A 56404-nucleotide genomic window follows, 5' to 3' on the forward strand; every position below is an offset into this window, starting at 1 on the left:
CGCCTCGAGGTACGAGATCGACCCGGGGGAGTTGGTGTCGTAACTGATGACCGTCTGGCCGTAACCCGGCGCCTCACTGATGCGAACCGAGCGGGGAATCAACGTCGTGAGGGCTTCATCAGGGAAATGCTCGCGCACGTCGGCGACGACTTGCTGAGCCAGGTTCGTCCGACCGTCGTACATCGTCAACAGAATGCTCGATACCTTGAGCTTCGGGTTGAGATGTTTCTCGATCAACTGGATGTTGCGCAACAGCTGACTCAAGCCTTCCAGTGCGTAGTACTCACACTGGATGGGGATGAGAACCTCACTGGCCGCTACGAACGCGTTGATCGTGAGCAACCCGAGCGATGGTGGGCAGTCGATGAACACGTAGTCGTACCGGTCGCCGGCCTGCTCGGTGGTCGCGAGGTACTCCGACAGTGCTCTGCTCAGACGCTGCTCACGAGCGACCAACGACACGAGCTCGATCTCGGCGCCGGCGAGGTGGATGGTCGCGGGGATGCAGAACAGGGTGTCGAACTCGGGGCTCTTCTGCACCACGTCCGCGACCTCGCCGTCGTTGACGACGACGTCGTAGACGCTCGGTGTCTCGGCACGGTGCTCCACGCCGAGAGCCGTCGATGCGTTGCCCTGAGGATCGAGATCGATGACCAAGACCTTGGCTCCGCTCCTCGCGAGAGCAGCCGAGAGGTTGACGGTGGTGGTCGTCTTGCCGACTCCACCCTTCTGGTTGGACACAGTGATCACCCGTGTCGCTGCCGGTGCCGGCAGCGGTTCGCGCGACAGAGCCTGCTTCCGGCGATTCAGGTCGGCAAGCTCTCGAGCCAGGGGAGTGCTTCTGTCGTCGTCAGCCGAGGAACTCACTGAAGGGGTCTCCGTATCGCCATGTTTCACGTGAAACGACCTACCCAGAGGTGTGACCACACCACTCAGAGGCGGCTCGATGGTCTTCGGGGATCGAAGGCCGAGTCTATCGTGAGGCCCCGACAAAGATATGGACCTCAGATCCGCGTCGCCGCCGCCCCACCGACGCATCCCGGACCGATGAGCCGCCCTGAGTTACGAAGTCCTGACTAGAGGCCCTTTTTGAAACCTAGGGTCGCGCCTTCAGTCGAGTGTGGCGATGAACACCCTGGTCGTCTCGTCCACGAGCCCGACGCCCAACTCCCGGGCCTCGACGTCGATCAGATGGTGGCGAGCGATGACCTTGCGAGCCGCGGCGATCTCGTCGTCGACCCTCGCTCCCTTCATCAGCAACAACTGACCCCCCGTCTTCACCAGGGGAGCCGTCAGCGGGATCAACTTCGAGAGCGCGGACACGGCGCGAGCCGTCGCTTGATCGAGCCAGCCGTCCAGTTGGATGTCCTCGGCACGAGCTCGGACGACCTCGACGTTGTCGAGCCCCATGCGCTCGGCCTCGGCGGTCAGCCAGTCGACACGTCGCTCCATGGGCTCGATCAAGATGAGCGTGGAGTCCGGCCGTGCCGCGGCGAGCACGAGACCCGGCAACCCGGCACCCGATCCGATGTCGCCGACACGTCCGCCGGCGATGAGCAACGGCGCCAACAGGCCACAGTTGACCACGTGCCGCGTCCAGAGACGGGGCAACTCGAGCGGACCGATCAGGCCGAGTTCCTCCCCGTGCTGGGCGAGGTCGGCCACGTAGCGGCGGACGACGTCGATCCGATCGCCGAAGATGGTCGCCGCGACGTCGGGCTCGGCCTCGAGAGTCGAGATGTCGGTCATGGCCGCGAGCTCAGGGACGCGTGATGACGGTGTGGCGGTCACGGCCTTCACCCTCGGACTCCGAGGTGAAGCCTCGCGCCGCCACGATGTCGTGGACGAGCTTGCGCTCGTAGGACGACATGGGGGGGAGCGCGGCCGACGTGGCGCCGTCCTCGAGCTTGGAGACCGCGTGGTCGACCAGGCGTCCGAGCTCGGTCTCGCGCGTGGCCCGTGAACCACCGATGTCGAGGATGAGGCGCGAGAACTCGCCCGTCTTGGTCTGGACCGCGATCCGCGTCAACTCCTGGAGGGCGTTGACCGTGTCGGGCTTCGAGAGCAGACTCAGCTTCTGTTCTCCACTCGAGTCGACGGAGATGTACGAGCGGCCGCCCCGGACCTCGATGTCGATGTCGCCGTCGAAATCGCAGATGTCGAGGAGTTCCTCGATGTAGTCCGCCGCGATGTCGCCCTCGTCGAGGACGTCGGTGGCGTCGTCCGACGCGACCCGCGCCTCCTCGGTATCGACCGAGACGACGGCAGCGTCGTCTTCGGCTGCGGGCTCGACGATGTCGGTCGTGGAGTCGTCAGAGGTCATTTCTTGGCGCCGTTCTGCTTCTTGGAGCGGTTCTTGCCGACGGGCTGCGTCCGCTGGGTCGTCTTGGGCACGGCGGGAGCCGACTCGATCTCGGTCACCGTGATGCTCGGCAGGCCCTTGCGTTGCTGCCGACGGGCGAGTCGCTCTTCACGGGCGAGCGCCGCCTCGCTGCCGGGCGTGGGCATGTTGCGGATGACCAGGAACTGCTGGACCATCGTCCAGACGTTCGAGGTCAGCCAGTAGAACATGACGCCGAGGGGGAACGACAGACCCGAGAAGACGAACACGAGCGGCAGGAAGTACAAGAGCATCCGCTGCTGCTTGAACATCGGGCTGGCCTTGGTCTCGGGCGACATGTTCTTCGACACGATCTGCAGCTGGGTGATGAACTGCGAGGCGGTCATGATGACGACCATGGCGCCGGCCATGAGGCGGACCTCCCAGGTGGTCGCGCCGAGGAACGTCTCTTTCAGGGGCGCGCCGAAGAGTGCGGACTCACCGAACGAGTTCGAGAGAGCGGCGTTGAGCAGGCCGATGCCGACCTTCTCTTGCTGGGCGTTGTGCAGCACGGTGTAGAGGCTGAAGAAAATCGGCATCTGGATCAGCAACGGGAGGCAGGAGCTGAGGGGGTTGGTACCCGTGTCCTTGTAGAGCGCCATGGTCTCGCGCGACATGGCCTCGCGGCTGAACTGGTCGCGCTTGCCCTTGTACTTGTCCTGGATCTTCTTGAGCCGGGGCGCGATCTCCATCATGCGGCGCTGACTCTTGATCTGGCGCACGAAGATCGGGATGAGGCAGGCCCGCACCACGAGGACCAGGCCGACGATCGAGAGCACCCAGGTGCTGCCGGCCGCGGTGTCCATGCCGAACGCCGTGAGGACGTTGTGGAAGCCGACGAGGATCGCCTCGACGACCCATCTCAGGGGCCAGAGGATGGTGCCGATGAAGTCCATGGTGTTCGGGTCAGCCCTTTCCGTGGCTCTGTGCGACGATCCGACCGGATCCGACGAGGTCGGGGGTGGCGGTTCCGGATCGCGGTGTCACGAAGCCGGACTTCGTGACGTGGTACTTCTGTGTACGGGGCTCGGGGACGTCGTCGACGCCTCCTGCGGCCCAGGGGTGGCACCGGGCTATCCGCCAGCTGCCCATGGCCACACCGCGCACGACGCCGTGCAACTGGATGGCCTCGAGGGCGTACCTCGAACACGACGGGTAGTAGCGGCAGACGTCTCCGTAGAGCGGCGACACGACGGCGCGGTAGACGCGGAGCACGGCGACGCATGCGTTGCGAGGAAGCAACGCGATGAACTGCACCGCTCTTGTCACGCCTTCACGCCCCTGTCGACGACCTCGGAGATGTCCGTCAGCAGGGTAGACCACGCAACGTCAGGGCTGCCTGGCAAGGCTCTGATCACGACGTCGAGCCCCGGGGGGAGCGTCGGCAGGAGTTCGTGACACACGCCCTTGAGACGGCGACGGACCGTGTTGCGCACGACGGCGTTGCCGACGGTCTTGGCCACGATGAAGCCGAACCGGATCATGTCGTCGTCACGACGACGGACGTAGACGACCGAGTGCGCCGTGCCCGACTTGCGGCCACGGCGCACGGTGGTTCGGTAGTCGTCTGCGCGGACGATCCGGTTGGCCCGGGCCAACACGGAGGTGGCTACGCCGAGAGCTCGGTGCGGCCCTTGCCACGGCGGGCGGCGAGGATGGCGCGACCGGCGCGGGTGCGCATGCGGGCACGGAAACCGTGCTTCTTGGCGCGACGACGGTTGTTCGGCTGGAACGTTCTCTTGCTCATGGTGGTCCTCCAGGAAAGCGGACCAGGCCTGTTGCCACGATCCGAGAAGTCTTGTACAGCCAACGCGGCTGAAATCAACTGATTAAAAGTACGCGTGATCGGAGCCCTGGTCAAACGGCCTCTTCTCAAGGCGTTTGTCCACACTGTTGAAAACTCCGGTTGCGGACTCCACACCCGGTCGAACTAAGGTGGGTACTTCTCGCGGTACTTCCGCGTGACCACGGGGAACACGCAGCGATCCCGGCCCGAACGGCGCCAACCGATCGGTGGACAAAGCTGTGCATAACTCCTCCCGCACTCGTACCTTCGAACACCAGCGGGTGAACGCGACCCGCACGCGGAGGCGGCCGGATCCGCTGCCGCCTCGCGAGAAAGAGACTCCCAGTGGCGCACACCGTCGACCCGGTCCAGGACCTCTGGCGTTCCGTCCTCGCGACGCTGACGACCGACGATCGCATCACGCCGCAGCTGCACGGGTTCATCAGCCTGGTCGAGCCCAAGGGAGTGCTGGGCGGCACCCTGTACCTCGAGGTGCCCAACGACCTGACCCGGGGGATGCTCGAACAACGCATTCGCGAGCCGCTCCTCGAGTCCATCGCCGGGCTGGGTGACAGCTCGGTCTCGAGCTTCGCCATCACCGTCAATCCGGACATCACCCCCGACACCCTCACCCAGCAGGTCGAGCAGTCCGAGCCGGTCCACTACATCGAGGCCCCCTTCGTGCCGGCGCCGGTCGAGACGAGCGCGAGCGGCAAGCGCAACGACTCCCGCCTGAACCCGAAGTACAGCTTCGACAACTTCGTCATCGGTGCGTCGAACCGCTTCGCACACGCTGCGGCCGTCGCCGTCGCCGAGGCCCCGGCCAAGGCCTACAACCCCCTCTTCGTCTACGGCGAGTCGGGATTGGGCAAGACCCACCTTCTGCACGCCATCGGCCACTACGCCGAGACGATGTACCCGGGCATCCGCGTCCGGTACGTCAGCAGCGAGGAGTTCACGAACGACTTCATCAACTCGATCGCCAACAACCGCTCGAGCCTCTTCCAGCAGCGGTACCGCGAGATCGACATCCTGCTGATCGACGACATCCAGTTCCTGCAAGGCAAGGACAGCACCCAAGAGGCGTTCTTCCACACCTTCAACACCCTGCACGACCACGACAAGCAGCTGGTGATCACCAGCGACCTGCCGCCCAAGCACCTCACCGGCTTCGAGGACCGCATGCGGTCGCGCTTCGAGTGGGGCCTGATCACGGACGTGCAGGCTCCCGACCTCGAGACACGCATCGCCATCCTCCGTAAGAAGGCCCAGAGCGAGAAGCTGCAGATCCGGGACGAGGTGCTCGAGTTCATCGCCACCAAGGTGTCGAGCAACATCCGCGAACTCGAGGGCACGCTCATCCGGGTCACGGCCTTCGCCAGCCTCAACCGGACGGCCGTCGACCTGGCCCTCGTGCAGACGGTCCTGAAGGACTTGATCACGCTCGACGAAGACAACATCATCGCGCCGGTCGACATCATCAACCACACGGCGGACTACTTCAAGCTCACCGTGGACGACCTGTACGGTTCCTCCCGTTCGCAGGCCATCGCGACCGCTCGACAGATCGCGATGTACCTCTGCCGCGAACTCACGAGCCTGTCGCTGCCCAAGATCGGCCAGCTCTTCGGAAACCGCGACCACACGACGGTCATGTACGCCAACAAGAAGATCAGCGAGTTGATGAAGGAGCGTCGGTCGATCTACAACCAGGTGACCGAACTGACCAGCCGCATCAAGCAGGACACCCGCTACAAGTGACGGCTCGACGGGCCGAGCCGGCCCGTCCGCCCCGACCGACCCATCCGGGCGCCGACCACGTGTCGGTGCCCGTTCGTCGTCCCAGGGGCCGCACGACACGCCTCGGAGGCCTTGACGAGGGGCGTTCCACACAGTGTGGATAACTTGTGGAAACTCGTGGATAACCGCGACGGTGCTGTTCAGGGATCCGACGGGCCTGTGGGATCCCGCTCCGTGCCAAGAGGTGGTCGCTCGGATTCTTGTCATTCGGTTCCACACGTCGTCCACAAGTCACACGCTTGTAGTTCCCCCGAGCCACGGGGTTTTAAACAGGTTATCCACACTGTGCACAACGGTTAAGACTGTTAATCCTGGTTACAAGAAATTGATCGAGAGACAACCTTGTGGATCGATCGGGCCTCGAGCCACGGCTCGCGCTTCCCGGAAGGGCGAACCTCGATGCTGTGCCAGTATTAACCGGCCATCCACGAGTGTGAAGTCGATAGGGGTCCCCGCGTGAAGTTCCAGGTCAACCGTGACGTCTTCAGCGATGCTGTCTCCTTCGCGGTCAAGCTGCTGCCCCAGCGCACCACCCTGCCGATCCTCAGCGGTGTGCTGATCGAAGCCGACGCCGACGGACTGACCCTGTCGTCCTTCGACTACGAGGTCTCGGCTCAGACGAGCATCCCCGCCGAGATCGACGAACCGGGCACGATCCTCGTATCGGGCCGGCTTCTCGCCGACATCGCTAGCCGACTGCCGAACGCACCGGTCACCTTCTCCACCGAAGAGAACCGCATCGCCGTCAGTTGCGGATCCGCGAACTTCTCGCTCCTCAGCATGCCGGTCGAGGAGTACCCGACCCTCCCCACCGTCGGTGATCGCTCGGGCGTCGTTCCCGGCGACTCCTTCGCCCTCGCGGTCTCGCAGGTCGCGGTAGCCGCCTCGCGCGACGACGTCACCCCGGTCATCACGGGCGTGCAGCTCGAGGTCACCGAGAACGCCCTCTCGTTGGTCGCCACCGACCGCTACCGTGTCGCCGTCCGTGGCATCGAATTCGACCCCGGCACCGTGGCCAGCACGACCACGACCACGGCTCTCGTCCCGGCGCGCACCCTGCAAGAGGTCGGCAAGACCTTCGGCAACGCCGGCACCGTCTCGGTCTCGATCACCGGATCCGACGAGCGTGAACTCATCGCGTTCCAGGCCGACAACAAGACCGTGACCTCGCTGCTCATCAAGGGCAACTTCCCCCCGGTGAAGCGTCTCTTCCCCGACACCGTCGAGAACTACGCCGTGATCAACACGGCCGAGCTCGTCGAGTCGGTCCGCCGTGTCTCGCTCGTGCTCGAGCGCGAGGCGGCCCTCAGGTTCACGTTCACGATCGACGGCCTCACCCTCGAGGCCATCGGTAGCGAACAAGCGCAGGCGTCAGAGTCGATCGATGCGTTGTTGACGGGAGAGGACACCGTGGTCTCGTTGAAACCGCAGTTCCTCCTCGACGGTCTCGGAGCGGTTCATTCCGAGTTCGTCCGCATCTCCTTCACCAAGACGGAGAACCCGAACAAGCCCGGTCCCGTGCTGATCACCAGTCAGTCCTCGAAAGACCAGGCCGGAGCTGACAGCTACAAGTACCTGCTGCAGCCCAACCTCCTCCTGCGCTGAGAGCGCACTGCACGCAACGGTGCCGCCCCCCGGGCCCCACCGCCACGAACGAAGGATACTCATGCACATCGGCCTCGTCGGTCTCGGCAAAATGGGCAACAACATGCGCACCCGCTTGCGCGACAACGGCATCGAGGTGACCGGTTACGACGCGAACCCGGCCGTCTCCGACGTCGCCAGCCTCGCCGAGCTCGCCTCCACGCTCCCTGCTCCGCGCATCGTCTGGGTCATGGTGCCCGCGGGCGACATCACCGCCGGCGTCATCGAAGAACTCTCGAACGAGCTCTCCGAGGGCGACCTGGTCATCGACGGCGGCAACTCGAAGTTCACCAGCGACTTCGCCAACGAGAAGCTGCTCGGCGGCAAGGGCATCAAGTACGTCGACGCCGGCGTCTCGGGTGGCGTCTGGGGCAAGGACAACGGTTACGGTCTGATGGTCGGCGGGTCCGCCGAGAACGTCGCCCTGGCCCAGCCGATCTTCGACGCGCTGCGTCCCGAAGGCCCCCGCGACGAGGGCTTCGTCCACGCCGGCGACACCGGCGCGGGTCACTACGCCAAGATGGTCCACAACGGCATCGAGTACGCCATCATGCAGGCCTACGGCGAGGGCTACGAACTGCTCGAGGCCCGAAGCGACCTGATCAAGGACGTCACCGGCACCTTCAAGGCGTGGCAGCGCGGCACCGTCGTGCGCTCCTGGCTGCTCGAGCTGATGGTCCTGGCTCTCGAGGCCGACCCCAAGCTGGCCGAGATCTCGGGTTACGTCGAGGACAGCGGCGAGGGCCGCTGGACGCTCGAAGAAGCGATCAACCACGCCGTGCCGATGCCGGCGATCAGCGCGTCGATCTTCGCTCGATTCGTCTCGCGTCAGGGTGACGGCTCGCCGACCATGAAGGCCGTCGCCGCGCTGCGCAACCAGTTCGGCGGCCACGCCGTCAAGAAGGCCTAGCGCCTCCACCGGCCCGCGTGCGAGTACTGCATCTCAGCCTGACGGACTTCCGCAACTACACGTCTGCCGAAGTCAGCCTCGCGCGCGGGCCGAACCTCTTCGTCGGCAGCAACGGCCAGGGAAAGACCAACCTGGTCGAGTCCCTCGGCTACCTGTCGAGTCTCGGATCCCACCGGGTCTCGTCCGATGCCGCGCTCATCCGCCAGGGTCGCGACTCGGCCGTCGTCCGGGCTCGACTGCTCGCCGAGGACCGCGAACTCCTGGCCGAGGTGCAGATCAACCGGTCGTCACCGAATCGGGCCCAGATCAACCGGGGTGCCATCAAGCCTCGTGAGCTGCCTCGCTATTTCACGAGCGTCTTGTTCGCTCCCGAGGACCTCGCGCTTGTCCGGGGAGAACCGTCCGGACGACGCCGCTTCCTCGACGAACTGCTGGTGGCCAGGTCACCCCGCTTCGCCGGTGTGCAGACCGACTACGACCGGGTGCTCAAGCAACGCAACACGCTCCTGAAGTCGGCTCGCGCCTCCGGGGTCAGGGCGGGCCAGCTGGGCACCCTCGACATCTGGGACGAACGGCTCGTGGCCCTCGGCAGCGAGCTCGTCGTCGCCCGTGACCGACTCGCGGCCGACCTGGCGCCCGAAGTGGCTCGGGCCTATGCGGCCGTGGCCGGCGCCGATCACGCCGCGCGGCTCTCGACCGTGCTCAGCATCCGGGGCGCGACACCCGACGACGAGACGACCGCGGCCGAGGGGCCGACCGAGTCGATCCCCGCCGAGCAGGTGCCCGAGGTCTTCCGGCAGGCGCTGGCCCGCGTCCGACCGACCGAGCTCGAGCGGGGTCTGACGCTCGTCGGGCCGCACCGCGACGACCTCTTCCTCTCGCTCAACGGGCTTCCCGCGCGCGGGTACGCGAGCCACGGCGAGTCCTGGTCCTTCGCCCTCGCACTGAAGCTGGCCTCGGCCGCCGTGGTGCGGGTCGACTCACCCACGGGAGACCCGGTGATCGTCCTCGACGACGTCTTCGCCGAGCTCGACGGATCTCGTCGCGAACGGCTCGCCGATGCCGTCGCCGACTACGAGCAGGTGCTGATCACGGCCGCCGTCGAGGGCGACGTGCCTCTGAGCCTCAAGGCCCACACGGTCCGCATCGCCAAGGGGACGATCCTCGACGACGCGGTCGCCGCCACTCCGGGCGGCGACGCGCGGCCGGCCGACGGTGACACCGAGGAGGCGCGGTGAGCGTCGACGACGCACCGCAGCCTCGGGAGTCCACGCCACCCGCGCCTCCTGAACCAGAGGCGCAGCCCGACAGCGAGGCCCAGCGGGTCTACCTGCGGTTCCGCCGCGTGTTCGGTGACCCCAACTCGCGGTCGAGGGACGCCCGGAAGCGCAAGTCGATCAAGCTCGGATCGCCGAGCCAGCCCTTCGGAACCGGACGCGAACCCCGGGGCATCTCCGACGTGCTGTCCGCCGTCACGAACGAGCTCGGCTGGAACAGCCCGCTGGCGCAGTCCGAGCTGATGACGGCATGGCCCGACATGGTCGGTGCCGAGCTCGCCGCGCACTCGGATCCGGTGTCCATCGACGACGGCACCCTGACTGTGCAGTGCGACTCCACCGCGTGGGCGACCCAGCTGCGGTTGATGCGCACGCAGGTCACGACGACCATCGTGCAGCGGTACCCGGACGCGGGCATCCAGTCGGTGCGTTTCCTGGCACCCAACGCCCCGACCTGGAAACGCGGCCCCAGATCGGTTCCAGGGCGGGGCCCTCGCGATACTTATGGTTGACGAGGGTGAATCGTCCAAGTGCGGTGGGAAAATCCGTCTGAGGGCGGATTTCGCCCCGTGGCGGACGGGCCTGCGGTAGACTCGGAAGGTCGTCCGAAGGCCGCCCAGACAGCGGTCGAGTCCGGTCGGCACACCTTCGTCCCGTCCGGCAGGAGCCCCTACGCACATGTCAGCTGATCCCACCGACGCCCAGCCCGACGACACCTACGGCGCCAGTGCGATCCAGGTCCTCGAGGGTCTCGAGGCCGTGCGCAAGCGTCCCGGCATGTACATCGGCTCGACGGGCCCCCGCGGTCTGCACCACCTGGTCTACGAGATCGTCGACAACTCGGTCGACGAGGCCCTGGCCGGTCATTGCGACCACATCGAGATCACCATGCGCGAAGACGGTGGCGTGCGCGTCGTCGACAACGGCCGTGGCATCCCGGTCGACGTCCACCCCGTCGAGGGGCGGTCGACCGTCGAGGTCGTCCTGACCGTGCTGCACGCGGGCGGCAAGTTCGGCGGCGGCGGCTACGCGGTGTCCGGTGGTCTGCACGGCGTCGGCAGCTCGGTCGTCAATGCGCTCTCGAGCGAACTCGACGTCGAGGTCCGCCGACAGGGCAACGTCTACCGTCAGAGCTTCACCGACGGCGTCCCCGTGGCGCCGCTCGCCAAGGGCGAAGAAGACGACACCACGGGCACCACCATCACCTTCTGGCCCAACGCCGAGATCTTCGAGACCGTCGAGTTCGACTACGAGACGCTTCGCACCCGTTTCCAGCAGATGGCGTTCCTCAACAAGGGGCTTCGCATCGAGCTCAGCGACGAGCGCGTGCAAGAAGCCGACGCCGAGCCCCGTCACGACGTCTTCCACTACGAGAAGGGTCTCGTCGACTACGTCGAGTACCTGAACACGACCAAGAAGGTCGAGACGGTCCACGACGACATCATCGCCTTCGAGCAAGAAGACACCGAGAAGAAGATCTCGCTCGAGGTCGCGATGCAGTGGAACACCTCGTACCAAGAGAGCGTCCACACCTACGCGAACACGATCAACACGCACGAGGGCGGCACCCACGAAGAGGGCTTCCGCGCGGCACTCACCACGCTGATCAACCGCTACGCGCGCGAGAAGAACCTGCTCAAAGAGAAAGACGACAACCTCTCGGGCGACGACGTCCGCGAGGGTCTGACGGCGGTCATCTCGATCAAGCTCGGCGAACCGCAGTTCGAGGGTCAGACCAAGACCAAGCTCGGCAACACCGAGGCCAAGTCGTTCGTGCAGAAGGTCGCCGGCTCGCAGCTGAACGACTGGTTCGACCGCAACCCCAAGCAGGCCGCCGAGATCGTCCGCAAGGGCATCCTGGCCTCGCAGGCTCGTCTCGCCGCCCGCAAGGCCCGCGAGCAGACCCGCCGCAAGGGAGTGCTCGAGTCGAACGGCATGCCGGGCAAGCTCAAGGACTGCCAGAGCAAGGACCCCTCGCGCAGCGAGATCTTCATCGTCGAGGGCGACTCGGCCGGCGGCTCGGCCGTCCAGGGCCGCAACCCCGAGACGCAGGCGATCCTGCCGCTGCGCGGCAAGATCCTCAACGTCGAGAAGGCCCGTCTCGACCGTGCCCTCGGCAACAACGAGGTGCAGGCCATGATCAAGGCCTTCGGCGCCGACATCGGAGAAGACTTCGACCCCGACAAGGCGAGGTACCACAAGATCGTCCTGATGGCCGATGCCGACGTCGACGGGCAGCACATCACGACGTTGCTGCTCACCCTGCTCTTCCGCTACATGCGTCCGCTGATCGACCTCGGCTACGTCTACCTCGCGCAGCCTCCGCTCTACAAGCTCAAGTGGAGCAACGCCAGCCACGAGTACGTCTACAGCGACGCCGAACGAGACGCCGTGCTCGTGTCGGGTCGGGCGGCCGGCAAGCGCATCCCGAAAGAGAACGCGATCCAGCGGTACAAGGGCCTCGGCGAGATGGATTACAAAGAGCTGTGGGAGACCACGATGGACCCCGACACCCGCACGCTGCTGCAGGTGACGCTCGAGGACGCCGTCGCCGCTGACACCATCTTCGACACCCTGATGGGTGAGAACGTCGAGTCGCGTCGCAACTTCATCCAGCAGAACGCGAAAGACGTCCGCTTCCTCGACATCTGATGCGCGCCTCCGGCTGAACCGGAGCACGCCCGCGCCCCGACGAGCACCACGGGGCAGACCACGACAAACGGAGAATCATGGCCGACGAGCCGACAGACACCCCCGAGGGCACCGACGCCGAGGGGGCCCAGACCTTCGCCGAGGCGCCCAAGCGCGACAGCATCGAGCAGGTCGACCTGCAGCTCGAGATGCAACGCTCGTACCTCGACTACGCGATGAGCGTCATCGTCGGTCGGGCCCTGCCCGAGGTCCGAGACGGCCTGAAGCCCGTGCACCGCCGTGTCATCTACGCGATGTACGACGGCGGCTACCGCCCCGACCGTGCCTTCTCGAAGTGCTCTCGCGTCGTCGGCGACGTGATGGGCCAGTTCCACCCCCATGGCGACACGGCCATCTACGACGCGCTCGTCCGTCTCGTCCAGCCGTGGAGCCTGCGCTACCCGCTCGCTCTCGGGCAGGGCAACTTCGGCTCGCCCGGCAACGACGGCGCCGCCGCCCCGCGGTACACCGAGACGAAGATGGCCCCGTTGGCCCTCGAGATGGTGCGCGACATCGACGAGGACACCGTCGACTTCCAGGACAACTACGACGGTCGCACCCGCGAGCCGGCGATCCTGCCCAGCCGGTTCCCCAACCTGCTGGTCAACGGCTCGGTCGGCATCGCCGTCGGCATGGCGACGAACATCCCCCCGCACAACCTGCGCGAGGTCGCGTCGGGTGCCCAGTGGTACCTCGAGAACCCCACGGCGACGCGCGAAGAGCTGCTCGAGGCGCTCATGCAGCGCGTCAAGGGCCCCGATTTCCCGACGGGCGCGCAGATCCTCGGCGTCCGCGGCATCCAGGACGCCTACCGCACGGGTCGCGGTTCGATCACGATGCGCGCGGTCGTCAACGTCGAAGAGATCCAGGGCCGCACCTGTCTCGTCGTGACCGAGCTGCCGTACCAGGTCAACCCCGACAACCTCGCCATCAAGATCGCCGAGCTGGTCAAGGACGGTCGCATCGGCGGCATCGCCGACATCCGTGACGAGACCTCGGGTCGCACCGGCCAGCGCCTCGTCATCGTGCTCAAGCGCGACGCCGTCGCCAAGGTGGTGCTGAACAACCTCTACAAGCACACGAGCCTGCAAGAGAACTTCGGTGCGAACATGCTCGCCATCGTCGATGGCGTGCCCCGCACCCTCGCGCTCGACGGGTTCATCTCGGCGTGGGTCGACCACCAGATCGACGTCATCCAGCGCCGCACGCGTTTCCGCCTGAAGAAGGCCGAAGCCGATGCGCACATCCTGCGGGGCTACCTCAAGGCTCTCGACGCCCTCGACGAGGTCATCGCGCTCATCCGTCGGTCGCCGACCGTCGAGGAGGCGCGCGCGGGTCTCATGGAGCTCCTCGACGTGGACGAGATCCAGGCCTCGGCCATCCTCAACCTGCAGCTGCGTCGCCTGGCCGCCCTCGAGCGCCAGAAGATCCAGGACGACGCCGACAAGCTCGAGCGTGAGATCGCCGACTACCAGGACATCCTCGCCAAGCCGGAGCGTCAGCGCACGATCGTCAGTGACGAGCTCGCCGAGATCACCGACAAGTACGGCGACGACCGCCGTACCGAGATCATGTTCGGCTTCGACGGCGACATGAGCGTCGAAGACCTGATCCCCGAAGAAGAGATGGTCGTCACCATCACCCGTGGTGGCTACGTCAAGCGCACGCGCAGCGACAACTACCGCAGCCAGCACCGTGGCGGCAAGGGCGTCCGCGGTGCGCAGCTGCGCGCGGACGACGTCGTGAACCACTTCTTCGTCACCACCACCCACCACTGGTTGTTGTTCCTCACGAACAAGGGCCGGGTCTACCGCGCCAAGACGTACGAGCTGCAAGAGGCCGGCCGCGACGCCAAGGGTCAGCACGTGGCCAACCTGCTGGCCATGCAGCCCGACGAGCAGATCTCGCAGGTGCTCGACATCCGCGACTACGAGGTCGCCGACTACCTGGTGCTCGCCACGCGTGACGGCCTCATCAAGAAGACGGCGCTCACCGAGTACGACACGAACCGCACCGGCGGCATCATCGCCATCAACCTGCGCGACGACGACGAGCTCGTCTCGGCCCTGCTCGTCGACGAGCACGACGATCTGCTGCTCGTCTCCCGTCACGGCATGTCCCTGCGCTTCACGGCCACCAACGAGTCGCTGCGCCCCATGGGCAGGTCGACCTCGGGCGTGAAGGGCATGACCTTCCGCGACGACGACACGCTGCTCAGCGCCTCCGTCGTCGGCGAGGAGGGCTACGTCTTCGTCGTCACCGAGGGCGGTTACGCCAAGCGCACCGCTGCCGACCAGTACCGCGTCCAGAACCGCGGCGGTCTGGGCATCAAGGTCGCCAAGCTCGCGGAGGCGCGGGGAGACCTCGCCGGCGCGTTGATCGTCGGCGAGGACGACGAGGTGCTCGTGGTCCTGTCCGGAGGCAAAGTGGTCCGATCGGCCGTCTCCGAGGTCCCGGCCAAGGGTCGGGACACGATGGGTGTCGTCTTCGCCCGCTTCGCGAGCGACGATCGCATCATCGCGGTGGCGCGCAACAGCGAACGCAACCTCGCGGCCGAGGTCGACGAGAGTGCGGACGCCGTGGCCGAGGCCGTAGTGTCTGTCGAGTCCGTCGAGTCCGTCGACGCCGACAACGAGATCCCCACGACCGACGCCACGTCGGTCGAAGCCGAGTCGACCGACGACGAGGCCCCCGGAACCGCCGGAGAGGAAACGAACAATGAGTAGTGTCGCCGAGAGACTGCAGAAGAAGGCGAAACGACCGTCCGGCACCAAGCAGGTCCGTCTCAAGCTCGTCTACATCGACTTCTGGTCGGTCGTGAAGCTGGCCTTCCTGATCTCGGTCGCGATCGGCATCATCACGGTCGTCGCCACCTTCTTGATCTGGGCGATCCTCAACCAGACCGGCATCTTCGACGATCTGGACGCCTTGCTGCGTGACATCCTCGGCGACTCGAGCTTCTCGATCCAGGACACGTTCAACGTCGGTCAGATCATGCTCTTCTCGATCGTCGTGGCCATCCTCAACGTGGTCGTCGGCACGGTCCTCGGTGCGATCGTGGCCGTGCTCTACAACCTGAGCGTGCGCATCACCGGCGGCCTGCTCGTCGGTTTCACCAACAACTGATCCACCGCTCGGGTCGGCGCGAACCGCCGATTCGAGTTCGCCGTCGTGGTGCTGTAGGCTTTACGACGGTCCGGGGGCTATAGCTCAGGCGGTTAGAGCGCTTCGCTGATAACGAAGAGGTCATAGGTTCAAGTCCTATTAGCCCCACGCAGTACTGGTCTCATTCTCTGCTCGTCTGCTGACGGGTACGAGGGTGAAATCATGCTCGTTCCCCCGGTGACCGGGGGGTCGGGGCCTTAGCTCAGTTGGTAGAGCGCCTGCTTTGCAAGCAGGATGTCGGGAGTTCGATTCTCCCAGGCTCCACTCGATTGCCTTGCCCCTGCTCGCTGACGAAATCAGCGAGCAGGGGCAATTCTCATTCCGTGCTCTTTTCTGCGCCGCCGCCCCTGCGGCGCAGGGGCGGTGACGACGACGGGCCCGCCTCCGAGGGAGGCGGGCCCATCGTGGGGGGCGGTGACTAGGCCTTGGTGTCGGCGTCGTCGTCGGCGACCCAGAGCTCGTCGTCGGCGCGCAGCGTCTGCACCGCCGCGAAGACCAGCGCGCCGAGGGCCACGACGCCCAGGCCGATCAGCAGGACACCACCGACGCCGGGGCCGGACTTCTGCTGGTGCGGAACGTACTTCGCCGCCGCCTTCTTGCCCTGCTTCTTGGCGTTCTTGACGGCCTTCTTGACCTTGGGGTCGTTGGCGAGGTCGAAGTTGCCGAGGGCCGACGAGAAGGCCGGGTACACGTCGTGCTTCAGGCGGTCCTGGGCGACCGAGGCGTAGTGCGACCCGGTCGAGAGGCCCTGCGACACCGCGGGGCGGACGTTGGAGTCCACGGCGTGCTTGATCTGGGGGACGACCTTCTTGTTCGCGATCTTGACGGCGTCGTCGCGGTATCCGCCGATGACCTTGCCGGCGTGGTCGATCACGCCGCGCTGCTCACCCCACACCGCCGCAGCGTGCTTCTTGAACTTCTTGAGTTCTTTCTTCTGCTTGCGTGACAGGGCCATGAACGTTCCTCCAACGAGTAGGCAGTGGAGCCAGCGTCGCTGGCCCGTCCCAGTGTGGCACGGAGGTTCCTGACAGGTCACGGAACGGACCCTGGGGAGTCGCTGGTGCGCCGAGGTGGCTGTGGGAGAATGACGACATGTCAACGCACACCGCTGTCGCAACCCTCAAGACCAACCACGGCACCATCAAGGTGAACCTCTTCGGTGACCACGCCCCGAAGACGGTCGCGAACTTCGTCGGCCTCGCCACCGGCACGAAAGAGTGGACCCACCCGGCCACCGGCAAGGTCAGCACCGACAAGCTCTACGACGGCGTGGTCTTCCACCGCATCATCAAGGACTTCATGCTCCAGGGCGGCGACCCGCTCGGGCAGGGAGTCGGCGGGCCCGGCTTCCAGTTCGACGACGAGATCCACCCCGAGCTCAACTTCAACGCTCCATACATCTTCGCCATGGCCAACGCCGGCACGCGCGGGGGCAAGGGCACCAACGGTTCGCAGTTCTTCATCACGACGGTTCCGACCCCGTGGCTGCAGGGCAAGCACACCATCTTCGGTGAGGTCGCCGACGACGAGTCCAAGAAGGTCGTCGACGCGATCGAGGCCGTCAAGACCGACGCGCGCGACAAGCCCCTCGAGGACGTGGTGCTCGAGAGCGTCACCATCGACGAGGTCTAGGTGACCGATCCGCACGATCGGGCGAACTACTGCTACCGGCACCCCGACCGGCAGAGCTTCGTCCTCTGCCAGCGGTGCGGCCGCACCATCTGTGGTGAGTGCCAGACACCCGCCGCCGTCGGTGTGCACTGCCCGGAGTGCGTGAAGGAGGCGCGGGGCAACGCACCGCGCCTCCAACCGCAGGTCGTCGGTCGGGTCCGCAGCGCGTCGCGGCGTGGAGTGCCCGTGGTCACCTACGGCATCATCGGTGTGACTCTCGCGGTCTTCCTGTTGCAGCTCGTGACCGGGACGGGCAACGGCGTCGTCACGAGGGCCCTGGCCTTCTACGCACCACTCGAGATCGTGCAGCCGTGGCGTGCCGTGACGACGATGCTCGTCCACGGCAGCATCCTGCACATCCTCTTCAACATGTACTCGCTGTACATCTTCGGAGCAGAGCTCGAACGTCAGCTGGGTCGAGGTCGGTTCGCCGCGCTCTACTTCTTGTCCGGCATCGGTGGGTCGGCGGCCGTGGCCCTGTTGGCTCCGGGTAATTTCGTCGTTGGTGCCTCCGGCGCGATCTTCGGCTTGATGGCTGCGTTCTTCGTCATAGCCCGCAGTCTCGGCGGTCGGAGCATCCAGCTCCTGGTGCTCGTCGGCATCAACCTGGCGATCGGCTTCATCGTGCCCGGCATCGCCTGGCAGGCCCACCTCGGCGGGATCGTCGTGGGCGGGGTCATCGCGTTCCTCTTCTCGAAGACCCGTCATCGGTCCAAGCGCGCGGTGCAGATCGCCGTGCTCGTCGCGATCGGCGTCGTCGTGGTCGCGGCCCTCCTCGTCAGATCGGCTCAGCTCGTGGGACTGCTCTGAGACGACTGACTCCTGAACGACGAGAGGCGGCTCCCCCGGGGGAGCCGCCTCTTCTCGTCGGCCGACGCATTGTCACCTGGCCACGTTATCCACAGGGAAGTTATCCACAGCGTTTCCCACATTGGGGATAGTTACAGGCGTGTAAGTTCGAAACTGCGTTCTAGCGCCACCGAGTGGTCATCAAGAAGCCGATGAACATGATTCCGAAGCCGACCAAGATGTTCAACGAGCCGAGCGACGCGACCGGCAGGGTGCTCTGGCTGACGTAGAAGACCACGATCCAGGCGAGACCGACGAGCATGAAGCCGAACATGACCGGCTTGAACCACACGGGGTTCGGCGCGTCCTCGGCGGAGCGGGCGGGCTTCGTGCTGCGGTTCGTCTCTTTGGCCATGGCGCACAGTGTACCGTGAGGCCCTTTTCGGGACTGGGAAGGAGATCACGGCCGTCCCCGGCCGCATCGAGTTCTCCACATCCTCTCCACATGTTGTCCACCGAGGCGTCCCCTTGACTCGGAGACACGGGACGCCGCCTAGGATCGAATCATGACGGACCACGGGGGTGAGGCCCCGCCCTCGAGGCGCACGACGCGGCGCCGACGGCCACGCGCCTCCTTCGTCAGTGTCCTGGGTGAGCTGTTGATCACCGCGGGCGTGCTCGTGCTGTTGTTCATCGGATGGCAGCAGTGGTTCAACGACCTCGTCGTGGCCGACGCCTACCAGGACGACGCGGCTCGACTGAGCGAGCAGTTCGACGAGGCCGCGACACCGGCCCCCGAGCCCTCAGCCGACGGCTCGTACGGCGAGCCGCCCCCGGGTACGGCTCCTGCCGAGGCCGAGAAGTTCGCCAACTTCTACGTGCCGCGCTTCGGCACCGACTACGCCGTCCCGATCGCCGGGGGCACGAGCACCGTCCGCACCCTGAACAAGATCGGCATCGGCCACTACGACGAGACCCAGATGCCGGGGCAGGTCGGCAACTTCGGCATCGCCGCCCACCGGACCACCTACGGGGCGCCGTTCAACAAGATCGCCGACCTCCAAGAAGGCGACAAGATGTATGTCCAGACCCAGGACGGTTGGTTCACCTATTCGTTCCGCAACCTGCAGTACGTCCAGGCCACGCAGGTCTCCGTGCTGCAACCGGTGCCCGACGCCCCGGACGTGTCGGCGACCTCGGGGGACCGTCTGATCACCCTGACGAGCTGCAACCCGATGTTCACCGCCCGAGAGCGCATCGTCGCCTACGGTGTGTTCGACTCGTGGCAGCCACTGTCGGCCGGGGCCCCCGCCGAACTCGCCGCTGCCGGAATCGGAGGCTGATCGTGTACTCCGCCCTCTGGCGCATCCTCCCCGGCCCGTGGTGGGTGAGGCTCGTCCTCGTCCTCGTCCTCGTCGCCGCCGTCCTGTTCGCACTCGTCGAGTGGGTCTTCCCCTACGTCAACGATCTCCTGCCCACCCCCGACGTCACCGTGGAGCAACCATGACGCGCATCCTGGTCCTCGACAACTACGACAGCTTCGTGTACACGCTGAACGGCTACCTGCAGCAGTTGGGGGCCGAGACAGACGTGGTGCGCAACGACGCCTTCGACGCGGCCGACACCGCCGATCGCATCGCCGAGTACGACGCCGTGTTGCTCTCGCCCGGTCCGGGGACGCCGGCCGCGGCCGGCGTCTCCATCGACGTCGTGCACGCAGCTCTCGCGGCCGACAAGCCGCTGCTGGGCGTCTGCCTGGGGCACCAGGCCATCGCCGAGGCCCTCGGGGCCACGGTCACGCACGCCGACGAACTGATGCACGGCAAGACGTCGAAGGTCGAACACGACGACAGCGCGTTCTACGAGGGTGTTCCGCAGCCGTTCACCGCGACGCGGTACCACTCGCTCGCCGTGGTCGACGAGACGGTTCCCGAGACGCTCGAAGTGACCTCGCGCACGACCGGTGGCGTCATCATGGGCCTGCGCCATCGGTCGTCACCCGTCTACGGCGTTCAGTTCCACCCCGAGTCCGTCCTGACGCAGGGTGGCTACCAGATGATCGGCAACTGGCTCTCGGTCGCTGGTCTGCCGGGAGCGGCCGAGACGGCGAGAGGGCTCGACCCGCTCATCCACCTCGGCTGACCGTCGAGATCGCGGTGCCGACATCGCGCCAACGAGATCGCGGCGCCGAGTTCTCGGCGCCGACTCGTCGGCTCTGGAAGGGTCTAGCCGGTACAGATGCGCAGGGTGACGGCCGCGCCTTGGGCCACGTCACCGGGCGGAACGCTCATGCCCGAGACGGTCTCACCGCTGCACCCCGGGTCGGACTGCGGGGTGACGGTCAGACCCAGGTCGTCCCTGAGGGTCGTGATGGCCTCTTCTGAGGGCTGCCGAGTGACGTCGGGGAGCTGCACGAGCCCGTTGGACACCACGAGGTCCACATTCGAACCGAGGGCGACCTGGGCGGCCGCAGCCGGATCGGACGAGAGGACCGAGCCCCCGGGCACCGACGACGAGTAGTCGGATCGCTGCTGACCCCGTTCGAGACCGGCGTCGGTGATCGCCTGCCATGCGGCGTCGACGGTCTGCCCGGTGACGGCGGGCATCGCGACGAGTTGAGGCCCCGACGAGACCGTCACCGTGACGGCGAACTCTTTGGGGACGGAGGTGCCGGGTTGTGGATCGGTGGAGATGATGTCGCCGGCGTCGATCGTCGGACTGGTCGCGTCGGCACGCACGGCTGTCAGACCCAATTCGTCGAGGCGGGCGGACCCGGTCTCGAAGCTGACCCCGACGAGGTCGGGGATGCGGGACGACTGGGCGTTGTCGACCGTCGGAGGGGTGAGGTTGACCACCCAGAACACGACGGCCACGATGACGACCGCCACGAGCACGATGCCGGCCCAGATCCACGCCACGGGGGGTCGGGTCTGCGTTCGTTGAGGGCGTCCCGTGTCGTCGGACTGCAGTTCTTTCAACGCCGCCTCGCTGCCGGCGCTCGAGAGGGGGTTGACCCCGAAGAGCGTGGAGCCGGCGTCGACCGCGTGCGGTCGACGAGCCGGGGCACGACCGGCACCGGCTGCCTCGAGGTCGTCGCGGAACTCGGCCGCACTCTGGAAGCGGTCGAAGCGGTCCTTGGTCAGGGCGTGCAGGACGACGGCGTCGAGGGCCGGACTCACGGCACGCTCGACCGTGCTCGGCGGGACGGGAGGTTCGCTGACGTGGCGGTAGGCGACCGCGACGGCGCTGTCGCCCGTGAAGGGAGGTTTGCCGGTCAGCAACTCGAAGAGCATGACGCCGGTCGAGTAGAGGTCGGTGCGGGCGTCGACGGTCTCGCCACGCGCCTGCTCGGGACTGAAGTACTGGGCGGTGCCGAGGATGGCCGTGGTCTGCGCGACGGTGGCCGCCGAGTCGCTGATGGCTCGGGCGATGCCGAAGTCCATCACCTTGACCTGACCGGAGTTGGTCAGCATGACGTTGCCGGGCTTGATGTCGCGGTGCACCACACCCGCCCGGTGAGAGTACTCGAGAGCCGTCAGCACGCCTGCGGTGACCCGGACGGCCTCGTCGGGGTCGAGCGGGCCCTCGGCGACGATGTCTTTGAGGAGGCGTCCCTCGACGTATTCCATGACGATGAACGGGACGACCACGTCGAGCCCGCGGCTGTCGCGGACGACCTCTTCGCCGGCGTCGAAGACCCGGACGATGGTCGGGTGCGCCATGCGGGCCGCGGCCTGGGCCTCTTGGCGGAACCGCGAGCGGAAGGCCGGGTCGGTGGCGAGGCTCGGCTTCATCAATTTGACGGCGATCTTGCGACCGAGCCGGGCGTCGGTGCCAACGTGGACGTCGGCCATGCCACCGCGGCCGATCAGGTCACCGATCTGATACCGGTTGGCGAGGAGATGGATGCTCTCTCTCACACCTTCAGCCACGCCTGTTCTCCCAACGACCCACCCCTGTCTGGCGACACGGTCGGAGCCAGTGTACCGGGGCGGACTCCCCCGGACTGGGTACGGACCTAGGCCGGAGGGATGATTGTGAGGGCTTCGTGACCCCGACCGACCCGTCGGCCGGGGTCACGAGTGACCTACTGCTGGTCGGCACCCTCGGAAGGGCTCGGACTCGGCGTCGTCGGCGGCGCCGTCACCGTGATGGTGACACCCGGCGACGGCTCGGATGCGATCTGACCACAGTTGGCCACGTAGCTGACCGTCAGGTTGCCGGCGGCGGAGGCCGTCACCGTGAGGGACGTCGCGTTCGCGCCGAGGCCCCCGGCGGACTGGCCCGAGGTATCGGTCCCACCCGTGATCGTGTACGAGTAACCGGTCAGCGAGTAGCCGGTCGGGCAGCCCGCGTAGGCAGGCCAGTTGATCGTGGCGTCCTCGCCGGCCGTGATCTGACCAGGGGTCGCCGTGGGCGTCGACGGCTGGGCAGGGGTCGGGGCGGCGCGGTAGATGTAGATCGTCACCGAGGAGCCCTTCTCGAGAGCGCCCGTGGGGTCGATGCTCGCGACGGTGCCGACCTGGTCCGGAGCCGGTGCACTGGACCCGGCGTCCGCCGAGTCGACCTGGAGGCCGAGCTCTTCGAGGGAGGCGCGCGCCGCGGCCTCGGTCAGTCCCACGTAGTCACCCGACGAGACGGTGACGGTCGTGGGCGTGGGCGACGGGGTCACCGTCGTGCGGCTCGGTGTCGGTGTCGCGCTGGACGTCGTCGGCGCGGGAGCCGGATCGTCGGTGTTGCCCACCGCGAAGACGATGCCGACGACGAGGGCGGCGACGGCGAGGACGGCCAGGACGATCAGGGGCCAGAACCAGGGGCTGCGCTTCTTCTCGTCGACCGGTTCGTCGTCGTCCCGGAGGGCGTCGGGGTCGGCGGATCCGGCGACGTAACCCGCTGCCGCACCCCCCGCGGCGCTCTGCGCGCGGGTGGCCATCGGATCGAAGAGCTGGGTCGTGGCGTCCTGGGCGTTGAAGGCCTGGGTGGCCGTGTCGGCGGGCGTGTTGGCGGCTGCACCGATCGCCGGCACGGCGATGGTGGCCGCGGGCACGTCGCCGCGGCGCAGGGCCCGGGCCGCCTGGGCCAGTGCCGAGGCGGTCGCGGGTCGCTCGCCCGGCTTTTTGGCGATGCACGACAGGACCAGACGACGCACGGGCTCGGACACCGTCGACGGGAGGTCGGGCGGCTGTTCGTTGATCTGAGCCATCGCGATGGCGACCTGCGATTCACCCGTGAACGGGCGACGACCGGCCAGGGCCTCGTAGGCGACGATGCCGAGCGAGTAGATGTCGGTGCTGGGTGACGCAGGGTGGCCGCTCGCCTGCTCGGGCGAGAGGTACTGGACGGTACCCATGACCTGGCCCGTCGCCGTCAGGGGCACCTGGTCGGCGATGCGCGCGATGCCGAAGTCGGTGATCTTCACGCGGCCGTCGGGCGTGACGAGCAGGTTGCCGGGTTTGATGTCGCGGTGCACGAGACCTGCGGCGTGGGCGGCCTGGAGGGCCGAGGCGGTCTGCGCGACGATGTCGAGGACCTTGTCGGTCGGCAGGACGCGGTCGCGCTCGAGGACCGTCGACATGGCCTCGCCGGGGACGAGCTCCATCACCAGGTAGGCGCTGCCCTCTTCTTCGCCGTAGTCGAAGACGTTCGCGATGCCCTCGTGGTTGACCAGGGCCGCGTGACGGGCCTCGGCACGGAAGCGCTCGAGGAATCCGGGATCGCCCAGGTACTCGTCCTTGAGGATCTTGATGGCGACCGTGCGGCCGATGACGAGGTCGGTGGCTTCCCAGACCTCGCCCATGCCGCCGATGGCGACTCGGGTCGACAGCTGGTAACGCCCACCGAAGGTGACTCCGCCGGATGGTCTCATTTGTTCAGCACCGCCTCTAGTACTTTCTTCGCGATCGGTGACGCGACACTGTTGCCGAATGCGGACTGGCCCTGTCCGCCGCCGTTCTCGACGACGACGGCCACCGCGACCTCGGGGTCAGCAGCAGGCGCGAACCCGGTGAACCAGAGGGTGTACGGCTCGCCGGGGCCGTTCTCGGCCGTTCCTGTCTTGCCGGCGACGTCGACGCCGTCAATTCTTGCATTGCTCGCCGCACCGTTCGCGACGTCCTGCACCATCATGTCGGTCATCGTGGCCGCAGTCTGGGAGCTGATGGGCTTGCCGTACTCCGAGGGCGAGAAATCCTCGACCGGGCTCAGGTCGGGGTTCAGGACGCTCTCGATCAAGGTCGGGTTCATCTCGGTGCCGCCGTTGGCGATGGCGGACGAGACCATGGCCATCTGCAGGGGCGTCACGCGGTCGGAGCCCTGCCCGAAGGACTGCAGCATGAGGGTGGCGTCGTTGATGGCCTGGCCCTTGGAGTCCTCGATGGGGAACTGGCTCGGCGTGACGGCCTGGGGGACGCCGATGGAGTCGTCGCCGAAGCCGAACTTCTCGGCCTGATCCTGGAGGGCCTTCGCACCGAGGGCCTGGCCGAGCTGCGCCATGGGGATGTTGCACGACAGGCGGAGGGCGGTTGCGATGGTGGCCGTCTCGCCGCCGCCGCAGCTCCCGCCCTCGGCGTTGTTGATGTTCGTGCTGGTGCCGGGCAGCGTCAGGGTCGACGGGTTGGGGAAGGCGCTGTCGGGCGTGTAATCGCCGCTCTCGAGCGCAGCCGCCGTCGTGATCAGCTTGAAGGTCGAGCCCGGTGCGTACAGGTCGCCCTGGATCGCCCGGTTCTGCAGCGGAGCCGAGGGGTCGGCGATCAGCGAGTCGTAGGCGTCGGTGACGGTCTGACGGTCGTGGCTGGCGAGCGGGTTGGGGTCGTAGCTGGGCTTCGAGACCATCGCGAGGATCTTGCCGGTCTTCGGGTCCATCGCGACGACCGAGCCCGAGTTCGAGCCCAGGGCGTCGTAGGCCGCCTGCTGGACGGTGGGGTCGAGGGTGAGGTTGACCGTGGCCCCCTCGGGGTCCTGACCCGTGAGCAGCGAGTTGACCTGGTCGAAGAACTGCGAGTTCGCGTTGCCCGTGAGGTACCGGTTCATGGCGTCCTCGATGCCTCGGGATCCCTGACCCAACGTGTAGTAGCCCGCGACGGGTGCGTAGAGGTCGGGCTGCGAGTAGGTGCGCTGGAACTCGTACTGGTCGTCGACGGGGGTCGACTGCGCGATCGCCTGGCCGCCGACCAGGATGGGACCGCGCTGCGCCGAGTAGCTGGCGAGCAGGGCCCGCGAGTTGCGGGCGTCGGCGTTCAGCGCGTCGGCCTGGAACGCCGTGATGTAGGTCGTCGAGAGGAAGAGCGCGACGAACATGGCGAGCACCACGTAGCTCACGCGTCGGAGTTCTTTGTTCATCAGCCGATCACCAGCCTCGGTTGGTTGCGCACGGAGTCGGACAGTCGCAGCAGCAGGGCCACGATGATCCAGTTGGCCACGAGCGACGAGCCGCCCGCGGCGAGGAAGGGAGCGGTGAGGCCCGTGAGCGGGATCACCCTCGTCACGCCACCCATGACCACGAAGACCTGCAGGGCCACGACGAAGGCGACGCCGACCCCGAGCATGCGACCGAAGTCGTCCTGACCCACGAAGCCGATGCGGAACCCCCGGGAGACGAGCAGGAGGTAGAGCGCGAGGATCGCGAAGAGTCCGGTGAGGCCGAGTTCTTCGCCGAGCGACGCGAAGATGTAGTCGCTCTCGGCGAGCGGGGTGGTCTGCGGACGGCCCTGACCGAGCCCCGTGCCGATCAGTCCGCCGTTCGCCAGGCCGAACAGGCCTTGGACGAGCTGGAAGGACCCGCCGACGGCGTCGTACTCGGACTGGGCGAAGGGGTTGAGCCAGGCGGCGAAACGGCCCTGCACGTATCCCAGGAAGGTGCTGGCGATCAGTGCCCCTCCGAGGAAGAGGCCGACGCCGAGCACGATCCAGCTCGCGCGCCCCGTGCCCACGTAGATCATGACGAGGAACAGCCCGAAGTAGAGCAACGAGGTGCCGAGGTCGCGCTGGAAGATCAGGACGCCCATGGCGACGAGCCAGACGATGAGGATCGGCCCGAGGTCGCGTGGTCGCGGGAACCGCATGCCCAGGATCTTCGGCCCCATGAGCGAGAGGTTGTCGCGGGCGGTGACGAGGTAGCCGGCGAAGAAGATGGCCAGCGTGATCTTGGCGATCTCGCCCGGCTGGAACGAGAACGGTCCGATGTCGATCCACACGCGGGCGTTCAGCCCCTCGCGGCCGATGCCCGGCAGGAGGGGCAGCAGCAGCAGCACGATCGACACGAACATCGCGATGTAGCGGTACCGCGAGAGCACCCGGTAGTTGCGGATCACGAGCAGCACGGCGAGGGCGATCACCATCGCGAGGACGGTCCAGACCATCTGCTTGATGCCCAGCGCGCCCCAGCCCTCACGTCCCTCGGCCAGGTCGAGGCGGTAGATCATCGCGATGCCGATGCCGTTCAGGGTGACGGCGATCGGCATGACGAACGGGTCGGCCTCGCGGGCGACGACCCGCAGGACGACGTGGAAGATCAGGGCCAGGCCCAGCACCATCGAGCCGGCGATCAGCACGGTCGGGTCGACCTCGCCGGTCGCACCGAGCTGGACCAGCACCATCGCTCCGGCGGCGACGCCGCAGGCGATCAGCAGCATGAGCAGTTCGAGGTTGCGGAGGCGCGCGGGTTCGCGCAGGCGCAGCGAGATCGCCTGCGTCATGTTCGTGGGACGCGAGGCCTTCGCGGACGGCTTGCGCGCGCCTCCTACACGACCGATGACCTCGGTCGCGTCGCCACCGGGTGCGTCAGGGGTTGCTGGCATCGGCCAACCTCTCGACGATCGCCCGGGCGTCCGCGAGGGAGCCGGCGTTGATGGTGTCCTCCACGGTGGTCTGCGTGTAGTTCGGCAGGTCGTCGACCTGGACGTCGGTGGTCTCGTAGACGCTCGAGAGGCCGATCGGGCCGAGGCTCTGCTGGACGCCCTTGTAGATGACGACCGTGCCGCGCTCTTCGCCCACGTAGTAGTGGTCTTGCGTCCACTGGTAGGTCAGCACGAGCCCGGCGATGAGCGCGGCGATCGCCACGACGAGGGCGGTCAGCCACGTGATGCGGCGACGGCGACGGCGACGTTTGTCTTCGGCGATGAGCTCGGCGAGGTACTCGTCGCTCTCGGGCTCGAAGTGGCTGTCTTCCGGCGTCGTGGCGACCTTGAGCGGGTGCAGCAGGATCGTCGGCAGGCGGAGCTGCTTGCGCCCGGCGTCGCTGTCGAAGGTGAGGGGAGCGGCGGCCGAGCCGACCGTGACCGGTTCGTCGAGGGCCGAGTCGTCCGATTCGTCGACGTCGACGATGACGACGGTGACGTTGTCGGGGGCACCGTGGTCGAGTGTCTCTTTCACGAGGCGCCGGGCCGTCTGCTCGGCGTCGAGGCCCATCGCCATGGCCTTCTTGATGCGCTCTTCTGCGAGGTAGCTGCTGAGCCCGTCCGAGCAGATCAGCCAGCGGTCGCCGGGCTGCGTGCCGAGGGTCGCCGTATCGATCTCGGGGGCCGCGTCGACGTCGCCGAGCACACGCATCAGCACGCTGCGTCGCGGGTGCACGGCGGCCTCTTCGGCCGTGATGCGCCCGCTGTCGACCAGGCGCTGGACGAAGGTGTGATCGGCCGTGATCTGGCTGAGCTCGCCCTCGCGGAACAGGTAGATGCGCGAGTCGCCGATGTGGGCGATCGCCATGCTGTCGCCGACGCGGAGCATCGCGCTGACGGTCGTGCCCATGCCCGTCAGCTCTTGGTGCTCGAACACCGTCTCGGCCAGCAGTTGGTTCGCCGCGATCAGCGATGACTGCAGGGCGAACTCCGCGTCACCTGGCGAGGTGTAGACGCGGTCGGTCTCGCGGATCCGACGGATGGCGATGGCCGAGGCCACGTCGCCCCCCGCGTGCCCGCCCATGCCGTCGGCCACGACGAAGAGCTGCGTACCGGCGTAACCGCTGTCTTGGTTGTTGGACCGGATCTTGCCCACGTTGGACAGAGCGGCACTCTTGGCGTGCGTCGTCATGAGGGCCTACCGCCGGAGCTCGAAGCTCGTCTGCCCGATCGTCACGGTCGCGCCGGTGGGCACGGGGGTGGGGACCGTCACGCGCTCACCGGCGAGGAACGTGCCGTTGGTGGAGTCCAGGTCTTGGACGACCCAGCGGCCGTTCCAGAGCATGAGGCGCGCGTGGTGGGTCGAGGTGTAGTCGTCGCGGATCACGAGATTGCTCTCTTGCGACCGGCCGATGGTGAGAGGCCCGTCCTCGAGAGGCATCTCGAGGCCCGCCTTGGCGCCCTTGGTGATGACGAGCCGTCGGGCGCGGCCGTCACCCTGCGGGGTCGGCGCCGGCGCGGCGGGCGCGGCGCGCGGGGCGGGTGCAGGAGGCGCGGTGGCGGTCGAACTCGCCTTGCCGGGTGTGGCCTCGGCGGGCATCTTGCGCGCCCGCTGCCCGAACAGGTCGCTTCTCAGGGCGAACACGATCACGAAGACGAACAGCCACAGGACGGCCAGGAAGCCGAAGTGGAGCACCAGCAGGGTCAGGGTCGAGGTCATCGTCGGCCACCCGTCGAGTCGGGCCCGTCGAAGGGGTCGGGCGTCGATGACTGTGGGAGCACGCGGAACACGATACGCGTACGACCGATCTGGATCACCGAATCGGGCTGCAAGGGGGCCTTGGTCAGCGGGTTGCCGTTGAGTTTCGAGCCGTTCGTCGAACCGAGGTCGCGGACCTGGGCGCGCGAACCGTCCCACAGGATCTCGACGTGCTGGCGGGACGTCCCCGTGTCTTGCACGGTGATGTCGGCGTCGCTGCCGCGGCCGATGATGGTGCGGGCTCCGCTGAGTTCGCGGCGCTTGCCGTCGATCTCGACGAAGGGCTTCCACTGCACCTCGCCGCGCAGGTTGCGCGAGTCGACGGTCATGATGCCGACGCTGAGCGAGTCGTCTTCTCGCAGGCTGATGCCGAGCGGGCCGGCGAACTGGTACCCCTGGGCCGTGGCGTGCCGCTGCGTGAGCTGGGTGAGCTCGTCGATCAGGGCCGGGCCGATGCCGGACATCTTCTCGTAGTCGATGGGGGCGAGGCGCACCTGGAGCTCGTTGGGCACGAGGATGCGGTCACGCGAGACCACCGCCGCCTTGGTGTCGAGCTCGCGACGCAGGGCGTTCGTGATCTCGAGTGGTTGCACGCCCGAACGGAACGTCTTGGCGAAGGCACCGTTGACGGCACGCTCCAACCCGCGTTCGAAATTGTCGAGCAGTCCCATGGGTCTCCAGGTTCGGGGTCTCTGGTCGCCCGATCTTAGCCCGAACGAGTGAAAGGTACTCGCCGCTGCTCTTCCGGGCGTCCGACGCGTGCTAAAGTCTACGAGTTCGCGCGAGTGGCGGAATTGGCAGACGCGCTGGCTTCAGGTGCCAGTGCTCGAAAGGGCGTGGGGGTTCAAGTCCCCCCTCGCGCACGAACGTGAAGGCTCACCTCCGGGTGGGCCTTCTCTCTTTCCCGGCTCTCGTCCCGCCCGTCGCCGTCGGCCCGTGCAGTGGTTGTCTGGTGCGATGAGCCAGCAGAGCGCGGTCGTGTTCGAGTTCGCCGAGGTGCTCTTCGACGAGTTCCCGAAGGCCCCGTGGGTGCCCCGCAACCAGCGCATCGTCGTCGACTCCGACCGCCGCGTCGTGGGTCGCCGCGACGGCATCGTCGTCAGCGTCACCGACCTGCCCCCGGTGTACGCGCACGCCGACATCGGGCCGACGGTCAGCAGCATGCAGTCCCTCGTCACCGTCGGCGACCACGTCTCGTGGATCGTCCGGACCGTCGAGGGCACGCGGTTCACCTCGTCCGCCGACGGCCTCGACGAGGAGGCGCGGCTCGTGATCGCGAGGGACGCCACCCTGCACGGGTTCCTCGACGACCTCGAGTGCATGGTCATCTCCGACCTGTCGGAGATGCGATTCGGACAGGACCGCGAACTGACGCGCTGTCGCCTCGAGGTGACCCGCGCCTCCGGGGGTCCGGTCGCCTGGGCGCTGGTCGTCGAGGGCACGGGGCATCGGATCGAGTCGGACACGGTCGAGGCGGCGGAGTTCGTCGGCCAGCAGCTCAACGACATCGCGATCGACGGCGACCCGCTCGCCCTCGAGGCCGTGCTGCCGCTCTGAGGCGCCTCGGCCCGATCAGCTCGTGAGGCCGGTCACGGAGAGCCTCCGGCCGATCGCGAGGCGATGAAGGCGGCGAGCCAGCCCGGGATCGCCTCGGCGGGCCGCGGGTACGACTCGAGGTCGTCGAGGTACGCCTGGTCGTCGATCCAGGTGTGAGGAGCGCGGTGGTCGAAGTCGAACGAGGTGCCGAGCTTGCCAGCGGCGGTGACCCGGAAGCTGGCGCTGAACCACGTTCCGACGTCGGCTCGGTACATGAGCCGTCGGAGGTCGGAGGCGGCGGAGCCCGCCTCGTCCGTGTCGGGAGTGGACGACTCGTGACCGGCTTCGTCGAAGAAACCCACGGATGCCACCCGGACGCCTCCGACCTCGGAGAAGTCGAACTCCGCCCAGACGGAGCCTCGAGGCATCATGCGGTGGACGGCGAGACCCACCCGACGGAGGGCATCACGCTCGGTCGGGACGCCGCCGCCAACGGTGTCGTGTTCGCTCATCGCGCGGCCGTGCCGCCACCGTCGGCTCGGCCGGCCAGGTCGTGGCGGGTCGGGGCGCCGGCGAGGATGGCGGCGAGCCAGTCGGGGGTGTTCTCGGGCGTGCGGGGGAACTCGTCGAAGTCGGCTCGGTACGCCTCGGCGGCGAAGTGGCCCAGTTCGGGTTCGTTGTCGTAGTCGAATCGCGTGCTGAGTTTCCCTACGGCAGTGACCGTGAACCAGGCGGTGAACCATGTTCCTGCCCCCGGCCTGTACATGGCCTCTCTGAGTTCACGAGCGCGGAGGTTGGAGTCTCTCTTGCCCATGATGGAGTCGTACGTCCCGTCCGGGCGGTAGAGGCGCTTCTTTCCAGAGGAGACACCACCGGCGATGCTGATCTCGGCCTCGATGCGATCGAAACCATCCTGGATCTCTTTGTACAGAGCCAAGCCCACGTTCTTGAGTGCCGAACGCTCGGCTTCGAGGCCCGCTCGGCCTTCATTGTCTGACGTTGATGAAGTCGTCATCTATCCAATCCCCTCCGTTCACCCTGTAGAACGCTTGGATGCCATTCGGCACTGTCGATCCCTCGTTGAAGTCCGGGACGACACGATAAGAAATGTGACTCGGGGCATCGCCGGACACCATCCGCTGCAGGAGACTCTCGAGGTTACCGAAGGAATGCCCAGCTCCGCGGTTCACCTCTTGGAGCATCGGCACGGTGTTGATCTTCTCGCCGCCGCCGCCGAACATGTTGGCCAGGAGGTGGCCCCCCTCGTACCCGACACCGCCCTCCTTGCCGATGCGCTTCTGCACCGATTCGGACCGGTCGGCATCGCCGAGCTGGAGGTCGTCGAACTCGGCGAGCACCGTGCGGCTGGCGTGGTCGGTGACGTAGACATGCTTTCCACCGACGACGTAGGTCGTGTCGGCGGCGGGCTTCATGAGGTCGTAGTTCAGGTTGCCCTTGCCGCCGTACTCGGTCTCGACGTGGACGATGCGACCTGTCGCGTCGGTCGAGAACACACCCCGGCCGGGCACCGTGTACGCCGTGTCCGGGGCGAGGACCTGACCGTGGGCGAACGGCTTCTGCTTCGTCGGTAGGTCGGAGCCGGAGACGGTGACGTGGTGTTCGACGGTCGGCGTGGGGTGCGGCGTCGGACCGGTTCCCGGGGTGTCCGTTCCCGGACGGGGCGTCTCGTCCGGGCCGAACAGGTCGAGGTCGTCGACATCGGCACCGCGGCCACCGTCTGCTGGCCGGTCCGGGGTGGTGTCGCCGCCGTCGACGGGGACGTCCGCGTGACCTGCGTCGCTCGTCCCAGGGCCGTCGGCCCGACCTGCGTCGCTCGACCCGGCACCGTCGGCTCGCCCGGCATCGTGCGCTCCGCCTCCGTCGCCACGTTCGAGCAGCGTCGTGCCGCCCGATCCGGGGTCGGCGGCGCGGGCGGCACCGGCAGCGGGGTCGGAGCCGGTGCCACCACCCGCGTGGGCGGACGCGTCGGCGTGCGTGGCGGACGCGGCCCGCGCCTCCTCGGCTGCTCGACCGAGGTCGCCGTAGTCGGCGAAGTCCTCAAGCTTCGACAGCGAGCCGAAGTCGACCTCCTCGCCCGCCTTGAGGGCGCCGGTCAAGCCCTCGAACTCGACGTCGGTCATGCGGTCGAGGGCGGCCATCGTGTCGGACAGACCGTCGAGGTCGTCGAGCTTCGACAGGCCGCCGGCGTGGTCGCCGAACTCGGCGACGAGGTCCTCGACCCGCGACAGGCCCTTCGGCAGATGCGACGCGTCCTCCGCCACCTCGGCCAGCCGACCGGTGAGGGTCGCCGCCCGGGCCGCGCCCGACCCGACCTTGAGGCCCGCTCCGACCTGGCCTGCGCCCGGGATGAAGAACGAGGCGACGTTCGCCACGGCGAAGGTGCCGGCCGCGACCGGGTCCTCCTCCCACTGCTCGGGCGTGCCGACGATTCCGCCGACCATGCCGTCCATCGTCTGCTTGTAGTTGTCGCGCAGGCCGCGCAGCGACTCGGGGACGGCCGAGTCGGGCAGGTTCGCCAGCGCGGGCGCTGCCGGGAAGACCGCCGTGATGGCGAGGGCACCGAGACCGGTGAGCATGCCGGTCCAGGCCTCGCCGGCGAACGACCAGTCGTGCTTCCAGCCGTTCGCGGCGTCGAAGCCGACGAGCGACACGGTGCCCTCGACGAAGCTGGTGCCGAACTCGACCAGTCCGTCGCCGACCGACTCCTGGCACGACCGCTCGCCCTTGCCCTGGGCGCCCCACGGGTTGTCTTCCGCTGCATCGAGCTGCTCACCCGTGACGGCGGTCTGCGGAGCCACGCAGAGGTCGTCGCGCAGGGCGTTGACGCCGTTCTCGAACTCGACCCGCGCCGCGTCGATCTTCGCGATCTCGGCGTTGTACTGCGACTGCAGTTCGTTGTTGCGCTCGACCGAGGGCGTGTGCTCGTTCCACGGGATGGTCGACTCGCCCTGACCCTCGGCCATGATCGGCACGCCGCCGCTCATCTGGCTGGCCTGGAAGAGCGGGTTGTCGGCGTCGTAGAAGTCGAGCGTGACGCCGCCGGCGACCGAGGCGCGGAAGGCGTTCGCCTCGGTGACGAGCTCTTTGATGCGCGCCACGGGTGCCGCGACCGCTCCGGCCAGCGTGTCGAGCAGGTCGGCCACCGTCGCGAGCTTGCCGGCGACGGCCTCGGCGTCGGTGCGGACCGGGTCCATCGACGCGAACAGCTGCGGCCCCTCGGGGGCGGTGTACGACGCGGACAGGCCCGACCAGTCGGTCAGGACCGCCTCGGCGCTCGTCGTGACCGCGGTCGAGGTGGACTTGTAGCTCGCCGCCGCCGACGCGATCGACTCGGGCACGATGTCGAGACCGAAGAACTCGGCCGGTTCGATCAGCGATCCCTTCGTGGCCATCAGCGGCCCCCCTCGAAGAAGCTGAGGTCGCCGGATTCGGCGGCCTGCACGGCGGCGGACTGCGTCTGCGCGGCCATCTCCTCGTCGCCGTTCACGTAGGCCAGCGTCGCGTCACCCGCCCCGGTGGCGCAGGCGAGGATGCGCGCGTTCATGCCCTGCACGCGTGACGCCTCGGACGAGATCAGGTCGACGACGGCCACGGCCGACGAGACGAGGATGTCGCTGCCCACCCCGGAGTTCAGCTCGCCCTGCGCGGTGTCGACGCCGGCGAAGGTCGCCGCGAAGGTCTCGGCCGAGGCCTGCACCTTGGTCAGGACGGTCACCACGCCGTCGGTCTGGATGCTCCACGAACTCATCGGTCGTCTCCTGTCGTCACGAGGGTGCCCTGCACGTCGTCGGCCAGGCGCCGGGCGAGTGTCTGGGTGAGTGGCCCGTCGAAAGGGCCGTAGGCCTCGGTCCACCAGCGGTCGCCGGCTGGGTGGTCGGTCGGTCGGTCTGCGGACCGGTCGGAGGGCGCCGGGTCGGCGACCGGCAGGCCGAGGCCGCGCCGCGCCTCCGTCGCGTCCTCGAGCTGCGTGCTGCGCAGCACGGCCAGCACCAGGCCCTCGGCCGATGCGATCTGGATGCCGCCCCCCTGCCAGAGTCGTCCGGCACCGAGACCGCCGTCGACCGCCGCGGCCGCGGTCACGACCTCGACGGCCGTCACGGGCTCGGGCGAGAGGATCACGAACTCACGGGGCACGGCGTACCGCCGGGGGGACGAGGGCGTCGGCGACGACACCCGGGCCGATCGCGTCGAGGGCGGCCGCGAAGCGCTGCCACCTGGTCGCATCGGCACCGAACGGCACCACGAGCGAGGGGGTGCGGGTGTTGCCGGTCGTGGTCCCGCCGTGCTCGGCGGCGAAGGCGGCCGCGTCGAGGCCCAACCGCCGCACGGCCCGTGCGCCGACCACCGCGGCGAGGGGCTGCGGCGTCGTGGGCCGGTAGGGCGTGATGGTCGCGTCGGCCGCGCCACGCAGGCTCCACGCCGTCGCCAGCAGCACCTGCTGGCGCTCGGACAGGCTGCGCAGGGCCGAGGAGGCGCGGGTCGCGTCGTCCACGCCGGTCGCCTCGGGCAGCGCGAACAGCAGCCGCGTCTCTTCGGTGAGGCCCGTCTCACTGCGCGCGACGCGGATCGTGCCGGTCCACACGGTGCCGTCGGGCGAGGAGCCCGCGACGTGCACCCGGGAGTCCCGCGGCATGCGAGCCCGGGCCAGGGCCGTGATTCGACCGCGGTCCCACACGGTGGCGGGGGGTTCGGAGGTGCCCCATACGGTGGGCGCGAGGCCCGCGACCGCGGTGACCAGCGCCTCCGTCGTCGTGCCGGTCAGGGCCTCGGCCCTCGCGGCGTGGTGGACGGCCACCGAGAACTGCAGCCAGGGACGCGTCGTCTCGACCGCCGGTCGGGGCAGCGTGGCGAGTTCGTCGGCGGACGCCGTGACGCCGGCCGCCCGGTCGACCGGATCGCTGAGCGGATCGAGCAGTGCCTCGTCGTACGACGCCACCCGGGCGCCACCGATCGCATGGCGCAGGTGGCCGTCGGCGTCCCGCACCAGCCAGGACCCGGCGACGAGGCGCAGGGCCTGGTAGAGCGCCCAGCTGAGCCGCGCGTCGTCATGAGTGACGACGACGACGCGGACGCCGGCGCGAGTCGCGTCGGTGAGCAGGGCCTGCCGCCCGGAGGTCAGGCCGACGACGGGGGCGGTGCTGACCGTCGCGATCCACCCCGGCCCGCTCGCGTCGGCGAGCGGATGGGGCAGTGTCGTCGCCCGTGAGTCGCTCACGGGCCGGGCCTAGATGCCGTCGACGGCGGCCTTGGCCCGCTGCATGGCGGTCTGGGCCGACTCGTCGTTCGACGCGAGCGACTGGCGCAGGGTGTTGATGATGGTGCGGACCTCGGTGGCGACGCGGTTCCAGCGCTGCTCCTTGCCGGCGTACTCCTCACTGGAGCCGTCGGCCTGGTAGTCCGCCATGGCGGTCTTGACGTCGGAGTCACGCTGCGTGATGAGTGCCTCGAGGCGGCTGGCGACGGCGTTGAAGTTGTCCTGGGCGTTGCCCGAGGCTCCGAGGTCGAAGTCCCGGCGGTCGGTTGCGTTGGCCATGTCGTTCCCCCTTATGCGCGCGATCCGCCGAAGCGGGCGCTCTCGAATCCGGCACCGGACTGGGCCGAGGTGGTCTCGTCGGCGATCTGCTGCTCACCCTCGACGAAGGCACGGTTCTGGCCCGTGATGCCGGTCAGCACCGAGGACAGGGCGGCGTTGAGCTCGACGGAGATGCCGTCCACCTCGCCCTTGAAGCGGTCGAAGGCGGCGCGGCCGGCTCCGTTGAAGCGGCCTTCGAGCGGCGCGGCCGCGTCGGCGAGCTGGCGGACGAGCGCGCCGAGGTCGTCGCCGGCCCCACTCGTCTTCTGGCTCAGTTGCGTGAGGGTCTCGCTCCCCATGGCGAACTTCATCATGTCGTTCTCCCCTTGCTTCGATCTGATGGCGACCCGTCACGGGTCGACTCATGAGGAAATCACGATTCCGTCTCGATCGCCACCCGTTGGCGGGGTACATGTCGGGGGACCGGGGCGGGGGACGGGTGGGTCCCGGCCCCGGAACGGGTGTCTCACCGGGGGACGCGGGGTCGGCTAGCCTGAGGCCGATCGTGCGCTCCGGGGACGCGGGCGGTCGCTCTTCGTCGGTCTCGACGACCTGGTCCGGAACCCCGCAGGCGAGAGGCGGCACCGTGGGCGCACTGGTGGGCGCACGAAGCTGCGGGCGCTGCGGTCAGCCGCTCGGTCAGGGCGCGACCTGGTGTTTCTGGTGCGGCGTGCGCATCGTCTCGGCGGCCACCGGCAGCGCCATCGGCACGTACTCGGGTCTGCTCGCGGGCGTGCAGACGGCGACACCGTCGAGGCGCCGCAGCGCGGTCGCGATCGACTGGGGTGTTCCTCTGCTGCTGATCGCGGTCCTCGTCGTCGGCGTGGCCACGGGAGCCTCCTCGGCCACACCCGGCGCGGCGCTCGTCCCCGCCCCCGTCGAGGTCGCCGTCGTGGTCGTCGCCCTGGCCTTGGTCGCGCTCGACGTCGTGCTCTACGTGCGCGGCGGACGCTCGACGGGCCGGCTGCTGCTCTCGTTGCGCACCGTGGACGACCTGACCGGGCGACCTCCTGCCGTGCTGAGGGTCGACCGGCGCGGTCGCTTCAGCTTCCGTCGCCAGACGGTGACGGTCGACCTGCGTCGTGGCCGTGATCCCATGACGTCCTCACCCCCGCTCGTGCAGAGGCCCGCCCTGCCCGTCGCAGCCGCTGCCCCGCTGCCGCCCCACCCGACCGAACACCTCGACGCCGGGCGCCCTGACGAGAACACCTTCGGGCGTACGGGCCAGGGCCGACCGGCGGCCGCCTCGTCGTCGATCGTCCTCGAGCTCGACAGCGGCGAACGCCTCGACCTCGAGACGACCTTGCTGATCGGCCGCGCCCCGGTCAATCGCGAGGGCGAGGAGCACCCGGTCTTCGCCTGGGCCGACCTCGCCCGCAGCCTGACCAAGACCCACGCCCTCTTCGCGTGGGAGGGCGCCGTGCTGTGGGTCACCGACCTCGGATCGACCAACGGGTCGTCCCTCGTGGCGCCGGACGGCACGCGTCAGCCGCTCGTGGCGGGCCTGCGCGGGCCGGCCGCCCCGGGGTACGTCGTCGAACTCGGTGAACGGACGCTCACCGTCCAGCCGTCCGGGGTGGTGGACGCGTGAGCGGGGACCGCGACGTCGTCCTGCTCGAGACCGTCAAGACCCACCGGTCGCGCCTGGTCTCGGCCCTCTTGTTCGGCGAACTCGACGAGCGTCGGCTCGTCAACGACAACGTGCGTCGGCTAATCGTCGGCCTGGTCATCGCGGCGGTCGCCTGTGCGGGCTGCGCCGGGACGTCCTTCGTGCTCTCGGTGCTCGCCGACCAGCGCGCGACCCAGTCGCAGACCACCGGGGGACCAGGAGGCGCGGTGCCGGTCACCGGTTCGCCCTCGCCTTCTCCCGCGTCGACCGACGTCCCCGACCCCACCCCCACGACGGAGCCCCGATGACCGACTACACCCGGCTGACCATCGTCGGCACGGCGCGCAAGGCCGAGATGGTCGTGCCCGCCGACGAGCCGATCGGAGGCCTGATCCCGCGGCTCATGGAGCTGCTCGACGAGCGTCCGGGTGCCGTGTCGCGCCCCTTGACGCTCGTCCGCTCGACGGGGGAGCAGCTCGACACCTCGCTGTCGGTCGCCGAGCAACGCATCGTCGACGGCGAGCTGCTGCGACTGCTGCGCGAGGACGCCGCACCCCCGCCGCCCGAGGTCGCGGACGTCACCGACGTGCTGGCCGAATCGCTCGCCAGCCGACCGGGTCTCTGGACGCGGCGTTCCCGCACGGCGACGGCGGCCGTCGCCATCGGCCTGCTCTCTCTGGCCCTCTCGACGGTGCTGTCCAGGACGTCCGACGTCGACCCCGTCGGCACGCTCGCGATCGTCTACGGGCTCGCGGTCGTGGTCGCCCTCGTGTCCGGCCGGTTCGGCGGCCGCTGGCTCGCCGTCGCCGCGACCTCGGTCGCCCTCGGCTGTTCGGCACCCCTGGCGGTCGCGCTCGGGGTCGTGCCGGCCCTCGACTTGCCGCCGGTCGACGTGGTTCTCGCCGTGGTCGTGCTCGCCTGGGTGGCCCTGGCCCTCGGTGTGGGCGCCGGTCTCGGCTCCCGGTCCGCATGGTGGGGCGGGGTCCTCGGTGTCGTCCTCGGTGCCGTGCCGATCGTGCTGCGGTCCCTCGGCGTCGCCGACGCGGGGGCCGTCGGCGTCGGTGCCGTACTGGCCGTGGTCGTCTGCGGTCTGCTGCCCTGGTTCGCCATGAGCGCCTCGGGTCTGACCGGTCTCGACGACCAGGTGGTCGACGGGCGCCGGGGTCGCCGCGACGAGGTGCTGCTGACGGTCGGCGACGCCTACCGCACCCTCACCTGGTCGACCTTCGCCGTGGCGGGTCCCGTGGCCGTCACGGCCCTCGCGTCCATCGGGTCGGCGGATCTCTGGCAGGTCGGTCTCGGGGTCGCCGTCGTGCTCGTCGTCGCGGCCCGCACCCGGGCGCTGCCGATCGCCACTCAGGGGTGGGTGCTGTGGGCCGCGGCGCTGGTCGGCCTGCTCGGCGGTCTGCTCGTGCAGCCGCTCGCGCCGGCCTGGCTCGTGGTCGTCCTGTTCGCGGCCGGTGTCGTGGTCGCCGTCGTCGCCGGCGGCGTCGACCCCGTCGCCCATCAACGCGCCTCGCTGCGTCGCGTGGGCAACCTCGTCGAGGCGCTGGGCGTGGTGGCCCTGCTGCCCGTCCTGCTCGGGGTCTTCGGCGTCTACGCCGATCTGCTCGGGGCCTTCTCGTGAGCGCCTTCGACGCCTTCGTCCGGTCGGCGCCACTCGCCCTGCTCGGCAGCGTGAGCGCCCGGGTGCACGAGGTGACGACGGTCGACGAGATCGTCCGGCGCCCACTGCCGGTGTCGCGCCGCATCGGCTTCGTTCAGGCGCGCGGTGGAGCCGGGGCGAGCTCGACCGCCGGCTACGTCGCCGCCCTGCTCGCTCGCCGTCGTCCCGGGCTCGTCCTCGGTGTGGATGCGTCGCGCGGCCCCCGCGGCATGCTCTGGCAGGCCGGCGCGCCCGCCGGTTCGAGTGCGGCCCCGAGCGCCCGGCGACGAGCGGCCCGCCGATCGACGGACGCCGTCGACGGCCTGCCCCGCACGCCCTCCGGCCTCTACGCCCTCTCGCTCGACCCCCGGGGCGAGTCCCGCGCCGTGGCCGCCGCGGCGGGATGGTTCGACGAGGTGACCCCGATCAGCCGGTTCTTCGACCTCGTCCTGACCGATTGGGGCGTGCGCGACTGGCGGGCCGACCTCACCGACGTCGTCTCGGCCAGCCGGACGGTCTGCATCGTGGCCCGGGCCGACCGGCACGCGGCCGAGGAGGCGGCGGCACTCGTCCCGGCGATCAAGGACCACCCCGACCGACCCGAGGTGGTCATCGCCCTCGTCGACGTCGGCGACGCCGGTCGAGCGGCGCCCGTCACGATCGGTGACGACCCGACCGTCCCGGTCGTGCGTGTGCCCTACGACGTGGCCCGTTCCGGCGGGCGGCCCGTGTCGAGCGCGGCTCTGGGCACACGCACCCGGATCGCCTACGCCCGCCTCGCGGCGGCCCTGCTGCCCGTCGACGTCCCGTCGGTCCGCACGGCCGGCCCGTCCGGGGACGCCCACGGCGCCTCCCCGTCCGACGACGACCGCCGCCCGTCGGAACGCCGTCAGGCCCGCGGTCGGGACGGCCGCCCGGCCATCGCCGACGACCAGGAGGCACGGCGATGACCGTCAAGCTCGTCCACCGCCCCACGCGCATCACGCGACCCGTCCAGCCAGCCGAGCACGAGGACATCACGCCCCCTCCCCAGTTGGCCGACGGCAAGGTCGGCGGAGTGCCCGTGCAGGCCCTGCTGCCCGTGGTGGGCGCCCTCTCGAGCGTCGTGATGATCGTCGTCTACCGGGGCAGCTCGAACCCGCTCTTCCTGCTGGTCGGCGCCGTGCTGCTGATCGTCGCCCTCGTCGGTGGCCTCGCCGTCACCCTGAGCCAGCGGGGCAACGCCGCACGCCAGCGGCGGCTGCAGCGCGAGCGCTACCTCGACTTCCTCGAACGCCTGCGCTCGCGCATGCGCACCAAGGCCCGGGCCGTCCGGGCGACCGCCGCCGTGCTCGACCCCGAACCCGCGGCCCTGCTCGAGCTGGTGCGCGACCCCGCGCGCCTCTGGGAACGCCGGCGCCACCACGACGACTTCCTCTCGGTGCGGATCGGCGAGGGCGACCTGACCTGGTTCCCGATGTCGGTGCCCGAGGACCCGAACCCCGTGCAGCCGTTCGACCCGATCATGGCCAGCGAGGCCGAGTCCGTCGTCGAGCACCTCTCCACCGTGCGGGGCATGCCCATCACCGTCGACCTCGACCGCGCCGGATCGGTCGCCGTGCTGGGCGACCGCGAGTCGGCGCTGCGGGTCGCTCGCTCGATGATCCTGCAGCTCGCCGCCCTGCACTCGCCCGACGACGTCCACCTCGCCGCGGCGTTCCCCGAGAGCGCGGCCGACGACTGGCGCGGATTCGATCTGGTCCCGCACGCCGTGGACGACTCGCTGTACGACGGACCGGTGCCCGCGCGCCGGGTGGCGACCAGCGCCTCCTCGTTGCTCTCGGTCATCGGTGGCGAACTGGGCGACCGGGCGCAGGAGGCCGCCACGACGAAGCGCTCGATCGGCACCACGGCGCGCACCGAGGGGTCCCGTCTCGTGGTCTTCGTCGACGACTGGGGGCACGTCGCCTCGAGCATCCCCGTGCCCGACGCCGACCTCTCGCTGACCGACCTCGGCGTGACGACCGTCCACCTGCTGAGCGACCGCCTGCACGAACCGTCGGACGTCACGCTGCGCATCACCGTCGAGGGCGACGAGGCGGTCGTGACCGACGCCCGTGTCGAGGACGACGGCCAGGTCCGCGTGCAGACGGCCACCATCGACGCGACGACTCCGCAGCTGTTCGAGGCGGTCGCCCGGACGCTCACGCCCCTGCGGCTCAGCCTCAGCCGGCAGGACGAGGTCGACTCGGCCCAGGCCGTCGAGATCACCGACCTGCTGGGCATCGACGACGTGACGACGCTGACCCCGGCGACGGCGTGGACGCCGCGCTCGCCGCGGGACTTCCTGCGCGTGCCGATCGGCATCGACGACTTCGGGGCGCCGGTCCTGCTCGACCTCAAGGAGTCCGCCCAGCTCGGGATGGGCCCGCACGGCATCTGCATCGGCGCGACCGGCTCGGGCAAGAGCGAGCTGCTGCGCACGCTCGTGCTCGGCCTGGCCCTCTCGCACTCGCCCGACGACCTCAGCATGGTCCTCGTCGACTACAAAGGAGGCGCGGCTTTCGCTCCGTTCGCGGGGTTGCCGCACGTCGCCGGGTTGATCGACAACCTGGCCGACGACGCGCAGCTCACCGAACGCGCACGGGTCAGCATCCAGGGCGAGGTCGTCCGCCGGCAGGAGCAGCTGCGCGACGCGGGTGGGGCCTCGTCGATCAGTCACTACCGCGAGATGCGCGTCGGCCGCCCCGAGCTGCCGCCGATGCCGCACCTGTTCGTCGTGATCGACGAGTTCGGCGAGCTGCTCACGGCGGAGCCCGAGTTCGTCGACCTGCTCCTCACCATCGGGCGCATCGGACGGTCGATCGGCGTGCACCTGCTGCTGTCGAGCCAGCGCATCGAGGCGGGCAAGCTGCGTGGTCTCGACACCTACCTGTCGTACCGGATCGGGTTGCGGACCTTCTCCGAGGCCGAGAGCTCGATCGTCCTCGACCGACCGGACGCGTTCCACCTGCCGGCCGTGCCCGGGTTCGGGTTCCTCAAGGTCGACACCTCGGTGTACCGCAGGTTCCGGGCGGGCTACGTGTCGGGCCCGCTGCCGACCGAGGCCGCGCGCGCCCTCGCCGGCGACGACGCGCGGCCGACCGCACTGCTGCTGCCCACCTTCAACGGCATCGCGGGCGGTGACGACGCCGGCGGTGAGGAGGAGCTCTCGCGCCCCGACGTCGGTCGTGCCGTCATCGACGAGGCCGTCGACCGCCTGATGGGCGGCGGCACCGACGTCGACCCCGTCTGGCTGCCGCCCCTGCCCGACCGGCTCGCGCTCTCGCGGGTGGTCGGAGCGGACGGGGCGGGCGGCCTGCGCGTGCCGATGGGACTGCTCGACGACCCGGCGCGCCAGCGGCAGGACCCCTGGCTGCTCGACCTGGCCCGGGCCGGCGGGCACGTCGCCGTGATCGGGGCGCCGCAGACCGGGCGCAGCACGTTCTTGCGCACACTCGTCGCCTCCCTCGCCCTGACGCACACCCCCCAGGAGGTCGGCATCTACGGCATGGACCTCACGGGGGGCGGCCTCGGCCGGATCGAGGGGTTCCCCCACGTCGGCGGTGTGGCGACGCGAGCGAGCAAGGACCGCCTCCTGCGCCTGCTCGAGGAGCTGGCGGCCATGGTGACGACCCGTGAGCGGGTGTTCCGCGACCACGGCATCGACTCCCTCGCCATGCTGCGTCGACTCCACGCGGCAGGCGAGGTGCCCGAGCTGATCTCGGCCGACGTGGTGCTCGTCGTCGACGGAACTGGTCAGCTCCGCGGCGACTTCGTCGAGCTCGAGACGCCCTTCGCCGACCTGCTGCTGCGCGGTGGCAGCTACGGCCTGCACGTCGTGCTCGGGATGACGCGATGGAACGAACTGCGGATGGCTCAGCAGCCGCTGGTCGGCACGCGGGTCGAGCTGCACCTGAACGACCCGGCCGACTCGGTGATCGGTCGCAAGCTGGCCCAGACCATCCGGGCCGACCAGTCAGGTCGGGCACTGACCGACGAGAACCTGTTCGCCCAGGTGGCGTTGCCCGTGCTGGACGACACGGACGACGACGAGGTCGGCGACGCGCTCGAGGCGCTCGCCCGTCGGTCGGCGGCGAGCTGGAACGGCCCGGCCGCGGCACCGATCCGGCTGCTGCCCACCGAGCTCTCGCCCGACGAGTTGCCCGACGCGCTGGACGAGCCCGAGGCGGTCCCGTTCGGGCTGCGGCAGGACACCATGCAGCCGGTCTCCCTCGACCCGGGTGCCGACCAACACCTGCTCGTCTTCGGCGACTCGAAGGCGGGCAAGTCGACCCTGCTGCGCGGACTCGTCCGCGGCTTCGTCGACCGGGCGACCCCGGACGAGCTCGTCGTGGCCCTGATGGACCTCCGTGGCGACCTCGTAGCCGAAGTGCCGGACGACTACCTCGGCGGTCACGCCTCGACCAGCACGGACGCCCGTGCCCTCGCCGTGGCCGTGGCCGACGAGCTCGCCAAGCGCCAGGCCGGGGACCGCGACGCCGGTCCGCGCATCGTGGTCGTCATCGACGACTACGACATCGTGGCTTCGGGGGGCACCGAGCCGCTGAAGCCGCTGCTGCCGTTCCTGCCGTCGGCGCGCGACCTCCGGCTGCACGTGTTGATCAGCCGACCGGTCGCGGGCTCGGCCCGGGCGCTCTACGACCCGGCGCTGCAGACGTTGCGCGACACGGGCGGGTCCTCGTTCATCATGTCGGGAGAGCGCAGCGAGGGGCCCATCGTGCCGCAGGTCTACGCCGAGCAGATGACGGCCGGTCGTGGTCGCCTGGTCCGTCGCGGCCAGGCGCCGCGCATCGTCCAGGTGGCGCGGTTCGAGGCCGACGTGCGGGCCGACACCGAGCGATCCGACACCGAGCGATCCGACACCGAGCGATCCGACACCGCCGGAGCGGACTCGTGACGGGTCGGACGGTCGTCGTGGCGGGTGTCGCGGGCGGCGTCGGGACGACGACGGTCACGGCGCTGCTCTTCACCCAGCTCTCGGGGGAGTCGGTGCCCCGGCTGGTCGACCACTCGGGCGGCGACCTCGGGTCCCGACTGACCGGGGGCGACGACGCGCCGCGGGTCGACCACGAGCTGACCCTGCACGACCTCGGCGCCCACGCCGACGGCGCCCTGCTCGACCTGCTCGAGGACCCGAGCGTGTTCGGGGTCGTCGTGGCCCCGACCACCCCGGTCGGATTCGCCGACGCCCAACGGGTCCTCGCCCGCATCCGTGAACGTCACGGGGTGGGCGGCCTGCGGCGGGTGATGCTCGTCGTCGTCGGCGTGTTCGGCGAGCACCGGACCACGCGGTCCAGCGAGGCGCTGCAGAACGAGTTCGGTCGGCGGTCGCTCGTCGTCGTCCCCCGCGACCCCGCGCTGGCGGCGGGCGGCCGCGTCCCGCTCAACCGGCTGACCCGGGAGTCCCGACGGGCCCAGGGCGAACTCGTGTCCTACCTACGCGAACGCCTGGCGAGCCACCGCGACGCACGCTGACGCGTCGGGCCGTGCCTCCGGCGAGGACGCGACCCGCGCCTCCTCGTCCGAGGGGCGTCAGCGCAGCGGCTCGATGAGGTGGGGGCCGTTGTTGCGGACGCTGTTCGCGTCGCGGCTCACCTCGTGCTGGACGAGGTCGTGCGCGACCTCGAACGAGTCACGATCGAGCAGCGCCAGGAGCTCGTCGGGGTCGAGACCGTCGCCCAACCAGTCGTCGTACGAGTCGGGTGTCAGGCAGGCCGGCATGCGGTCGTGCACCTCGCCCGGTGCCACGTGGGCGTCGCGCGTGACGATCGTCGTCGAGAGCACCCACCGGTCGGGGTCGTCCTCGGCCTTGGTGGGGTCGGGCCAGGCGGTCACGAGGCCGGCCATGGCGAGCCCGGCGTCGGGCTGGTGCACGTAGTGCGGCTGCTTGCCGGTCTCGGTCACGACCCACTCGTAGTACCCCTGCGCGGGCACGATGCACCGGCTGGTCGCGAACGCCCGGCGGAACATGCCGTTCGTCGCCACGGTCTCGATGCGGGCGTTGATCGGCTGCGGTCGCTTCTTCAGGTCGGGGTACCACGACGGGACGAAACCCCACCGGGCACCGGGCAGCTGTCGCTCGCCGTGCCGCTCGCGGACGACCGGCACGACCGTCGTGGGGGCGACGTTGAAGTCGTCGGGCAGCGGCCCCAGGCCGTCGAGCAGGCTCGGCAGCAGATCGGAGGTGGCCCGGGCAACGACGTAGCGACCGCACATGCCGACAGTCTGCTCTTCCGCTTAGGTGCGTGACGGTGGTTCACTGTGGCCGTGGCGCCGCATGGGACGCCGCGGCGATGAGAGGGTGGTGACCATGTCCGACGAGCAGAAGGCAGCCCGCGGTTTCGTCGTGGCGGGCGTCGTACCGAACTCGGGCGAGGCCGTCGTGGCGACCGCGGCCGATCTCGCGGCACGATTCGGCACCGGCCTGTTCTGCGTCTCGGTCGAGCCCGACCGCCTCGCCTTCGCCGAGGGCATCGACGGCACCGTCTTGTCGTATCCGCTCGACCCCGACGACTACTCCGAGACGCTGACCTTCGATGCCGACCTGGAGGCGCGGCTGCGGCCGATCGCCTCGGCTCGCGGCGTCGAGCTGCGAACCTCGGTCGTCGCCGGCGAGCCCGCCCAGTGCCTGTCGCACCTCGCCGAACGGCTCGACGCCCCGCTGATCGTCGTGGGCAGCCGTGAAGCCGGCCTGCGGGGCAGCGTCCGCGAGTTCTTCGCCGGTTCGGTCGCCCTTCACCTCAGCCACCGTCAGCACCGCCCGGTCGTCGTCGTGCCGCTCGCCCCCGTGCCCCGCAGCCAATCGCTGCCGTGGGAGGACGAGCTGTGAGGCGAGGCCGCCGGTGACGGGGACCGCGCGCCCTCGTGCCCCGCACCTCCGTCCGTCCCTGATCGCCCTCGTCGCCCTGGGTGGTGCCCTGGGCACGGCCGCCCGGGTCGGGGTCACGCTCGTCGTGCCGTCCTGGGGTGCGTTCGACACGGCGATCTTCGCGATCAACGTGGTCGGGGCGTTCGTGCTCGGTGTCCTGCTCGAGTGGTTGCTGCGTTCCGGTCCCGACGAAGGCCCTCGGCGCGGGGCCCGGCTCGTCGTGGGGACGGGTGTCCTCGGCGGTTTCACGACCTACAGTTCGCTCGCGACCGAGACCGCACAGCTCGCCGGGTCCGGCGGAGGTGACCTGGCCGTCGCCGCGCTCTACGGACTGCTCAGCCTGGTGCTCGGGGTGTCCGCCGCCGGGGTCGGTGTGCGGTTCGGCGCACGTCTCGCCGGACGCGCCACGTGAGCCCCCTGCTCGTCGTCGCCGTCGCGGCGGCCGGCGGGGTCGGGGCCGCGCTGCGCTTCGTCGTCGACGGACTCGTCAAGGACCGTCTCGGCGCCGCCTACCCGTGGGGCACCACCGTCATCAACCTGTCGGGCTCGTTCGCGCTGGGGCTGCTGACCGGACTGGCCCTGCAGGCGGTCGTCGCCCCCGAGTGGAAGCTCGTGCTCGGCACCGGCCTGCTCGGCGGGTACACGACGTTCAGCACCGCGAGCGTCGAGACGGTGCGACTGCTGGCGACCGGGCGACGCGGGGCCGCGGTCGCGAGCGGCCTGGGCATGCTCGTCGGGGCCGTCGCCGTCGCGTCCCTGGGCCTCTGGATCGGTTCGCTGGCCTGACGGGCTGGTCGGCCTGACGGCCTCGTCGGCCTGACGGGCTGGCACGCCGAGTGGTCAGAAACTGTCCTTCGGTGGCTGAGGAAGGACCATTCCTGCCCACTCGACCCGCGCCTCCGGGTCAGGCGTGCGTCTCGCGCTCGTGCCCCGCGTGGTCTGCCGGCTCGAGCTGGAACGTCGCGTGCTCGACCGAGAAGTGCGCGGCGAGGCACCGGTCGAGGGCGTCCAGGGTCTCGTCGACCTTCATGTCGCAGAACACCTCTCGCTCGACGACGACGTGCGCCGAGAAGACGGTCGCCCCGCTGGTGATCTGCCAGGCGTGCACGTCGTGCGCCGAGACGACGCCGGGGGTGTCGCCGATGTGCGTGCGGACGGCCTCGAGGTCGATGTCCCCCGGTGCCGAGCCGAACAGCACCCGGATCGCCTCGCGCAGCAGCGCCCAGGCGCGGGGCACGATCATCGCGGCGATGATCAGCGACCCGACCGAGTCGGCCTGCGTGAACCCCGTGGTCAGCACGACGACGGCCGCCACGACGACGGCCGCCGACCCGAGCAGGTCGCCGAGCACCTCGAGGTAGGCCCCGCGCATGTTGATGGAATGCGTCGCGCCGCCCCGCAGCACCAGCAGTGCCGCGACGTTCGTCGCCCCGCCGACCAGGCCGACGACCAGCATCGGCAGGCCGAGCACCTCGTGCTCGCCCACCGCGACGAGCCGGGAGACGGCGGCGACGGCGACCGAGAGCGAGACGGCGAGCAGCACGAGGCCGTTGACGAACGCCGCGAAGACCTCGGCCCGCCGGTAGCCGTAGGTCTGCCGGCCGCTCGCGGGACGTGCGGCGACGATCGTGGCCACGAGTGCGATGACCAGCCCGGCCAGGTCGGAGAGCATGTGCCCCGAGTCGGCCAGCAACGCGAGCGAACCCGAGAGCCAGGCGCCGACCAGCTGCGCGACGAGGCCCAGAGCGATGATCGCGATCGCGAGGCGTAGCCGTCGTCCGTCGGCGGCGACGTGTCCGTGACCGTGGTCGTGGCCCATGGGCGCCTCTCGTCGGGGGTGGCGGTCGGGGGTGGCGGATCGGAGCGGCGGTCGGCCCGCCGGAGGGGCCTGCCGGAGAGGCCCACCGGGGTGTCGGGCCGGCGTCGAATCTACCGGCGTCCGTCGGTGACGGCCACCGATCCCGGCAGTCGATAACGAGTCTCGATCCCTGCAGCGACAGCGATCGGGACGCACCGGGTGGACGAGGAGGCGCGGGTCGGCCCCGCCTGGGAGCCGCTCGCGTCGCGCATGGTTCAGTGAGGCATGACCGACTCGACCGAGACCTCGTCCGCCTCCGTGGGGGAGCCCGCCCGCGCCTCCTCGTCGCTCGTCGCCGTAACGGGGTCGACGGGTGTCGTCGGCGGGATCGTGGCCGCACACCTGTCCGAGCGCGGCGTGCCGCTGCGGCTCGTCGTGCGGGACGCCGCCCGGGCACCCCGGCTCGACGGCGCCGAGGCCGAGGTCGCGGTCACGACCTACGGCGACCGGGCCGCATCGGTCGAAGCCCTGCGCGGAGTCGAGACCTTGTTCATGGTGTCGGCGGCGGAGGCCCCCGACCGCGTGGACCAGCACCGGGCGTTCGTCGACGCCGCCGTCGAGGCGGGGGTGCGGCACGTGGTCTACACGTCGTTCGCCGGCGCGTCGGCCGATTCGGTGTTCACGCTCGGGCGGGACCACTTCGCGACCGAGCAGCACATCCGGGAGTCGGGTCTGGCCTTCACGTTCTTGCGCGACAACTTCTACCTCGACGTCATCCCGCAGTTCGCGGACGAGCAGGGCGTCCTCCGCGGGCCGGCCGGCGACGGGCGGGTGGCGGCGGTGGCCCGCGCGGACGTCGCGGCGGTGGCCGCCGTCGTGCTGCTCGACCACGAGGCGCACGCCGGGGCGACCTACGACCTGACCGGGTCGGAGGCGTTCACGCTGGGCGAGGCGGCGGCACGACTCACGGCCCTCGGTGGGCGCTCGTTCACGTTCGTCGACGAGACCCTGGACGAGGCCTACGCGTCGCGTCGGGTCTACGACCCCGAACCGTTCCAGGCCGACGCCTGGGTGAGCACCTACACGTCGATGGCCTCGGGTGAGGTGGCCGCCGTCACGACCGCCGTGCGCGACCTGACCGGACGCGACCCGTTGACGCTCGAGGTGCTCTTCGCCGGAGGCGTGCCGGTCTGACCCGAGGCGACGGGCTCAGGGCACGCGCCGGGACGACAGCACGCCGCTGACGCCGAGCACGACGACCGCCGCCGCGACGCCGATCATCGGAATCTGCCAATTGCCGCTGACGTCGTGCAGCCCGCCGATGGCGAGCGGGCCGAGCGCGGCGATCGCGTACCCGCCACCCTGGACGAGGGCCGACAACCGCCGTGCCTCGACGTCGGTCGAGGCCATGCGGACGATGACGATGAAGATGATCGTGATGCCGCCGCCCTGTGCGGCTCCGCCGAAGATCGACCAGAGCAGCCAGTGCTCGGGGGCGAAGAGCAGGCCCAGCGGCATGGCCGACCAGAACACGGCGATCAGGCCGATGACGACTGCCGGTCGGACGCGCAGGGCGAGGAACGGAACGCCGAGCGCACCCACGACCGCGAGGATCTGGAAGACCGACGAACTCGCGCCCGCCGCCTCGCGGGTCAGCCCGACCTCGTCGCGCAGCAGGGTCGGCATCCAGGCCGTGAGCCCGTAGTAGCCGAACGCCTGACCCGAGAAGGCCAGCGTCAGCCCCCAGGTGGTCCACCGGCGCAGCAGAGGGGTGGCCGTGCGACGCCGCTCGCGCGCGTCCGCCTCGGCCTCGCCGGGCTCGACGACGTCGATGCCCCCGGTGAAGACGTCGGTCGCCGAGGAGGCGCGGTGCCGGTCGTCGGCCTCGGCCTGCGACCCCGGCACCACGGCCACGCTGCCGCCGAGCACCGCCACGCGGGGCCCCACCGCGATCGACCAGACCACGGCGGCGAGGACGGCGAGCAGTCCCCAGGTCACGAGGGCGAGGGGCCAGCCCACGACCGAGGCGATCGGGGCCGTGGCGAGCGACGTGATCATCGACCCGACGTTGAGCGCGGAGGTGTAGATGCCCGTGACGAAGCCGGCACGCTCAGGGCTGAAGTCTCGGCGGATGACCACGGGCAGCACGACGTTGCCGATCGTGATGGCGACGCCGATCACGATCGTGCCGACGTAGAGCCAGACGGTTCCGCCGGCCGTGCGCAGCAGGGTGCCGAGAAGCACGCCGGCGAGGCCGAGGGTGACGGCCCGTTCGGCGCCGATGCGCCCGATCAGCGCCGAGGCGAACGGGCTGGCCACGGCGAAACAGAGCACCGGGATGCTCGTGAGCAGCCCGGCGACGACGGCGGTGAGCCCCAGGTCGGCGCTCATCTGGTCGAGCACGGGGGCCGGGGCCACGATCGGGCCGCGCATGTTGAGGGCGATCAGCACGATCGCGAGGGTGAGAAGCCAGGCGGCGGGCGACCGCACGGCGGCCGCGGCGCGGGTCACGCGGCGCCGCGCAGCAGGGACACACCCAACAGGTCGGCCACCTCGTCGACGTCCGTCGCGACGGCGACCGCGCCGACGTACTCGTCGGGCTCGCCGTAGCCCCAGCCGACCAGGATCGTGGGCACGCCGTGCACGGCCGCGCCCTCGACGTCGTGGTGGCGGTCGCCGATCAACACGGGTCGTGAGAGATCGGCCCCGCGAGCCCGCAGGCGCTTCAGGGCCTCTTCGACGACGTCCGCCTTGGTGTTGCGCACCTCGTCGTCGGAGGCGCCGGTGATGACGTCGAGGTACCGGTCGAGTCCGTGCGCTCGCAGGATCGCCGTGGCCGGGGTCTCGGGCTTCGAGGTCGCGGTCGAGGTGGGGATGCCGGCCGCGTGGACGGCAGCCATGAGGTCGGGCACTCCCGGGAAGACCTCACCCTCGAGAGCGCCGTTCGCCAGATAGTGCGCGCGGTAGAGCCGCATGGCGTCGACGAGGCGCTCGCCGTCGAGGCCGAGGCGCACCTCGAAGCTCTGCGGAAGGGGCGGGCCGACCCAGGCCATGAGCTCGGCGCGGGAGGGCACCGGCAGGCCGAGTTCGCCGATCGTGTGGGCGAGGCTGGCGGTGATCGCGGGCGCCGAGTCGGCGATGGTGCCGTCGAGGTCGTAGAGCACGGCCGTGTAGGGGAGAGTCATCGCCACCAGCTTAGGGATCGGGGGTCAGCTCGGGACCGAACGCAGCGGCCACGTCGCGACGGCGGTCAGGGCGTCCCGGACGGACGCTGGGCACGGATGCGGTGTCGGGGTCGGGGTCGGGCTCGGGCTCGGGCTCGGGCTCGGGCTCGGGCTCGCAGAGCCGAACGGCCGCAGGGGGTCGTCGTCCACCGGCGTGAGGGACTCGAAGACGGGGGTCGCCTCACGTTCGGCGGTCAGGGTGTCGAAGATCGGTGAGGTCACGGGCTGCTCCTGCGGTCGCTGGGGGTCTTGGCAGAAATATAACCCTGACATGTGAGTATCACAAGGCCTTGGGCCTCGGGCCTCGCGTCAGAAGAGGCGCGAGTGGGAGTCGTCCAGCCCGCGCATCGCGTCGTAGTCGAGCAACAGCGTGCGGATGCCCCGGTCGTGGGCCAGCGTGCGGGCCTGCGGCTTGATCTCTTGTGCGGCGAAGACGCCGGTCACGGGCGCGAGGTGTGGGTCGCGGTTCATCAGCTCGAGGTACCTCGTGAGCTGCTCGACCCCGTCGATGTCGCCTCGGCGCTTCAGCTCGACGGCCACGGCGGCGCCCCTCGCGTCCCGGGCCAGGATGTCGACCGGCCCGATGGCGGTCATGTACTCCCGGCGGACGAGGGTGTGCCCCTCGCCGAGCAGGTCGATCTGCTCGGCCAGCAACTTCTGCAGGTCGGCCTCGACGCCGTCCTTGGTCAACCCCGGGTCGACGCCCATCTCGTGGGACGAGTCGTGCAGCACCTCGTGGATCGAGACCACCAGGAGGTCGGCGGTCTTCGCCTGGGTGACCTTCCACAGTTCGACGACGCCGGCCTCGCGTTGGTCGTCGTCGGGCTCGACCGTGCGGATCGTGCAGGGCGGGCTCATCCAGTTCAGGGGCTTGTAGCTGCCGCCGTCGGAGTGGACGAGAAGGCTGCCGTCGCTCTTGACCATCAGGAGGCGCGTGGCCAGGGGCAGGTGGGCGGACAGCCGACCGGCGTAGTCGACCGAGCAGCGGGCAATGACGAGACGCACCCGACGATCCTACGGGGCGAGGGGAGCCGTCCCGGATCGCGGTCTTGACAGGTATGCATATGTGAAATACCTTCATGACAGATGGTCGGCAGGACGGCCACCGAGACGCCTCCAGGAGGAACGATGCCCAACCCGACACCCGCCATGACCCGCCCGTCGCGGTCGACCACCCACGACACGGCCGAGCTGCTGCTCGTCGACCTGGCCACGGCGCGCTACGCGCCAGGCGATTCGCTCGACGTGGACACCATCGTGCGAGAGCACCGGGTGACCCCCGGCGAGGTGCACCTGGCCCTCTTCGAGCTGAGGCGCATGAAGGTCGTGGTGCGCGCTCCGTTCAGCGGCGCCCACGTCGTGGTCTGGCACCGGCGGTTCAACGAGGTGCTGCTGGGCGACCTCGTCCGCATGATCTCCGTCGCGTCGACGAAGGCGACCTCGCTCGAGGAGGTCCCCGAGCCCGCCGTGCGTCGACCGGCCTGCGCGGCCCACGGACTGACCCTTCCGATGGACGTGGCGCACTTCCTCGACCTCGCTCGGGCGATCGTCCAGGTGCTCTCGCCGGCGGCCCGCCAGCACGTCCAGGACGACCTGCTGTTGCCGCTCGAGATCCTCTGCAGCTCGAGGGCGGTCGAGGTGCACGACATGCGGCCCGCCCTCGGTGAGAGCGTGCGCGGCGCGATCGTCGACCTCGTGGAGGCCGCCGCCCACTTCGGCGACTGGGCGCGGCTGCCGGGTCTCGCCTCCGAGTACGTCACGGCCCTCGGCGTCGACGAACCCCGCGGACGACCGGTCGACTGACGCCGGCACGCCCCTCCCGGGCGCCCGGAGGACGTCCGGCCCCGTCGGCTAGGCTGCGGCAGCATGAGCCGGGCAGAGGGCGACGTCGCCGCCAGGCCGACCCTCGCGTCGGTCGCGCGAGTCGCCGGGGTCAGCGCGAGCACCGCCTCCTTGGCCTTCAGTGGCACCGGTCCCGTCTCGGACGAGACCCGCATGCGGGTGCTCGCCGCCGCCGACGAGCTCGGATACGCCGGGCCCGATCCGCGGGCGCGGTCGTTGCGTCGCGGGCGCTCCGGCATCGTCGGGGCCGTCCTCGAATCGACCCTCAGCACGGCCTTCCGCGACCCGGTCAACGTCGCGATGCTCGACGGCATCGCCGACGTCACGGGGCCGGCCGACAACTCTCTGCTGCTGCTCACCGAGACCGCGGGCGAGCGTTCCCGATTGCTCGACGCCCCGGTCGACGCCGTCGTGTTGTTCGGTTGCAGCACCCGCCTCGACGAGTCCGTGTCGATCATGCGTCGACGAGGCATCCCGGTGGTCTCGATCGAGGCCCCACCGACCGAGGGCGTGCTCGACATCGCCGAGGACAACGTCGGCTCGTCCCGCCTGCTGGCGCGGCACCTGCACGACCTCGGTCATCGGCGGGTCGCCGTCGTCGCCCTCGAACTCGGCCCCGCGCGCTCCACCGGGGGGCAGGACGACGAGCTGACCGACGAGCGCGTGGCCCGGGGCACGTCGTGGCCGACCCTCGAGCGGCTACGCGGCACCCGAGAGGTCTTCCCGGGCGTGGGCGGCCTGACCACGCGCGGCAGCTGGACGAGCGAGGGGCACCGCGCCGGCCTGCGGCTGCTCGACGTGCCCGAGGCCGAGCGGCCGACGGCGATCGTCGCGCAGAGCGACCTGCTGGCATCGGGCGTCATCGCGGCGGCGGACGACCTGGGGCTGTCGGTCCCGGGTGACCTGAGCGTCGTCGGCTACGACGGGGTGCGGCTCGACGACCCGCGAGCCGCCGACCTCACCACGGTCGTCCAGCCCGCGGTCGAGAAGGGCCGCGCGGCCGGTCGTGCGGTGCTCGCCCTGCTGGCCGGCGACCCGGTCGAGGGCACGACCTTCACGAGCGTCTTCCGACCCGGGTCGACGACGGCACCGCCACGCCGCTGACGCATCGGTCCATCGGCCCCCCGGCGCCACGGCCCACGGCCCGCGGGGTTCAGCCGGCGCCGACGACCATCCAGCGGTCCGACCGCGCCCGGAGGCCCAGCGTCACGGCGCGGATGCCGATGTAGCCGAGACCGAAGGCCAGCCAGAGGACCACCGTGCCCTGCGCACCCGGCTCCACCCGCGCCTCCAGCGGGATCAGGATCGCGAGGTACACGACCGTGTTGAGCACACCGGCGAGGGCGAGGTAGCGGGCGTCGCCGGCTCCGAGCAGGACTCCGTCGAGCACGAAGACGAACCCGGCCAACGGGATGCCCACGGCCATCGCGAGCACGACCCCCGGCAGCAGATGGCGCACCGCGTCGTCGCCGCTGAACACGGGCGCGAGCAGCGGTGAGACCGCGGCCAGCAGCACGGCGAGCACCAGGCCGCCTCCGACCCCGAAGAGCATGAGCCGACGGGTGATCGCTCGGACCGCCTCGCGGTCGCCCTGCCCGAGCGAGTGGCCGACGAGCGCCTGGCCGGCGACCGCCAGCGCGTCGAGGGCGAACGCCAGCGTGCTGAACAGGGTGAGCGCGACCTGGATGGTCGCGAGCCCGGCCACCCCCGAGGAGGCGGCGGCCCAGACGGTCGCGATCATCGCGACGCGCAGGGACGCGTTCCGCACGAGCAGCCACGCGCCCGAGCGTGCCGTACGGCCGACGCCGGCCAGTCCGGGCCGCAACGGAGCACCGACGGCACGTGCCGCACGGACGGCGATCACCAGGTAGACGGCGGCCATGCCCCACTGCGCGACGACGGTGCCCGCGGCCGAGCCGGCGATGCCCCAGCCGAAGGCGTAGAGGAAGAGCGCGTTGAGACCCGCGTTCGCGGCGAAGCCGACCGTGGCGACGACCAGCGGCGTCCTGGTGTCCTGTAGGCCGCGCAGCAGCCCGGTCGCCGCGATGACGAGCAGCATGCCCGGCAGGCCGATCATCGAGACGGTCAGGTACGTCGTCGCGGCGTCGACCACCTCGGGAGCCGTGCCGAACAGGGCGACCACAGGACGGGCGGTGAGCGCGCCGACGCCGGCGAGCACGACGCCGACCAGCAGCGCGAACCAGAGCCCGTCGACACCGGCACGGATCGCTCCGGGCCGGTCGCCCGCCCCGAGCCGACGCGCGACGGTCGGTGTCGTCGCATAGGCCAGGAAGATCAGCAGGCCGAGGGCGGTCTGGAGCACCACGCTCGCGATGCCGAGACCGGCGAGGGGCACCGTTCCGAGGTGCCCGACCATGGCCGTGTCGGTCAGCAGGAAGAGCGGCTCGGCGACCAGTGCGCCGAGCGCGGGCCCGGCGAGGGCGGCGATGCGGCGATCCCAGGGCGAACGGAGGCGCGAGGTGGGCGCCCCGGACATCCCGCCGGTGCTGCGTCCCACCGTCAGTCGGTACCCCGGGCCCGACCCACCGCCGACATGAGGTGGTAGACGACGATGGCCGCGACGGTGCCCAGGATGATTCCGCCGAAGGTGGCGCCGCCGAGGGCGAGCGTGAAGTCGGCGATGCCCATGATGAGGGCGATGCCCGCGGTCAACTGGTTCTTCGGGCGGCTGAAGTCGACCTTGTTCTCGACCCAGATGCGGATGCCGATGACGCCGATGAGCCCGTACAGGGCGGTCGTGACGCCGCCGAGGACTCCGGGCGGGATCGTGAAGATCACGGCGCCGATCTTCGGCGAGAGGCCGAGCAGGATCGCCACGACACCCGCGACCCAGTAGGCCGCGGTCGAGAAGACGCGGGTGGCGCTCATCACGCCGATGTTCTCGCCGTAGGTGGTCGTCGCCGAGCCGCCGCCGAGGCCGGCCAGCACCGTGCTGAGCCCATCGGCGAAGAGCGCCCGACCGGTCAGCGGGTCGAGGTTGCGCTTGGTCAGCTGGCCGACGCCCTTGACGTGGCCGACGTTCTCGGCGATCAGCGCCAGCACGACGGGGAGGAACCCGAGGTAGACCGGCAGGGCGCTCGCGTCGAAGGCCGGGGCCGTGAAGGTGGGCAGGCCCACCCACGCGGCGTCGCCGACCGCGCCGAAGTCGACCTCGCCGAGCAGCAGCGCCGCGACGTACCCGACGACGACGCCCACGAAGATCGACAGCCGGCCGAGCAGGCCGCGGAACAGCACGGCGCTGAGGACGACCGCGGCGAGCGTGATGATCGCCGTGAGCGGGGCCTTCGCGAAGTTGTCTCGCGCGGCCGGAGCCAGGTTGAAGCCGATCAGCGCGACGATGGCGCCGCTGACGACGGGAGGCAGCAGGGCGTCGATCCACCGCGTGCCGGCCAGGTTGACGATCACGCCGACGATCGCGAGCAACACCCCTACGACGACGATGCCGCTGAGGGCGAGGGGCATGCCCCCGACCTCCTGAGCGGCGGCGATCGGCGCCAGGAAGGCGAACGACGACCCCAGG

General features: G+C 69.7%; 58 protein-coding genes and 3 tRNA genes (2 of these 61 running past the window's edge). 29 read left to right on the forward strand and 32 right to left on the reverse strand.

Annotated elements, in window-relative coordinates:
• The 7 genes from HRF36_RS07095 to rpmH all read right to left on the reverse strand — a co-directional run.
• Positions 1 to 867, reverse strand: partial view of a ParA family protein gene (locus HRF36_RS07095; protein ID WP_371740135.1) — the 5' portion only. 36 nt of this gene lie to the left of the window's left edge; the window shows 867 of its 903 coding nt (coding positions 1-867); the start codon lies at positions 865 to 867; its stop codon lies off the left edge, out of view.
• A gap of 243 nt (positions 868 to 1110) precedes the next feature.
• Entirely contained in the window at positions 1111 to 1749 is a 639-nt protein-coding gene (rsmG, locus tag HRF36_RS07100; RefSeq protein ID WP_173208441.1) for a 16S rRNA (guanine(527)-N(7))-methyltransferase RsmG, read from the reverse strand.
• 10 nt (positions 1750 to 1759) lie between these two features.
• On the reverse strand, positions 1760 to 2323 hold the full coding sequence (locus HRF36_RS07105; protein ID WP_173208443.1) for a R3H domain-containing nucleic acid-binding protein: 564 nt from the start codon (positions 2321 to 2323) through the stop codon (positions 1760 to 1762).
• Entirely contained in the window at positions 2320 to 3276 is a 957-nt protein-coding gene (gene yidC / locus HRF36_RS07110) for a membrane protein insertase YidC (protein WP_173208444.1), read from the reverse strand. Before yidC ends, HRF36_RS07105 begins: the two co-directional genes overlap by 4 nt.
• A gap of 10 nt (positions 3277 to 3286) precedes the next feature.
• Positions 3287 to 3649 carry a membrane protein insertion efficiency factor YidD gene (gene yidD / locus HRF36_RS07115; protein WP_173208446.1) on the reverse strand — a complete coding sequence of 121 codons (363 nt, stop codon included), beginning with the start codon at positions 3647 to 3649 and terminating at the stop codon, positions 3287 to 3289.
• Positions 3646 to 3981 carry a ribonuclease P protein component gene (rnpA, locus tag HRF36_RS07120; RefSeq protein WP_173208448.1) on the reverse strand — a complete coding sequence of 112 codons (336 nt, stop codon included), beginning with the start codon at positions 3979 to 3981 and terminating at the stop codon, positions 3646 to 3648. Before rnpA ends, yidD begins: the two co-directional genes overlap by 4 nt.
• An 8-nt stretch (positions 3982 to 3989) precedes the next feature.
• On the reverse strand, positions 3990 to 4127 hold the full coding sequence (gene rpmH, locus HRF36_RS07125) for a 50S ribosomal protein L34 (protein WP_043595303.1): 138 nt from the start codon (positions 4125 to 4127) through the stop codon (positions 3990 to 3992).
• 384 nt (positions 4128 to 4511) lie between these two features.
• Between rpmH and dnaA the strand changes: the two genes are divergently transcribed.
• From dnaA to HRF36_RS07175, 10 genes are all read left to right on the forward strand, one after another.
• Positions 4512 to 5927, forward strand: a complete 1416-nt coding sequence (gene dnaA / locus HRF36_RS07130; protein WP_173208449.1) for a chromosomal replication initiator protein DnaA — start codon at positions 4512 to 4514, stop codon at positions 5925 to 5927.
• 495 nt (positions 5928 to 6422) lie between these two features.
• The gene (gene dnaN, locus HRF36_RS07135) at positions 6423 to 7571 is read left to right on the forward strand and encodes a DNA polymerase III subunit beta (RefSeq protein WP_173208451.1); all 1149 of its coding nucleotides are present in this window, start codon (positions 6423 to 6425) and stop codon (positions 7569 to 7571) included.
• 61 nt (positions 7572 to 7632) lie between these two features.
• On the forward strand, positions 7633 to 8520 hold the full coding sequence (gnd, locus tag HRF36_RS07140) for a phosphogluconate dehydrogenase (NAD(+)-dependent, decarboxylating) (protein ID WP_173208453.1): 888 nt from the start codon (positions 7633 to 7635) through the stop codon (positions 8518 to 8520).
• A gap of 17 nt (positions 8521 to 8537) precedes the next feature.
• A complete protein-coding gene (gene recF, locus HRF36_RS07145) occupies positions 8538 to 9758 on the forward strand; it encodes a DNA replication/repair protein RecF (RefSeq protein ID WP_173208455.1) in 1221 nt (406 codons plus the stop codon).
• On the forward strand, positions 9755 to 10309 hold the full coding sequence (locus tag HRF36_RS07150; RefSeq protein WP_173208457.1) for a DciA family protein: 555 nt from the start codon (positions 9755 to 9757) through the stop codon (positions 10307 to 10309). Before recF ends, HRF36_RS07150 begins: the two co-directional genes overlap by 4 nt.
• A 166-nt stretch (positions 10310 to 10475) precedes the next feature.
• On the forward strand, positions 10476 to 12449 hold the full coding sequence (gene gyrB, locus HRF36_RS07155; protein ID WP_173208459.1) for a DNA topoisomerase (ATP-hydrolyzing) subunit B: 1974 nt from the start codon (positions 10476 to 10478) through the stop codon (positions 12447 to 12449).
• Between the two features lie 77 nt (positions 12450 to 12526).
• The gene (gene gyrA, locus HRF36_RS07160; protein WP_173208461.1) at positions 12527 to 15214 is read left to right on the forward strand and encodes a DNA gyrase subunit A; all 2688 of its coding nucleotides are present in this window, start codon (positions 12527 to 12529) and stop codon (positions 15212 to 15214) included.
• Positions 15207 to 15614 (forward strand): DUF3566 domain-containing protein, encoded by a 408-nt coding sequence (locus tag HRF36_RS07165; protein WP_043595295.1) that lies wholly within the window; start codon positions 15207 to 15209, stop codon positions 15612 to 15614. Before gyrA ends, HRF36_RS07165 begins: the two co-directional genes overlap by 8 nt.
• A 73-nt stretch (positions 15615 to 15687) precedes the next feature.
• Positions 15688 to 15761, forward strand: a tRNA-Ile gene (locus HRF36_RS07170).
• 83 nt (positions 15762 to 15844) lie between these two features.
• Positions 15845 to 15917: transfer RNA gene (locus tag HRF36_RS07175), tRNA-Ala, on the forward strand.
• 154 nt (positions 15918 to 16071) lie between these two features.
• Here the strand turns inward: HRF36_RS07175 and HRF36_RS07180 are convergent.
• Positions 16072 to 16608, reverse strand: coding sequence for a hypothetical protein (locus HRF36_RS07180; protein WP_173208463.1), 537 nt, complete (start codon positions 16606 to 16608; stop codon positions 16072 to 16074).
• Between the two features lie 137 nt (positions 16609 to 16745).
• On the opposite strand from HRF36_RS07180, the gene HRF36_RS07185 reads away from it, so the two are divergent.
• Both HRF36_RS07185 and HRF36_RS07190 read left to right on the forward strand, forming a co-directional pair.
• Entirely contained in the window at positions 16746 to 17285 is a 540-nt protein-coding gene (locus HRF36_RS07185; protein WP_173208464.1) for a peptidylprolyl isomerase, read from the forward strand.
• Positions 17286 to 18134, forward strand: a complete 849-nt coding sequence (locus HRF36_RS07190) for a rhomboid family intramembrane serine protease (RefSeq protein WP_173208466.1) — start codon at positions 17286 to 17288, stop codon at positions 18132 to 18134.
• A gap of 160 nt (positions 18135 to 18294) precedes the next feature.
• On the opposite strand, the gene HRF36_RS07195 is transcribed toward HRF36_RS07190, so the two are convergent.
• Positions 18295 to 18528, reverse strand: a complete 234-nt coding sequence (locus HRF36_RS07195; RefSeq protein ID WP_173208468.1) for a cell division protein CrgA — start codon at positions 18526 to 18528, stop codon at positions 18295 to 18297.
• A 151-nt stretch (positions 18529 to 18679) separates the two neighbouring features.
• Between HRF36_RS07195 and HRF36_RS07200 the strand changes: the two genes are divergently transcribed.
• Genes HRF36_RS07200 through HRF36_RS07210 form a run of 3 tightly spaced genes read left to right on the forward strand, consistent with a single transcriptional unit; the run spans position 18680 to position 20255 of the window.
• Positions 18680 to 19456, forward strand: coding sequence for a class E sortase (locus HRF36_RS07200; protein WP_173208470.1), 777 nt, complete (start codon positions 18680 to 18682; stop codon positions 19454 to 19456).
• 2 nt (positions 19457 to 19458) lie between these two features.
• Positions 19459 to 19620 carry a hypothetical protein gene (locus tag HRF36_RS07205; protein ID WP_173208472.1) on the forward strand — a complete coding sequence of 54 codons (162 nt, stop codon included), beginning with the start codon at positions 19459 to 19461 and terminating at the stop codon, positions 19618 to 19620.
• A complete protein-coding gene (locus HRF36_RS07210) occupies positions 19617 to 20255 on the forward strand; it encodes an aminodeoxychorismate/anthranilate synthase component II (protein ID WP_173208474.1) in 639 nt (212 codons plus the stop codon). The genes HRF36_RS07205 and HRF36_RS07210 overlap by 4 nt, the downstream gene beginning before the upstream one ends.
• An 83-nt stretch (positions 20256 to 20338) precedes the next feature.
• Here the strand turns inward: HRF36_RS07210 and pknB are convergent, their stop codons facing one another.
• The 7 genes from pknB to HRF36_RS07245 form a co-directional block, all read right to left on the reverse strand.
• A complete protein-coding gene (pknB, locus tag HRF36_RS07215) occupies positions 20339 to 22045 on the reverse strand; it encodes a Stk1 family PASTA domain-containing Ser/Thr kinase (protein WP_173208476.1) in 1707 nt (568 codons plus the stop codon).
• 155 nt (positions 22046 to 22200) lie between these two features.
• Positions 22201 to 23979: a protein kinase gene (locus tag HRF36_RS07220; protein ID WP_173208478.1), complete on the reverse strand. Its 1779-nt coding sequence runs from the start codon at positions 23977 to 23979 to the stop codon at positions 22201 to 22203.
• On the reverse strand, positions 23976 to 25451 hold the full coding sequence (locus HRF36_RS07225; RefSeq protein WP_173154021.1) for a penicillin-binding protein 2: 1476 nt from the start codon (positions 25449 to 25451) through the stop codon (positions 23976 to 23978). Before HRF36_RS07225 ends, HRF36_RS07220 begins: the two co-directional genes overlap by 4 nt.
• Entirely contained in the window at positions 25451 to 26806 is a 1356-nt protein-coding gene (locus tag HRF36_RS07230; RefSeq protein WP_043595278.1) for an FtsW/RodA/SpoVE family cell cycle protein, read from the reverse strand. The genes HRF36_RS07225 and HRF36_RS07230 overlap by 1 nt, the downstream gene beginning before the upstream one ends.
• Positions 26807 to 26891: 85 nt before the next feature.
• Positions 26892 to 28139 carry a PP2C family serine/threonine-protein phosphatase gene (locus HRF36_RS07235; RefSeq protein ID WP_173208480.1) on the reverse strand — a complete coding sequence of 416 codons (1248 nt, stop codon included), beginning with the start codon at positions 28137 to 28139 and terminating at the stop codon, positions 26892 to 26894.
• Between the two features lie 6 nt (positions 28140 to 28145).
• Positions 28146 to 28667 (reverse strand): FHA domain-containing protein, encoded by a 522-nt coding sequence (locus HRF36_RS07240; RefSeq protein WP_173208482.1) that lies wholly within the window; start codon positions 28665 to 28667, stop codon positions 28146 to 28148.
• Positions 28664 to 29377 carry a DUF3662 and FHA domain-containing protein gene (locus tag HRF36_RS07245; RefSeq protein WP_173208484.1) on the reverse strand — a complete coding sequence of 238 codons (714 nt, stop codon included), beginning with the start codon at positions 29375 to 29377 and terminating at the stop codon, positions 28664 to 28666. The genes HRF36_RS07240 and HRF36_RS07245 overlap by 4 nt, the downstream gene beginning before the upstream one ends.
• Positions 29378 to 29485: 108 nt before the next feature.
• Here HRF36_RS07245 and HRF36_RS07250 point away from each other — a divergent pair.
• Both HRF36_RS07250 and HRF36_RS07255 read left to right on the forward strand, forming a co-directional pair.
• Positions 29486 to 29569: transfer RNA gene (locus HRF36_RS07250), tRNA-Leu, on the forward strand.
• A 94-nt stretch (positions 29570 to 29663) separates the two neighbouring features.
• The gene (locus tag HRF36_RS07255; protein ID WP_173208486.1) at positions 29664 to 30263 is read left to right on the forward strand and encodes a hypothetical protein; all 600 of its coding nucleotides are present in this window, start codon (positions 29664 to 29666) and stop codon (positions 30261 to 30263) included.
• Positions 30264 to 30295: 32 nt separating this feature from the next.
• Here the strand turns inward: HRF36_RS07255 and HRF36_RS07260 are convergent, their stop codons facing one another.
• From HRF36_RS07260 to HRF36_RS07295, 8 genes are read right to left on the reverse strand one after another with little or no spacing between them, the layout of a single operon-like run.
• A complete protein-coding gene (locus HRF36_RS07260) occupies positions 30296 to 30754 on the reverse strand; it encodes a hypothetical protein (protein ID WP_173208488.1) in 459 nt (152 codons plus the stop codon).
• Positions 30751 to 31179, reverse strand: coding sequence for a hypothetical protein (locus tag HRF36_RS07265; RefSeq protein ID WP_173208490.1), 429 nt, complete (start codon positions 31177 to 31179; stop codon positions 30751 to 30753). The genes HRF36_RS07260 and HRF36_RS07265 overlap by 4 nt, the downstream gene beginning before the upstream one ends.
• 49 nt (positions 31180 to 31228) lie before the next feature.
• Complete coding sequence (locus HRF36_RS07270) at positions 31229 to 33655, reverse strand: DNA/RNA non-specific endonuclease (protein ID WP_173208492.1); 2427 nt, start codon at positions 33653 to 33655, stop codon at positions 31229 to 31231.
• On the reverse strand, positions 33655 to 34011 hold the full coding sequence (locus HRF36_RS07275) for a DUF6507 family protein (protein WP_173208494.1): 357 nt from the start codon (positions 34009 to 34011) through the stop codon (positions 33655 to 33657). Before HRF36_RS07275 ends, HRF36_RS07270 begins: the two co-directional genes overlap by 1 nt.
• Positions 34008 to 34397, reverse strand: coding sequence for a hypothetical protein (locus HRF36_RS07280; RefSeq protein ID WP_173208496.1), 390 nt, complete (start codon positions 34395 to 34397; stop codon positions 34008 to 34010). Before HRF36_RS07280 ends, HRF36_RS07275 begins: the two co-directional genes overlap by 4 nt.
• Complete coding sequence (locus HRF36_RS07285) at positions 34387 to 35478, reverse strand: DUF6177 family protein (protein ID WP_173208498.1); 1092 nt, start codon at positions 35476 to 35478, stop codon at positions 34387 to 34389. The genes HRF36_RS07280 and HRF36_RS07285 overlap by 11 nt, the downstream gene beginning before the upstream one ends.
• A 9-nt stretch (positions 35479 to 35487) precedes the next feature.
• Positions 35488 to 35796, reverse strand: a complete 309-nt coding sequence (locus HRF36_RS07290; RefSeq protein ID WP_043595262.1) for a pore-forming ESAT-6 family protein — start codon at positions 35794 to 35796, stop codon at positions 35488 to 35490.
• An 11-nt stretch (positions 35797 to 35807) separates the two neighbouring features.
• Positions 35808 to 36149 carry a WXG100 family type VII secretion target gene (locus tag HRF36_RS07295; RefSeq protein ID WP_307785006.1) on the reverse strand — a complete coding sequence of 114 codons (342 nt, stop codon included), beginning with the start codon at positions 36147 to 36149 and terminating at the stop codon, positions 35808 to 35810.
• Positions 36150 to 36505: 356 nt separating this feature from the next.
• On the opposite strand from HRF36_RS07295, the gene HRF36_RS07300 reads away from it, so the two are divergent.
• From HRF36_RS07300 to HRF36_RS07325, 6 genes are read left to right on the forward strand one after another with little or no spacing between them, the layout of a single operon-like run.
• Positions 36506 to 37426, forward strand: coding sequence for an FHA domain-containing protein (locus HRF36_RS07300; RefSeq protein ID WP_173208500.1), 921 nt, complete (start codon positions 36506 to 36508; stop codon positions 37424 to 37426).
• On the forward strand, positions 37423 to 37752 hold the full coding sequence (locus HRF36_RS07305; protein ID WP_173208502.1) for a hypothetical protein: 330 nt from the start codon (positions 37423 to 37425) through the stop codon (positions 37750 to 37752). Before HRF36_RS07300 ends, HRF36_RS07305 begins: the two co-directional genes overlap by 4 nt.
• Positions 37749 to 39071, forward strand: coding sequence for an EsaB/YukD family protein (locus HRF36_RS07310; protein ID WP_173208504.1), 1323 nt, complete (start codon positions 37749 to 37751; stop codon positions 39069 to 39071). The genes HRF36_RS07305 and HRF36_RS07310 overlap by 4 nt, the downstream gene beginning before the upstream one ends.
• Positions 39068 to 40039: a hypothetical protein gene (locus HRF36_RS07315; protein ID WP_173208505.1), complete on the forward strand. Its 972-nt coding sequence runs from the start codon at positions 39068 to 39070 to the stop codon at positions 40037 to 40039. The genes HRF36_RS07310 and HRF36_RS07315 overlap by 4 nt, the downstream gene beginning before the upstream one ends.
• Complete coding sequence (gene eccCa, locus HRF36_RS07320; RefSeq protein ID WP_173208507.1) at positions 40036 to 44028, forward strand: type VII secretion protein EccCa; 3993 nt, start codon at positions 40036 to 40038, stop codon at positions 44026 to 44028. The genes HRF36_RS07315 and eccCa overlap by 4 nt, the downstream gene beginning before the upstream one ends.
• Positions 44025 to 44606 carry a hypothetical protein gene (locus HRF36_RS07325; RefSeq protein WP_173208509.1) on the forward strand — a complete coding sequence of 194 codons (582 nt, stop codon included), beginning with the start codon at positions 44025 to 44027 and terminating at the stop codon, positions 44604 to 44606. The genes eccCa and HRF36_RS07325 overlap by 4 nt, the downstream gene beginning before the upstream one ends.
• A 57-nt stretch (positions 44607 to 44663) precedes the next feature.
• On the opposite strand, the gene HRF36_RS07330 is transcribed toward HRF36_RS07325, so the two are convergent.
• Positions 44664 to 45347, reverse strand: a complete 684-nt coding sequence (locus HRF36_RS07330; protein WP_173208511.1) for an SOS response-associated peptidase — start codon at positions 45345 to 45347, stop codon at positions 44664 to 44666.
• A 94-nt stretch (positions 45348 to 45441) separates the two neighbouring features.
• Here HRF36_RS07330 and HRF36_RS07335 point away from each other — a divergent pair, with 94 nt between their 5' ends.
• Genes HRF36_RS07335 through crcB form a run of 3 tightly spaced genes read left to right on the forward strand, consistent with a single transcriptional unit; the run spans position 45442 to position 46785 of the window.
• Positions 45442 to 45960, forward strand: coding sequence for a universal stress protein (locus tag HRF36_RS07335; RefSeq protein ID WP_173208513.1), 519 nt, complete (start codon positions 45442 to 45444; stop codon positions 45958 to 45960).
• Between the two features lie 13 nt (positions 45961 to 45973).
• A complete protein-coding gene (locus tag HRF36_RS07340) occupies positions 45974 to 46411 on the forward strand; it encodes a CrcB family protein (RefSeq protein ID WP_173208515.1) in 438 nt (145 codons plus the stop codon).
• A complete protein-coding gene (crcB, locus tag HRF36_RS07345; protein ID WP_173208517.1) occupies positions 46408 to 46785 on the forward strand; it encodes a fluoride efflux transporter CrcB in 378 nt (125 codons plus the stop codon). The genes HRF36_RS07340 and crcB overlap by 4 nt, the downstream gene beginning before the upstream one ends.
• A 118-nt stretch (positions 46786 to 46903) precedes the next feature.
• Here the strand turns inward: crcB and HRF36_RS07350 are convergent, their stop codons facing one another.
• Positions 46904 to 47818 carry a cation diffusion facilitator family transporter gene (locus HRF36_RS07350; RefSeq protein WP_173208519.1) on the reverse strand — a complete coding sequence of 305 codons (915 nt, stop codon included), beginning with the start codon at positions 47816 to 47818 and terminating at the stop codon, positions 46904 to 46906.
• Positions 47819 to 48082: 264 nt separating this feature from the next.
• Between HRF36_RS07350 and HRF36_RS07355 the strand changes: the two genes are divergently transcribed.
• Positions 48083 to 48991, forward strand: coding sequence for an SDR family oxidoreductase (locus HRF36_RS07355; protein WP_173208521.1), 909 nt, complete (start codon positions 48083 to 48085; stop codon positions 48989 to 48991).
• A gap of 15 nt (positions 48992 to 49006) precedes the next feature.
• Here HRF36_RS07355 and HRF36_RS07360 read toward each other — a convergent pair whose 3' ends face one another.
• The 4 genes from HRF36_RS07360 to nucS form a co-directional block, all read right to left on the reverse strand.
• The gene (locus HRF36_RS07360; protein ID WP_371740068.1) at positions 49007 to 50308 is read right to left on the reverse strand and encodes a CynX/NimT family MFS transporter; all 1302 of its coding nucleotides are present in this window, start codon (positions 50306 to 50308) and stop codon (positions 49007 to 49009) included.
• On the reverse strand, positions 50305 to 50982 hold the full coding sequence (locus HRF36_RS07365; protein ID WP_173208524.1) for an HAD hydrolase-like protein: 678 nt from the start codon (positions 50980 to 50982) through the stop codon (positions 50305 to 50307). The genes HRF36_RS07360 and HRF36_RS07365 overlap by 4 nt, the downstream gene beginning before the upstream one ends.
• Before the next feature lie 24 nt (positions 50983 to 51006).
• Positions 51007 to 51243: a hypothetical protein gene (locus HRF36_RS07370; protein ID WP_173208526.1), complete on the reverse strand. Its 237-nt coding sequence runs from the start codon at positions 51241 to 51243 to the stop codon at positions 51007 to 51009.
• A gap of 87 nt (positions 51244 to 51330) precedes the next feature.
• Complete coding sequence (nucS, locus tag HRF36_RS07375) at positions 51331 to 52026, reverse strand: endonuclease NucS (protein ID WP_173208528.1); 696 nt, start codon at positions 52024 to 52026, stop codon at positions 51331 to 51333.
• Between the two features lie 123 nt (positions 52027 to 52149).
• Between nucS and HRF36_RS07380 the strand changes: the two genes are divergently transcribed.
• Both HRF36_RS07380 and HRF36_RS07385 read left to right on the forward strand, forming a co-directional pair.
• Positions 52150 to 52824: a hypothetical protein gene (locus HRF36_RS07380; protein WP_173208530.1), complete on the forward strand. Its 675-nt coding sequence runs from the start codon at positions 52150 to 52152 to the stop codon at positions 52822 to 52824.
• Positions 52825 to 52887: 63 nt separating this feature from the next.
• A complete protein-coding gene (locus tag HRF36_RS07385) occupies positions 52888 to 53967 on the forward strand; it encodes a LacI family DNA-binding transcriptional regulator (protein ID WP_173208532.1) in 1080 nt (359 codons plus the stop codon).
• A 49-nt stretch (positions 53968 to 54016) separates the two neighbouring features.
• Here HRF36_RS07385 and HRF36_RS07390 read toward each other — a convergent pair whose 3' ends face one another.
• Positions 54017 to 55381, reverse strand: coding sequence for an MATE family efflux transporter (locus HRF36_RS07390; protein ID WP_371740070.1), 1365 nt, complete (start codon positions 55379 to 55381; stop codon positions 54017 to 54019).
• Between the two features lie 2 nt (positions 55382 to 55383).
• On the reverse strand, positions 55384 to 56404 hold the 3' portion of the coding sequence (locus tag HRF36_RS07395) for a uracil-xanthine permease family protein (RefSeq protein WP_173208534.1). 245 nt of this gene lie beyond the right edge of the window; 1021 of the gene's 1266 nt are visible here — the last part of the coding sequence; its start codon lies off the right edge, out of view; the stop codon is at positions 55384 to 55386.

Source organism: Frigoribacterium sp. VKM Ac-2836 (assembly GCF_013248995.1).
Lineage (GTDB): Bacteria > Actinomycetota > Actinomycetes > Actinomycetales > Microbacteriaceae > Frigoribacterium.

Coding starts and splice junctions, on each gene's coding strand:
- rsmG (WP_173208441.1), bottom strand. CDS start 1,749: ATGACCGACATCTCGACTCTCGAGGCCGAGCCCGACGTCGCGGCGACC.
- HRF36_RS07105 (WP_173208443.1), bottom strand. CDS start 2,323: ATGACCTCTGACGACTCCACGACCGACATCGTCGAGCCCGCAGCCGAA.
- yidC (WP_173208444.1), bottom strand. CDS start 3,276: ATGGACTTCATCGGCACCATCCTCTGGCCCCTGAGATGGGTCGTCGAG.
- rpmH (WP_043595303.1), bottom strand. CDS start 4,127: ATGAGCAAGAGAACGTTCCAGCCGAACAACCGTCGTCGCGCCAAGAAG.
- gnd (WP_173208453.1), top strand. CDS start 7,633: ATGCACATCGGCCTCGTCGGTCTCGGCAAAATGGGCAACAACATGCGC.
- gyrB (WP_173208459.1), top strand. CDS start 10,476: ATGTCAGCTGATCCCACCGACGCCCAGCCCGACGACACCTACGGCGCC.
- gyrA (WP_173208461.1), top strand. CDS start 12,527: ATGGCCGACGAGCCGACAGACACCCCCGAGGGCACCGACGCCGAGGGG.
- HRF36_RS07165 (WP_043595295.1), top strand. CDS start 15,207: ATGAGTAGTGTCGCCGAGAGACTGCAGAAGAAGGCGAAACGACCGTCC.
- HRF36_RS07180 (WP_173208463.1), bottom strand. CDS start 16,608: ATGGCCCTGTCACGCAAGCAGAAGAAAGAACTCAAGAAGTTCAAGAAG.
- HRF36_RS07185 (WP_173208464.1), top strand. CDS start 16,746: ATGTCAACGCACACCGCTGTCGCAACCCTCAAGACCAACCACGGCACC.
- HRF36_RS07195 (WP_173208468.1), bottom strand. CDS start 18,528: ATGGCCAAAGAGACGAACCGCAGCACGAAGCCCGCCCGCTCCGCCGAG.
- HRF36_RS07200 (WP_173208470.1), top strand. CDS start 18,680: ATGACGGACCACGGGGGTGAGGCCCCGCCCTCGAGGCGCACGACGCGG.
- HRF36_RS07210 (WP_173208474.1), top strand. CDS start 19,617: ATGACGCGCATCCTGGTCCTCGACAACTACGACAGCTTCGTGTACACG.
- HRF36_RS07220 (WP_173208478.1), bottom strand. CDS start 23,979: ATGAGACCATCCGGCGGAGTCACCTTCGGTGGGCGTTACCAGCTGTCG.
- HRF36_RS07225 (WP_173154021.1), bottom strand. CDS start 25,451: ATGAACAAAGAACTCCGACGCGTGAGCTACGTGGTGCTCGCCATGTTC.
- HRF36_RS07230 (WP_043595278.1), bottom strand. CDS start 26,806: ATGACGCAGGCGATCTCGCTGCGCCTGCGCGAACCCGCGCGCCTCCGC.
- HRF36_RS07235 (WP_173208480.1), bottom strand. CDS start 28,139: ATGACGACGCACGCCAAGAGTGCCGCTCTGTCCAACGTGGGCAAGATC.
- HRF36_RS07240 (WP_173208482.1), bottom strand. CDS start 28,667: ATGACCTCGACCCTGACCCTGCTGGTGCTCCACTTCGGCTTCCTGGCC.
- HRF36_RS07245 (WP_173208484.1), bottom strand. CDS start 29,377: ATGGGACTGCTCGACAATTTCGAACGCGGGTTGGAGCGTGCCGTCAAC.
- HRF36_RS07255 (WP_173208486.1), top strand. CDS start 29,664: ATGAGCCAGCAGAGCGCGGTCGTGTTCGAGTTCGCCGAGGTGCTCTTC.
- HRF36_RS07260 (WP_173208488.1), bottom strand. CDS start 30,754: ATGAGCGAACACGACACCGTTGGCGGCGGCGTCCCGACCGAGCGTGAT.
- HRF36_RS07270 (WP_173208492.1), bottom strand. CDS start 33,655: ATGGCCACGAAGGGATCGCTGATCGAACCGGCCGAGTTCTTCGGTCTC.
- HRF36_RS07275 (WP_173208494.1), bottom strand. CDS start 34,011: ATGAGTTCGTGGAGCATCCAGACCGACGGCGTGGTGACCGTCCTGACC.
- HRF36_RS07290 (WP_043595262.1), bottom strand. CDS start 35,796: ATGGCCAACGCAACCGACCGCCGGGACTTCGACCTCGGAGCCTCGGGC.
- HRF36_RS07295 (WP_307785006.1), bottom strand. CDS start 36,149: ATGATGAAGTTCGCCATGGGGAGCGAGACCCTCACGCAACTGAGCCAG.
- HRF36_RS07310 (WP_173208504.1), top strand. CDS start 37,749: ATGACCGACTACACCCGGCTGACCATCGTCGGCACGGCGCGCAAGGCC.
- eccCa (WP_173208507.1), top strand. CDS start 40,036: ATGACCGTCAAGCTCGTCCACCGCCCCACGCGCATCACGCGACCCGTC.
- HRF36_RS07330 (WP_173208511.1), bottom strand. CDS start 45,347: ATGTGCGGTCGCTACGTCGTTGCCCGGGCCACCTCCGATCTGCTGCCG.
- HRF36_RS07335 (WP_173208513.1), top strand. CDS start 45,442: ATGTCCGACGAGCAGAAGGCAGCCCGCGGTTTCGTCGTGGCGGGCGTC.
- HRF36_RS07350 (WP_173208519.1), bottom strand. CDS start 47,818: ATGGGCCACGACCACGGTCACGGACACGTCGCCGCCGACGGACGACGG.
- HRF36_RS07355 (WP_173208521.1), top strand. CDS start 48,083: ATGACCGACTCGACCGAGACCTCGTCCGCCTCCGTGGGGGAGCCCGCC.
- HRF36_RS07365 (WP_173208524.1), bottom strand. CDS start 50,982: ATGACTCTCCCCTACACGGCCGTGCTCTACGACCTCGACGGCACCATC.
- HRF36_RS07380 (WP_173208530.1), top strand. CDS start 52,150: ATGCCCAACCCGACACCCGCCATGACCCGCCCGTCGCGGTCGACCACC.
- HRF36_RS07385 (WP_173208532.1), top strand. CDS start 52,888: ATGAGCCGGGCAGAGGGCGACGTCGCCGCCAGGCCGACCCTCGCGTCG.